Below are 48,170 nucleotides of genomic sequence, written 5' to 3'. Positions count from 1 at the left end.
ACCTAACTCAGTCAAGGTCAGTGTCTTACATTCAATCAGTGCCTTAGAGGCCAGCATCAAGCTGTTTAATCGTTTTAGGTGAAGTTCTGGGCAGTATTGGTGTAAAGAATGTTGTAGGATATTGGCTTCGCGCATCTTGTTGTCCAAGTGTAGTTTTTAGCGAAACCATTTGATCATGCAACAAGATGCGCTTCCACCCTAATTTGATGATTTATTTGTAAATCATCAGGGGATTCTTCAGTATTTAGCATCGACGTTTCGAGCCGATGCGGGGGTGGTGATCAGTGCCTCCCACAATCCTTATTACGACAATGGCATTAAGTTCTTTTCTAATTCCGGTACTAAGTTAAATGATGCGCAGGAACTGGAAATCGAAGCCTTGTTAGAAAAGTCGCTGAACCAGAATGCGATGCAGTGTGTTGCCTCGGAAAAGCTCGGTAAAGCGCGCCGTATTGATGATGCTGCCGGTCGTTATATTGAGTTCTGCAAAGGCACTTTTCCAAATCATTTGTCTCTAGCGGGATTGAAGATTGTTGTCGATAGTGCCCATGGTGCTGCATACCATATCGCGCCTAATGTTTACCGTGAACTTGGTGCTGAAGTGATTAGCATCAATGACAAACCTAACGGCTTGAATATTAATGATCACTGTGGGGCGACGCATTTAGACAGTTTGCAAACAGCGGTTATGGTGCATGAAGCTGATTTAGGGATTGCGCTCGATGGTGATGCGGATCGTGTCATGTTTGTCGATCACAATGGCCATGTGGTTGATGGTGATGAGATTTTATTCATCCTTGCCCTGGCAGCCCAAAGCAAAGGTGAAATGACGGGTGGCGTGGTTGGTACCTTAATGTCAAATCTTGGCTTAGAGCTTGCACTTAAGCAGATGGATATCCCTTTTGTTCGTGCAAAAGTAGGCGACCGCTACGTAGTTGAACAGCTTAAAGCGACTGGCTGGCAATTTGGCGGTGAGGGTTCAGGACATATTTTGAGCTTGCAGCATGCTTCAACGGCTGATGGCATAGTTGCATCCTTACAGGTACTTAAAGCTGTATTGGAGTCCCAGAAGAGTTTATCTGAGATTAAAGCTGGCATGACTAAACTTCCCCAAGTGTTAATTAATGTGCGTTTAGCCACGGCTGACGCCGATAGCATTTTAGCGACAAATAGTGTTCAGCAAGCTGTGATTAAAGCTGAAGAGATCTTAGGCGACCAAGGGCGAGTGCTGTTGCGCAAATCGGGTACAGAGCCGCTTATACGGGTCATGGTCGAATCTACCGATACTATAATGACGCAGACTCAAGCCGAGTTTATCGCAGAGGCAGTAAGAGCGGCGTAAAGCGGGCGCTTCGGGCGAGAATCTAGGGCGTTGCTTCGCAACTGCTAGGACGCAGCAAAAAGCGCTGCTGCTAGGAGGCCTTCGGCCCTAGGACGCTACTATGTGGCTCTAGGCTTTTAGCTTCTACGAACGCCGCTTTGCGGCTACGGAACGTCACTGCGTGGCGCGAGAATCTAGGGCGTTGCTTCGCAACTGCTAGGACGCTCGCAAACTCGCTCTAGCTTCTACGAACGCCGTTTTGCGACAACCGCAGGGTGAAACAAGATGAAACCCATATCCTACGGATATTCCACACGCGATTACGCTTGCCTAGTCAGTGTTAATAGTTTGATTTAATTAAAAAAAGCCCTATGAGCTCCTCAGGGCTTGTTTAAGCGGCTTTAGGCAAGAGTGATTCAATAACTCATTCTTGGACAAAATTTTATCATTTCAATAAATTGCTCAAAATCCTCAAGATGATGCTGTACAACATGCACAACGATATCGAGGTTGAGTTCTTGATAGTCATGTACTGCGATGTTTCTTAGGCCAACCATCTTCTTTAAGTTGTCTGCAAGCTGCTGATTAATTATTTTATTTTGTGAAAGTAGTGTAAAGCTATCACGGCTACTTTGGGGGATACCCAGTTGTTGTTGGCGGTTAATATGGTTTGCTATGTCGATACTGGCTTCGCAGCAGCGTTGTAAATTGAGGATAACGCTATCTTGCAGGGTGAAGTCTTGTTTGAACATGCTGCCATCACCATAAACTTGTTGGATGCGTTTTATACAGCGTTTGATGGTTGCTATTTTGTTGATAATAATGTCATTCAAAGTGACGTCCCCTGTGATCGTTGGCTGTTGTTTTGGCCGTTGCATCATCAATAATTGCTTGTCTTTCAGCTTGTAGATGTTGGTACATTGAGATGGTTTTCACTGCAAAAATCTCATCATCTTGTCGCGTTCCCCAAAGTCGCTTTCCTTGGGTGACTACCTGCTGACATAACACTGTGGATGCCGTGCGTAAATCAACAAGATCAACATCAGTATCTAACGCTGAGGCGAGTTTTTGGGCAAGTTGCCAGCGGGCGATATTGTCTAAAGTGACATCGGCGAGTACCGCAATATCGATATCACTGTTGCGGTGTTGCGTGCCCTGTGCATAGGAGCCAAATAGGTAGATCAATCTCAACTGCGGGATGTTATCTTGTAGTAAGTTGATGATAATGCTTTCATTTAGTTGTTGCATAGGCCCATTGCACGATTTAATGAATACAGGGTGAGTATATAGCATATAAGGCGCAGCAAAAAGGACGGCCTTCGGCTGGGAGAAACTAGGGCGTTGCTGCGCAACTGCTAGGACGCTCGCAAGCTCGCTGCTCGCTGCTAGGGGCTAGGAATGCCGCTTTTTGCGGTTACAGGTTACGGAACGGGCTGCGCCCTGACGGTGAGTGAGCTTGCGAGCGTTCCTTAATCCTTCCTCCGTCAGCACAGCGTTTCGTAATTCCTGCCCTTTTCTGTCATTTCCGCGAACGACTGCATGGTCAATTTTGTTCCATACAAAATATGACATTTCCACCCTCCATGGTAGTCAGATGCAGGAGGTACGAGCCCAGGGACGGGCGAAGGTAGAATAATGCAGGAGCAATTATCGAGAATAACGCAGGAGCAGTTATCGACGCGGGAATCCACACTAACATCTTTCGGTGGTTTAAATAGTAGTGACTCAAAGCTAAAAGCTGGATCCCCGCATCGATAACATTCAGTTTGGCTGATAAGCCAAACATGACAATTTATCCTCAATAAGTGTAATGTAGTTTGATGTATACATTGTATGATGAGGTTTACCATGAGTGTCTTGTCAGTACGCTTATCCGATGAAATCGAGCAAAAGCTGTTACAGCTTGCCCAGTCAACTGGCAGAACCAAATCGTGGTTGGCCAGCCAAGCGATTCAGGATTATTTAGACCGGGAAGCCTTGGTGGTGAGCAAATTCGCGTCCATTATCTGCCGTTATCGTCAGCACGTGCGCCTTATAGGGCATTAGCAACTCAATCGTCGCTTTCGTTACATCTGCCGCTGACTTCGAATTGACTTTCTTTATCAAATAAAACCGAGTCTTACGCTCTAATAGGGTCACAATAGAGCCCGTTCCATGCAGACCCAATACTGTATCGATTTCCCAGTCGCCAAATCGCTCTCGACTATCGACAATCGCAGGTCTGTCGTCAATCGATACGGCGTTTTTTATGGTAGGAGCTTGTTCTACTTTGCCGCGCCGATAACGCTTATGTCCTTGACGTAAATGACGATAAAGTTTACCGCCACGGCGTTTATCGCGAGCAATATAGCGATAAATCCACTCATGACTGACAGGCTCCTTCACCAAACGCAACACTTGCGAGATTTGCTCAGGGCTCCAATCCAATTGCAGCAAAAGGACGATGCTCTCTATTCGCTGTGAGGGTATCGCATATTTACTCGACTGACGCCTCATTGTGACAGCCTGCTTGTGTGCAATATCAGGCTGATAGCGTGATTGCCCTTGGCATCGTTTAACTTCCCTATAGACACTGTAGTGGCATAGTGAATTTGGCCATCTAGTAAGAAGTGTCTGGCTTTAATCTTAGCAATTTGGATTCTACAAACTTAAAGATGTTAAGTGATACTTTTTCTGAGTTCAGCTTTAGTCATACTAAAGCGCATTCTCATCTTATTTTTCGACTGAGCGTCTAAGATTGATTGATATGTGACTATTTATGCATGTTGTCCTGCATAAACTGAGTTTTGCACGAGTTAGTCACGATAATGCACAAAACACGTCGATTAAGCGCTAAAACACTCTAAAACTGCACTTTAACTTCTATTAAAGTGCATATCTCTTTTCAAATCAGCAACGTGCAATCTAATTCGTATAGATTCTATCAAGCTGACCAATTGTAGTAGACCACTACACTATCGAAGAATTGGAAAATCTATCAAGAAAACTGGATAGAGTAAAACAAATATCTAGCAATGTGGGTTATCGAAATCCCTGTTCTAACAGGGCTAAAATCTGATATTGTTTTACTTCGCCACTTGTTTATTTCATCGTGAACTCTGTTTTATTTGGTGAGATAAAGCGTACCGCCTTCAGCAATTGGTTTCTTCTACTGCTCATACTCACGCAGTTATTATCTGTATTCTAGATTAAAGAGAACGCTATTTATGTTTGTGATTGACCAAATTATTCTGCTGGCCTCAATTTTGATTATCCTTGGTATTTTATCCAGTAAATTATCTGCTAGATTAGGGTTACCCGTCCTAGTGCTGTTTCTTATGGTTGGAATGCTCGCTGGTGAAGATGGTCCTGGAGGCATTGTTTTTGACAATGCACAAATAGCCCATGCCCTTGGCTCTTTAGCTTTAGCTATTATTTTGTTTGATGGTGGTTTACAAACACCTATCGCCTCTATTAAACAAGTATGGAAGCCCGCCTCAGTGTTGGCTACTTTTGGCGTATTGATTACTGCTATCATCACTGGTGTCGCAGCGGCCTATATTCTGGATGTATCACTACTTTATGGCTTGCTAATTGGTGCCATTGTTGGTTCCACTGACGCTGCGGCTGTATTTTCATTACTGCGTAATGCAGGTATTCATATCAATCCACGATTAAAATCTACGCTGGAAATTGAAAGTGCGACAAACGATCCTATGGCTATTTTCCTGACAGTGGGTTTGCTGGAAGTTATGGTTAAAGGGCTTGAGCCGGGGACTGGATTATTGATGTTATTTATCCAGCAAATGGGTGTAGGCTCTGCTGTTGGTTTGACTATTGGCTGGTTATCGGTACGTATTATTAACCGTATTCATCTGACGACTTCTGGTTTATATCCTGTGATGGTCGCTGCTTTAGGGTTGCTAGCCTTTGGTATCGCTGCAAATCTGGGAGGCAGTGGCTTTTTAGCCATTTTTATCGCAGGCGTAGTAATAGGTAATAGTCGTTTTGTATTTCAGCGCAGTACCTTTTTATTTCATGATGGTTTGGCTTGGCTGGGTCAAATAATTATGTTTGTATTTTTAGGCTTGTTAATTAATCCTTCTAGTTTGCTTGGTATTTGGAAAGAAGGGTTAATTATTGCAGTAGTGCTAACCTTAGTGGCACGACCTTTGTCAGTGCTTCCTGTACTTAAACTTTTTGGCTTCAACATACAAGAAATGACCCTAGTCTCTTGGGTAGGTTTACGCGGCTCAGTACCTATTATTTTGGCTATATACCCACTTATTTATGGTTTGCCCGGCGCAAATCTTATTTTTAGTGTGGTATTTTTCGTGGTATTGATTTCAGCGACTATACAGGGCTCTACTTTACCCTGGGTTGCACGTACTTTAGGGCTAACTGAATCGCCACCGTCAACACCCGCTGCGACACTAGAAATTACAGCTTTAGGTAATGTGGATGCTGACATTGTTGAGTATCAACTGGGCGAGAACTCACGAGTTTCAGATCGTCGTTTATCACAAATAGCTTTACCTGATGGTACTGTCGTAGCAATGATTACTAGAGGTAATAGTGTTATCCCTCCACGAGGTTCAACTTTCCTATATGCAGGTGACCATTTATTTATTGTGATGAAACCTGAAGTTCGAGATTTTGTTGATATTGTATGTTCTGGCATTACTGAAACAAACTATCAAACATTACCTCAAGCGGAATTACGTTTGAAAGGTTATACAAAAGTAGAAGATTTATATCACTCATATGGTATTGAACTCTCTGCGGATAATCGTTTGTCGTTAGATGCGTTGCTACGTCAGAGCTTCGCTAATGAACCGATCTTAGGCGCTGAAAAAGATTATGGTAAAGTCAGGTTATATGTTCGTGAAATGGTAGGAGCGAGAATTGCGACTGTAGGTATAGTGCCAACCTCAACCTCTCAAGATTAATCTACTAGCTAACACCCTAAGTTATATCGTTTTCGCCATTTTTCTCTAGTAGGTTACCTCACTGGTCAAGCATAATAAAATCATCTTTCAAATAGAATGCCGAGAAATAGTACTCGGCATTCTATATCGTGACATATTGATTTAATTATTGATTAAAAAAGACTAATGTCCAAGGGACTATATATGCTTGGAGTATTGTGAGCACTCCAATAAAAGTACAGAAAAATAGACTATGCTTTAGAGTAAAGCGGAAGAGGTCAGACTCTTTACCTGCCAAGCCTGTTGCGTGTCTCAGAACCATGCTTCAACGGGTGATGGTGTGGTCCTGATGAAGCGGGATCGCACCGAGCGAATGTGACTAAAGACTCGATCCTTAAAAACGAGGTATTTTGTAAGCTATTCTAATACTGTCCATTGGCCACCTGTTTACAGCAAGTGAGCGCGTTATGTTTTATCTATAATAATATATCGCTATACCTTTGTTGATGTGCAATAACTAATCGATCTTGTGTTCTTTTGGTTAGAGTGATATGTTTTTATATATAATTTTTATTTAGTGATACATTAAGACATATTGAAATGAACTATGTAACAGAGCAGATATTAGGGAGCCTTCGAGACGCTCGGATACGTAAGGGGTTTAGCCAAAGAGAGCTGAGCGCTCGTTCGGGTGTACCGCAAAGCCATATATCGAAAATTGAGTCTGGTGACGTTGATTTAAGAATGTCCAGTTTGATCGCACTTGCCCGCGTACTCGACCTAGAGTTATTTGTCGCACCTAGAAAGACTGTTCCTGCAATTAAGTCGATCATTCGAAGTAGTAACGCGACTCATAATAACGGTCTTAGTGATGAAAGTGAGCCAATGTCGCCAGCATACCAGTTAGAGGAAGACGACGATGACTAATAATGTCTCTACGTTAAACGTTTTGCTCTATGGTGAACCCATCGCAACGATCACTAATGTGGGTAATGACAGAACGCTATTTGCCTTTATGGATTCATACATTAATGATGGTTCACGGCCCGTGTTAGGGCTTGGTTTTAAAGATCCGCTAGGTGGCTTACTGACCAATTTCAAACCTACCCAAACCAAGTTAACCCCGTTTTTCTCTAATCTTTTGCCAGAAGAAACCATGCGCCATTACCTGGCAGAGCGTGCCGGTGTGAACCCTGCGCGGGAATTTTTTCTACTGTGGGTGCTAGGGCAGGATTTAGCCGGTGCGATCACGGTTGAACCGGCCGATGGTGAAGCGCTGCCACCTAATGTGCATCAAGACATTGAAGGTGATACGAAAGTTGAAGCGCCAATGCGTTTTTCATTGGCGGGTGTGCAGTTGAAGTTTTCAGCTTTACAACAAGTAAACGGCGGTTTGACCATTCCTGCTACGGGTAAAGGTGGCTCTTGGATTGTGAAATTGCCGTCGTCTCGATTTGAGGCTGTGCCAGAAAATGAATATTCGATGATGGAATTGGCTCGAATGTTGGGAATGGAGGTACCAGAGACTCAGCTACTTTCTATTGACCAGATTGCCAATATTCCAGAAGGCGTCGGCAAATATGGCAATTCTTTTAAAAATGCTCAGGCCTTTGCGATAAAACGCTTTGACCGTGTTGATGGTCAAGCTGTACATATTGAGGACTTTGCGCAAGTTTTTGGTGTCTATCCTCAAGATAAATACAAAAAAGCCAGTATGCGGAATATTGCTCAGGTTATTGGTATCGAAGGTCAAGATGAGGACATCGCAGAATTTACGCGTAGGTTAGTGTTCAATACGTTAATTGGCAATGCCGATATGCATTTGAAAAATTGGTCTGTGATTTATAAAGACAAACGCACCGCATCGATTGCACCTGCTTATGACTTTGTTTCAACCATTCCCTATATCCCTGATGATAGTGCGTCGCTCAAGGTTAGCCGTAGCAAAAAATTCAGCGATTTCACGTTGGATGAGTTGTCACACTTAGCCGCTAGGGCCATGCTGCCAGAAAAGTTGGTGTTAGATACCGCCAAGCAAACCGTAACAGGCTTTCATGAGGTTTGGGCGAGAGAAAAAGCGCATTTACCACTTACCAAGTCGATGATTGAAGCAATCGAGAGACACTTACTAAGCATACCGCTACGCTAAAATGAGAACAGACACGTACGCATGCATAGGTGTCTGTCATATTAGGTTGAAGATTATGTTTAGTGACTTATTTGTCAATCATTGCCCCCGGTTGATAAGTTAGCAAGAAATTACGCCAGCATGGTATCACTGGCGTTTGCCGTTAACGTGATGCAGCAGAAACTTGGCGAAGAGTCCCTGCTTGCTTAGCCGCTTCACGTGCAGCGATAAGGCGACGAATACCATCTGCTTTACGTTGAGCTGTTGTCGAACTATTTTTTAAAGACATAATTGTCTCCTTCTGGGCCAAATGCACGCCATCTACCAAAGATTAACTGCTTTACGTGCTTTATGACAAGTCGGTTGTAGTACGACCTCTTAATTTATTGACCATACTGTCTCAACATTAAGTGTCCAATGGAATTGGACCAGAACAGGTGGCCCTGTTACTGTAACTCATCCTGAAATCACCCGCTTTTTTATGACCATTCCCGAAGCATCCCAGCTGGTTATTCAAGCAGGGGCAATGGGTAAGGGTGGCGATGTGTTTGTGCTTGATATGGGCAAGTCAGTCAAAATTGTTGATCTGGCGGCTAAAATGATCCGTCTCAGTGGTTTTGAGGTTAAAGATGAAGATCATCCACATGGCGATATTGCCATTGAGTTTAGTGGCCTACGCCCTGGTGAAAAACTCTATGAAGAATTGCTGATTGGTGATGATGTAACAGGGACAGACCATGAGCGTATTATGACGGCTCATGAGATATTTCTACCCTGGACCCAATTAGAGCAAATTCTTAATCGTTTAGATAAAGCTTGCCATGAGTTTAACCATGAGGCGATCCGTGAAATTTTGCTCTCGGCCCCGACGGGGTTTGCACCAACAGATGGTATTTGCGATTTAGTCTGGCAACAAAAGAAATCGTCTAAACCTATTGATGTTAAAGCTAAAGTAGTTAATTTGGTTTCTTAGTTTAAGTCATTTTTAAAAAGCCAAATCAGGTTTGATTTGGCTTTTTTCGTTTATGAGGTTTTTAAGGATGCAGTATGTCTAGGAAGTATTTTGGTACCGATGGTGTGCGTGGCAAGGTGGGTACATTCCCTATAACGCCTGATTTTGCGATGAAGTTAGGTTGGGCGGCTGGCACTGTGCTGGCGTCCACTGGCACTAAAGAAGTGTTGATTGGTAAAGATACCCGTATTAGTGGCTATATGCTTGAGTCGGCAATGGAGGCGGGATTTTCAGCGGCGGGTGTGAATGTGGCGTTGATTGGCCCAATGCCAACACCTGCGGTGGCGTATTTGGCGTCGACATTTCGCGCCGATGCCGGGGTGGTGATCAGTGCCTCCCACAACCCTTATTACGACAATGGGATTAAGTTTTTTTCAAACTCTGGCACTAAATTAAATGATGCGCAGGAGCTTGAAATTGAAACCTTATTAGAACAGGCGCTGCAGCATAATGCGATGCAGTGTGTCGCCTCTGAAAAACTCGGTAAGGTTCGCCGTATTGATGATGCCGCAGGCCGTTATATTGAGTTTTGTAAGGGAACATTCCCGAATCACTTAAGTTTGACGGGGTTGAAGATTGTTGTCGATAGCGCCCATGGCGCCGCTTACCATATCGCGCCGAATGTGTACCGTGAGTTAGGGGCTGAGGTGATTAGCATTAATGACAAACCTAATGGGGTGAATATTAATGACCATTGCGGTGCAACACATTTAGATAGTTTGCAAACCGCCGTGATGGTGCATGAGGCCGATTTAGGTATTGCATTAGATGGCGATGCGGATAGGGTGATGTTTGTTGACCATAATGGCCATGTGGTTGATGGTGATGAAATTTTATTTATTCTGGCACAAGCCGCGTGCCATAAAGGTGAAATGGTCGGCGGTGTGGTTGGTACTTTAATGTCGAACCTTGGTTTAGAACTGGCCCTTAAGCAAATGGACATTCCCTTTGTACGTGCAAAGGTAGGCGACCGCTATGTGGTTGAGCAGCTTAAAGAAACGGGTTGGCAACTGGGCGGCGAAGGTTCTGGGCATATTTTGAGTTTAAAGCACGCTTCAACGGGTGATGGTATTGTGGCGTCTCTACAGGTACTTAAAGCCATTTTAGAGTCAGGCAAACGTCTAGCCGACATTAAAGCGGGCATGACCAAGCTGCCGCAAGTACTTATTAATGTGCGTTTATCATCAGGCAGTGCCGACAGCATTTTGGCTTTAGACAGTGTTAAGCAGGCAGTGGTAAAAGCGGAAGGGATATTGGGTGACCAAGGGCGCGTACTATTACGTAAGTCCGGCACAGAGCCTTTAATCCGAGTGATGGTGGAGTCAACGGATAATCTGATGACACAGACTCAAGCCGAGTTTATCGCAGATGCGGTAAGAGCGGCGTAAAGCGGGCGCTTCGCTGACGGCCTTCGGCTGCAAGACTCTAGGGCGTTGCTCGATAACTGCTCCTGCTTTATTCTCGATAATTGCTCCTGCATTATTCTACCTTCGCCCGTCCCTGGGCTCGTACCTCCTGCATCCATGCAGTCGTACGCAACTGCTAGGACGCAGCAAAAAGCGCTGCTGCTAGAAGGCCTTCGGCCCTAGAACGCTCGCAAGCTCGCTCTAGCTTCTACGAACGCCACTTTGCGGCTACGGAACGTCACTGCGTGACTTACGGATAACGGAACGGGCTTCGCCCTGACGGTGAGTGAGCGTGCGAACGTTCCGTAATCCGTCCTCCGTCAGCACGGCGTTAAGCGTTTTGATGTCTTTAGTCTTTTTTAGTCTTTTTTGGTCTTTAATCTATCGCATGATATGATTTTGGCTTAGTGAATGGGTTTTCTTATTTTCAATTAATCAACTAGGCATCAACCTATGAACATAGAAACAATCAGTTTTTTGAAGAAAAATGCCGCGAGCTTAACCCTCGATGAACCGATGATTATTACTCAAAATGGTGTACCTGCTTACGTTATCGAGTCGGTAGCGGATAGAAATCGACGTGATGAGGCGATAGCTTTACTCAAGCTAGTCAGTTTTGCAAAAAGCGATCAACAAAATGGCCGCACTATGTCATCAAGTGCATTCAAGGAACGCTTGGCGGGTCGTAAACTGGCTTTAAAGGATAATAAGTAGTATGTCTGTGGTAAAACTTGAATATACCAAGACATTTGAAGATACCGTAGATAGTGCTATATCTCACTATTCCCAATGGCATGACGAGATCACTATTATTGAGAGAGTTGAGGCAGTTATTGAGGCATTTGAAGCATCTGTGACGCAAAATCCTTTGAGCCATGCATTATGTCAAGAGTTAGTTGAACTTGGCATTACTCAAGTAAGGCACGCGATAAAAGAGGATTTTAGAATACTGTACGAGGTTAGCTACATTAATGATGAGTCTCTTGTTACTGTGCTACTTTTTTTGAACCAACGACCAAGCATACAGAATCAACTGATCAATCATTGCTTGGTTTATAAGTAATTGCTTGCGGCAGTGAGAATCGAGGACGGTCTTTAGTCACGAGAATCTAGGATACTCACAAGCTGGCTTTAGACTCTAGCTGCGAAGCGCTCTAGCGTTCTTCGAACGTCGCTTTGCTAAGGATGTCGTCACGTTTTTCGCTATTTTGGTATGCGAGTTTTGTACTTTGGGTCACTCGGGTTTGTAAACATTTCATCAAAAGAAAATATTTATGTCATTAATGAGCATCATCAATACTTCGGCTTCAAGTCAATCACGTAACCGCTCGCAAACACTCGAAAAATTGTGGCAAGACTACGAAAAAAAACAATTAAGAAATAAACGTTATCAAACAAAATTAGAGGGTTTTTATCGCGAGTTCACCTCACAATTACTTGAAAAAGAGCAGGCCGTATGTGATGCCTCAGCCCAATGGGTGCGTCATTTATTGACTTTTGTGCCGCGTAAATCCATTAAAGGTCGCCAAAGGGAGGCGCTGCTAGAATGGATTGACGAAGAAATAAGTATTATTGAATCGAACCCGTTTAATCCTATCAATACTCACGAAATACGCGATAGCTTCACTAGCTTGCTTATGGCTTATCAAGCAACCTTGCCTAAGCAAGACATTGGTCAGCACGAGCTTGATGCTTTTCGTGAAGAGTTAGAATCTATGTTTGGCTTTGAGTTGGATATAGACGATGCGCAACTGTCTGAACTCATTGATGAACCGGCGAAGTTCCAGGCATTTTTTGAGCAAAAATTGGCTGAGCAGCACAATAAGGCTTTTGATGACGGCGACGCTGAAAATGCGTTTGAGCAAGATGAGGCTGAGTATGATGCCCAAGAGGATGATTTTTTCTTTGAATCGAGTCAACCAGAGCAAACATTAAGCCTTGAGTTATTTAGCGATAAAACCATGACCAAATTGTATCGACAATTGGCGAATCAATTTCATCCCGATAAAGAGCCTGAACCTGCTAAAAAGGCGCTAAAAAAAGAGTTGATGCAGCAACTATCTCAAGCCAAGAAAAGCAAGGATGCTGTCGCCTTGCTGATGTTGGCCCTTGAATATCTGCCAGAGTATAAGCTTGAGGCCGATGCAGATATGATTAAACGTATTGAGGCTGCGTTGCAGGTTAAAATTAGTTTATTAAATCAAGATTATCAATCAATGCAGAATGGCGATGATATTAAAAGTATGATTTGGCAACGTTTTGGGAGTGGTTCAAAAGCATCACGCGCTAGGGAGTTGGCCCAATATGGTGATCATCTCACGATTGAAACTGAAGAGTTACTCGCAAAAGTGACTAAGATCAAAACAGTACAAGCGATACAAAAGGAATTAAACCAACGTAGCCGACGGGGGAGTTTTAACGACATTTTTGATCTTGCTATGTTTAATGACGAAACTTTTGATGAATTTTGGCAATACAAATAGCGCAATGATGATGCTTCGTAACGGCTAGGACGGCCTTCGGCCGCAAGTACGCAGCAAAAAGCACTGCTGCTAGGATGCCTTCGGCCCTAGGACGCTCGCCAGCTCGCTTTAGAACGCCACTACGTCGCTTTAGACTCTGGCAGCGAAGCGATAGCTTCTACGAACGCCGCTTTGCGGCTACGGAACGTCACTGCGTGACTTACGGATAACGGAGCGGGCTGTGCCCTGACAGTGAGTGAGCGCGCGAGCGTTCCGTAATCCTTCTCTTTTCTGTCATTCCCGCGAACGACTGTATGGTCAATTTTGTTCCATACAAAATATGACATTTCCACCCTCCATGGTAGTTAGATGCAGGAGGTACGAGCCCAGGGACGGGCGAAGGTAGAATAATGCAGGAGCAATTATCGAGAATAACGTAAGCGTCCGCCGAAGCACACCTTCATAACTTGACCATATGTCGCCATCCTTGTTCTTCTGAATCATAGGAGAACGATATGTTTGGTAACTGTAGTGGCTTGCACACATAATCCCTTCGGCGCGATTACATCCGCCAAACTGGGCTCACATTAGCTGATAATAAGCGGGACCACCGACTCACATTAACTGCCAATGGACGCAGATTAATTAACAACGGGCTTACATTTATCTTGGCGGACTCACATTAATTGCCAATAAACAGCCATGATCCAACAAGCTCGTAGAGAGTCGAGATATGCTGTATCAGCGGACAAGCAACAAGGCCTTAATGTAGGCTAACTTTACATTTTTGGCGCGTTGGGTAAATTCGGTATGATTAAAACTGCTCCCTGAAGCCTTCGGCTATTTTCTCCAGTTGGTTCATTAAGCCGCTATCACGATCGGTATTATCGACATCATTCGGCTTGTTCTTATCCCAATGTTTAATGATGGCTATCAGTAGGTAACAATGGCTGTTGAAGAAGCCTGGACAATACACCAGAACATAACCGCTGGTCCGTTTGAATTGCACTAGCTTGAGCGGAAAACCTGCAGCTTTGAAATGCAGATGTTGTAATTCAAGATACGAGCGGTTATGGGTAAACAGGTAAGGAACGTCGCGGCCAAAGGTGGTAGGCAGGCCTTTACCTTCCTTATACACCCGAAAATCATCTACTAATGCTTTGGTAGCCAGCTCACCTAGGGCCTCTTTTAAATAGGGATGCGTAAATATGCGTACCGCCTTTACTTCCATTCCTCAAATTCTCCCTTGGCACCTTGCTTCAGTTTGTTGGCCATCTGAGTAGAAACCTTATCCATGTTTAGATTGGCAGCAGTAAACTGGGCAGGGATGCTTTCCAATGTGGTGGTGCCACGTTGGGCAAACTCACAAAACGCCGTCATTTCTTCAAACAGTGACGCCGGTACCGCATAAAACTGGATTTGGTTATTAGATGACACCGCAATTGCATCTCCTTGGGCTTCGGCTAATGCAGCACTGGGGTTTGATTTGAACTTGCTGATCGGTGTGGTATAGCCACATAAAATTTTCTGTAACATCATAGCTCCATTTTCTACTGTTGCGACAGTTATACTAAGACCTAAGTATAGACCTAAATTTAGACCTATACCAGTATCGGATTATTCATCCATCAAGTTCAAATAAACGACGGATTTAGTGGTTACCTGCAAGTCGATGGTTACGCCGGTTATGCTAAAACCGATGCCGAACTCGTGGGCTGCTGGGCCCATGCTCGTCGTAAGTTCACAGAGGCTGAAATCGCTCAGCCTAAAGGCAAAACGGGCAAGGCAAACTGGGCTCTGAACCATATCCAGAAAATCTACCGAATCGAAACCTTGAATAAAGACTCAAGTCCCGAGGTTCGCCGCCAACAAAGGCAGCTGCACAGCCAACCCTTACTGGATGAGTTGCATCGTTGGCTGGAGAAATCACAACGCCATGTGCCACCTAAAAGCAGCTTTGGGAAGGCAATAACCTACTGCCTTAATCAATGGCCCAATTTGAACCGCTATCTTGAGGATGGGCGACTGAATATCGACAATAATCGCGCAGAGCGAGCCATAAAGCCGTTCGTCATTGGCCGTAAAAATTGGCTATTTGCCAATACGGCCAATGGAGCAAAAGCCAGTGCCATACTGTACAGCATGATAGAAACTGCCAAGGCTAATGGGCTTATGCCTTTTGACTATCTCATGTACTGCCTAGATCAGCTGTCACTCAAGCCAGAAAGCCTGGATCATTTGTTACCTTGGAATGCAAAACTAGGCTAGGTGCAGATCACCGGACGGATACTAACATTCAGTTTGGCTGATAAGCCAAACATGGCAATTTATCCTCAATCAGTGTAATGTAGTTTGATGTATACATTGTATGATGAGGTTTACCATGAGTGTCATGTCAGTGCGCTTATCCGATGAAATCGAGCAAAAGCTGGTACAGCTTGCCCAGTCAACTGGCAGAACTAAATCGTGGTTGGCCAGCCAAGCGATTCAGGATTATTTAGACCGGGAAGCTTGGCAAATTGCTGAAATCCAAGCCGCATTACGTGAAGCCGATGCCGGTGATTTTGTGCCAGAGAACGAGATGAATGCCAAGTTCCAGCGTTGGGGGAACAATGCGGGTTAAATGGTTGCGCAAGGCCGCGCAAAATCTTGAAGATGCGTATGATTATTTAGCCAAAGACAACCCCAAGGTCGCTCAAGCATTCGTGCAAGACGTTTACCGCTTAGTGAACTTATTGCCGGTGCAACCCGCCATGGGACGGGCTGGGCGCGTAGTTGGTACACGGGAACAGATTATACAGGATTACCCGTTCATCATCCCGTACAGGGTTAAGCAAGATGAAATCCATATTCTACGGATATTCCACACGCGATTACGCTTACCTAGTCAGTGGTAAAAAATTGATTTAATTGCAAAAAGTGCTACGAGCTCCTCAGAATTTTTTAAGCGGCTTTAGGCAAGAGTGATTCATTGACATCCTCCACCTCCTTTAGGGGGGGGAGGATGTCAATTCCAGCAGAACCTTCTTAGCTACACAATCCCACAATCCCAAAATCCCACAAATACCCGAGCATGAAGGAGAGTACACGCTTGCTCGCAGCAATATGGTAAAAATCAAAAAATTAATATATTTTCCCAAAAAGGGAAATTAATTATTGACTATCGTTTATGCGTTTCCCATAATGGGAAATATAGAAAAGGGGATTGCATGAGAGTTGTTTCAAGAGTCGCATTGCGGGAGTTTTGGGAGCAGCCCATTTATCAAGATAGTGAGCAACCTCTCAAGTCATGGTACGAGGAAGCTAAAAACGCTAACTGGCAAAATCCGCAAGACATAAAAGCGTTGTACCGCAACGCGAGTTTTGTTGGCAATAACAGGGTGGTATTCAACATCCACGGCAATAAGTACCGTCTTATTGTGGCCGTGAATTACAAGTTTGCAATGGTCTATGTTCGCTTTGTTGGTTCTCATGCTGAGTATGACAAAGTTGATGCAACCACAATTTAGGAGGTTTGCAATGCAAATTAAACCGATCAGAACCGTGGCTGATAATGAAGCAGCCTTAAAGCGTATTGAACAGCTTTTTGATGCTGAACCTAACACGCCAGAGGGGGATGAGCTGGAAGTGTTGATCACGCTGGTGAGCGCGTTTGAGGACGCTCATTTTCCAATTGAAACGCCAGATCCAATCGCGGCCATTCAGTTTCGCATGGAACAGCAAGGGCTTGTTGATGCCGATATGGTGCCGTTCCTTGGGCAACGTAGCCGAGTATCAGAAGTGCTAAACCGCCAACGTCGGCTTAGTCTGAACATGATCCGCAAGCTGAATGAGGGGCTTAAAATCCCGCTGCCTTGCTTGGTCAAAGAATACCAATTAGCTAAATAACGGAATGTCTATGACTACTCACAAGCATGGCGAATCGAGAAATCAGAGGGTAGAAAGTACCCAAGGCCAATTTGACATCCTCCACCTCCTTTATCGTCATCGGATGAGACTCAGCCTTTTCTTCTTTAAGTGAGCGATAGCGTCTCAATGGGTATTCAAATTTATATTCTTCTGCCGCGAGGCTTACCATGGAGACGATGAGCCACAGTAAGTTATTAATGCGACGGTTAGATAATTGACGGGTATTATCTGCTCTCACCATTTGCATTAACTGCTGACAATAAAAATCGACCTGCGATAGGGTGATCTCATTCATCAATGTATTGCCAAATTGTGGGATCAGATACTTATCTAAAACGTTTTGTATGGTGTTTCTATAGCTATTTTTCCACGTCGCCTTTTTGCGTTCAAACCACTGATAGGCAAAATCATTGAAAAATGGATATTCACGAGCAGGATGTTTCTCACGCTGCAACAGCTCAAATTGAGCGATTTTTTTTACTTTTGGGGAAATAATCACGGTATTGGAAGCAGCCTAAGTCTATCTCTGCATTCATTTTTTTGAGTGTTGTCTTGGCAGTTGCAAGGTTTTTAGGTGTGGCCAGCATTTTTGTGCCTTTGCCTAGACGCTTACTCATTAACATTACTTTGATTTGGTATCTAACATCATATATTATTGCTGTGTTAACTATTCACACAAATAGGTGGAAACATGTCACGGACAACCAGTGTTACTATCGGATCACAGTTAGATGAATTTGTCAGTCAGCTTATTTCGTCAGGTCGCTATGGCTCGACAAGCGAAGTTGTTCGTTCTGCCTTACGACTATTAGAAAGACAAGAAAACCAGACGATAGCTTTGAAAATGGCGATTGAAGCTGGTGAGCAAAGTGGTGAATGCGCATTATCACTTCATGACATCGCTGCAATGGTGAAACAAAAGCACAATGTATAAACTTTCCAACCTTGCTGCCGAAGACTTTGAGCGAATTTTTGAATACCCTTTTGGCAGGGTGATGGTTTCACGCAGTGAGGCCATCGCCTTGCTAAGCCTTCAGGGATAAAAAACGTACATACCATTATACATAGTATGTACGCTTTAAATATTCACAAAAGGCATTGCTAGTAAAGGGTTTTCACTCACTCACACGCAAATAGACATAGTTTTTACTGTATACTCCTAACAGGGTGATGCTTTTTATTTCGTTAGCCGCTGCTCGATAGTATCGAAACTTACGCAGCTTCCATAAGCAGAAATGACCGTCCAGCCGCCTTTAATTCTAGAACTCTTGAATTGCTGGGTTGGCCGTATCTTGATGTTGATCGGCGAGCTATCAGCCAAGCACTCGATATTGCACCTTAATATGAAGTTATACATTGTATAACCCCATATTTGGTGGTAGCATGTTTAAACAATGTATCATGGTTGGTGAGGTTAATATGCAGACCAGTATCAAAAAATGGGGGAACTCTGCCGGAGCAATTATCCCTGCTGCCGTGCTGAAGAAGGCTGGGTTCGGTATGGGGGATCAAGTTGAAATAGAGGTTGTTCAGGGGTGTATTGTGATGAGCCCAGCAACCCCAATATTCACACTTGATGAGTTGCTAAGTGCCAGTCCAAAAGGGTCTTTTGAACTTGATTCAGAAGATACTCAATGGCTGAGTTCGTCACCTGTAGGCAAGGAAGAAATCTAATGAGTTACACCCCAAAACGAGGTGACATAGTGTGGATTGATTTTGACCCATCTGCGGGACACGAGCAGGCTCATCATCGTCCTGCGCTGGTACTTTCGCCTGAGCCGTTCAACAAGCAAATTCAACTTGCTTTAGTCGCACCAATAACATCTAGGGTTAGAGGTCATGGTTTCGAGGTTGCTGTTGATACCGATAAAACCAAAGGTGTTGTTTTGTGTCAACAAGTCAAGACGATTGACTACGCAGCAAGGGACGTCAAGTATATCGAAAAAGCTCCCGTTGCAGTGCTAAATGAAGTGCTCGCAAAAGTGCGAGTATTGGTCAGTTAAGAAGAGGAAATCAGATATGGCTCAACCCTCCTATACTCGTGATCAATGAAGATGCTTGATTTTCAGTGACATGAGGATTAAGGTCGCTGTCACGAGACTACTCCTGACCAAAAACAAGTCCTAGAGACCCTGCATGCTCAAACGCGTGACGGGCTTGTTTGTGACCGCATTAAAGCAGTACTTCTTGCATCCGAAGGCTGGACCGCGGCAATGATTTCTCAAGCATTACGGATAAATGAATCAACGGTCCGCCGTCACCTTGCCGATTACACCTTGTCAGAGAAGCTCAAGTCTGAAAATGTCGCGGTTCACAAAGCCTGTAATCTGTTGAGCAAACCGCAGAGTTAATTGCCCATTTAACTCAGACTCAGGCAACCAAAATCTCACACGGCTGGATATGTACAGGGCAGGACAAAGCCAAAGAAACCAACGGCAGTCGTAGGCGGCGTAAACTGATTGTAAGCTTACGGCAGCATAGCTGAACTTAATCAACATAGTCTGATTTACTAAATTAGCGCGAGCATTCGCTGCTTTTTCATGGCATTTGGCGACCATCAATCTAGTTTTTGCTTTTCTTGATAGCTGACGCTGCTTACGTCTGAGGTTTTTATCAGCACGCTTTACAAATCTTCGGTTGGCTATCTTTTTGCCATTCGATTCGATGGCGAAATGAAACAGCCCCAGATCAACACCTGTGACCTTGCTTGCAGTGTGAAGTAAAGTTGGTACTTCCACTCCATCATCAGTAAGAAATGATGCGTATGTCAAATTAACGTTTGGAGAAGAGAGAAAGGGATGCGCTCTTGTTCCAGTCGTAAGTTAGGTTGCCAATGGGCCTTGAGTCGTTGGTATAGCAGTTGCTCTGTCTCATTTAAGTTGGGGAGCTGTTCGGCTCTGTGGGCTGTGGCAGAAGGCTCGCTTCCCCACCAAGAGCGGCAGGCAAGTAGGGTTGCTTCATCCATTAGTAGAGAACGGGTACGCGGAAAATAGTTGCGTAGTTGCGATAACATGGCAAAGCCATGGCTGTCGATATCGCCCCAGTAGTGGATCTGGCAAGCGCCCAGCCAGGGCACCTCTTTGAGCAGTTGCACGCCATAACCCAGGCCGAAAATCACCAGTCCATTGCGTACCCCAGGAAATGCCAGGCCGTTGATCTTGTTCTCGGTAATAAAAACCCGATCCACCAGCAGGTCCAGCTTGGCGAAGTCGCGCACCGTCAAGGTGATGTCGCTGGCCCCGGCAAACTCGGCCGCCAGTTGCGGGTCAAGTAGACGAAAGCGGACCTGCGGCTCCTCGTAGCGCAGGCCAAAGCGCCGTTCGAAGCCGTGATCGCGCAAGCTGGTCACGGTCGGGTCAATCGCCTGCTCTGGTAGCAGCTGATCCAGCAGACTCTTCAGTATGCTTTTGTGTTGCTCGATAAATTTGGTATCGACGCCGGGTATGTCCAGTTGGCGCAGGTAGCAATCGGGGCGTGGGTGAGCACAGAAGTGGCGGCAGACGGCTATGAGCTCAGGCCAATGACCCGCCTGCTTTTCTAGTTGTGCCGGATTGTCCAGCAACCAGGCCTGCAGAGCCGGGAAGGCGGCGAGCAGCCGTGCGTGCTCATCGCAAAAGATCCGCCAAGCCTGTGCCTGCCCGACAAAGCGGGCCAAGGCGGCCATATCGGCAAACTCGACGGCAGCAGGCAGCCATTGGCGCCCCATGGTCGGGTAGTTGACCTCCTGCTGCTGCAACGTGATGCCGGGCAGATCGGTCAGTCCCTCCTGCAGGCGGGCGATCTGCTGGCGCAGGGCGGCAAAGTCGTGCAGCAGTGCTTTGTCGATGGGGCGGGATAGTTTGATGGTGAGGGGGAACAGTGATTCCCCCTCAAGCCAGGCCCGATGCAGTCCATAACCTTGCCATTTCTTCAGTAGTTTCTGCTTGAGTGTCTTGAGTTCGATCATGGTCATGTCTCCACGGAACCATTCACGTCTGAAGCCTGCACCTCAGCAATCGGGACCTCAGAAACCAGCGTGCTGTAGCTGCCGAGAGCCTGATGTTGAGCCAGCCGTTGCCGATACTCCTCGATGGTCATGTTCAGCAGCATGGATCGATTCTGCTTCAGATCGACAAAGTGCACATGGCGGACATAGTGCTCGATGACATCGAGTTTTTGCAGGGGGGTGACCAGCAGCAGTTGCAGCCCCAGCTTCTTGAACAGCTCCAGCCCGAAGCGGGTGCTGTCTTTGGAGCCACGAGCGAAAGCTTCATCGATCACCACCAGATTGAAGCGGCGCTCGGCACGGGTCTGGGTAGTCTCGCTGCCGACCAGCCTGTATTGCAGCAAGATAGCGGCGGCCAGAATGGAGTAGGCCAGTTTCTCCTTCTGTCCCCCCGATTTACCACCGGAGTCGGAGTAACACTCCTTCTCGCTGCCATCCTCCCGGTAGCGTTCGATAACGTTGAACAAATGCCAGAAGCGCACATCGACGACCTTCTGGGTCCATTTTGCATCTTGTCGCATCTGCTCGATAAGTGACTTTACTTGTTCGAACTTCTGCTCCGAGTAGAGGTTGTCATCCAGCGTGTGCTCGACACACTGTTTGATACGCTGCTTGAACTCGCGGATCTCCACATCAGGGGAGGAGACGCTGTCAATCTCGATAAAAGTGCCGATCTGGTAGTCCAGTGCATACAGCGACTGGTTAATGAGCCGGATGCGGGCACTGATCTCCTCTTCATGTTTGTCGAGCTGGCTGCGAAACAGCGCCATGGCGCGGATGGTGTCGCGGTTAAGCATCTCCTTGAAACGCGCTTCGTGGCGTGGCAGATCCTCCTGCTGCAGTTGTTGGAGGATCTGTTGATATTCCTTCAATGCCGCCAGATTCTTGTCCAGTTCACTGGCATCGTTGGGAAAGCGGTAGTGGAAGGTGCTCATGGCATCGATCATTTGCCCCTCCTTCTTGCGCCGTTTCTCCTCCAGATGTTGCACCCGCTCGTTGAGTTTACCGCGCAGCAAGCTGGTCTGGTTAGTCAGCATGTCGAAGCGCAACCCGGCGCTGGCACCATACTCCTGATAGAACTGGGTAAGGGTCGCAAAACAGCGCTCGCGCAAGATCGGCGGGACGCTAGCCAGCAAGGCCTCTTTTTCCGTCAGGGCAAGGGTATCGGTCTCGATCTCACTCTGTTGTTGCCCCACGCTGGTTAGCAGGTTATCGCGCTCGCTCCCGAGCGCCTTGAAAGCTTGCTTGGCCAAGGTTAATTGTTGCTGCAGCGTCTGAAGCAGGTCCGAACTCTGCTCCAGTATCTGTACTTCTTGCTGCAGCCGTTCTATCTGCTCGCTAAAACGTGGCCAGTTAATCTGTTCAAACCCCAGATTGAAATCGGCCAGTCTTAACGCCTGATGACGAAGTTTGTCGAGCATGCTGCGGCGCTGCTCCTGTTGTTGCAGCTGCTGCTGGCGTTGTTGGATTTGCTGCTGCAACTGGCTGTACTGTTGGGCCAGCAGTAGGATCTTCTCCTTGTTGCTCCAGCCCAGCACATAGCGGCTCTTATCCTGCAGGGCGTGCCTGTCGTCTTTCTCATGACGTGAGGGGCCGGATTTGATCTGGCCGTTGATGGATAACGCCTTGTCGCTGCGGCGAAAGGTGGCCAGATCCTCGCAGCAGAGATAGTCAAAGCGTTGCAGCTCTTTGTGCAACCAGTCGTATTGCTCACAGGCCGGTTTTATCTCCAGCTTGCCCAGCAGCGAGCCAGGCGTCGCCGGGCTTGGCAGATAATCGGCAGGCTGGCGTACCCGGTAATAGACCAGGCGACTGCCCAGATGGGTTTTTTCCACCCATTCGCTGATCGTGGGGTAGAGTCGCTCCGGCACCAGCAGGCTCAGGGCAAAATTGTGCAGCACCCGCTCCATGGCCCCTTGCCAGGCGAGTTCCTTACCCTTGACCTGCAGTAGCTCACCGACAAAGGGGAGCTGGCTCTCATCTAACCCCAGTTCGGCACAGAGTCGCTCGCGTATGGCCAACTGCTGAGCGGGAATGTTGCTCTGGCGTTTCTTCAGGGCGGCGAGTTCGTCGCCCAGTTGCTGCAGTTGGGCGCTCTGCTGCCACTCCTGCTGCTTGAGCGTATCTCGCTGCTGCTCCAGTTGGGCCAACTCGCCCATCAGTGTCTCGGCCCTTTCCTTGGCGGCGGCCTGGTTGCTGACAAAGCAGTCGAGTTCCAGAGTATCCGGCAGGGCCAGGGCTTGGGTCAGATCGCGATAGTCTTTGTAGTGATGGCGAGCCGTGTCGCGCGCCTGACTCAGGCGGTGCATCTCCCCCTGCAGCTGTTGCAGGCGGCTACCGCCATTTTCCAGGATCTGTTGATGCAAGGTGGCAACCTGTTGCTCCTGCTCACCGAGCCTACGATCCAGGCTCTCGCGCTGCAGTTGTAGCTTGTCCAGGTTCTGGCGGCTGCGCTGCAGTCGCTTCTGATAGAGGGAGATGGCATGTTGTGCCATGAAGCCATCGGTCAGCTCCCGACACTGCTGGATATGCTGTTTCTCCTGTTCGGCCTGCAGCACGTTCTCCCCCAGTCGGCTGACAGGCTCCAGCAACTCGACCTTCTGGCGGGCTGCGACCACCGCATCATGCAGCCGCTTGAGATCGTCATAGTTGCGCTCCAATTCCTGGATCAGCCCCTCGACATCGGGCTGGGTCAGCATGTTCTGGCGTACGAAGTCAGTGACCGAGCCCACGGACTTCATCGAGATGGTCTGATTGAAGAGATCCAGCGCCTTGCCATCGTTACCCAGTCCCAGCGCCTTGCAAAAGGCTTGCTGATAGGGGCCAAAGCTGTCGAACAGCTCGCAGCCACCCTGCTGTTTTAGTTGCTTTTTCAGTCCGGCTATCTTGTCACCAAAGCCGCTGAAGTGGTTGGCGATGGTAAGGGGCTGCTCGGCCACCAGAAACAGTCGCTTGACCCGCTTCTCTGCGGGTGGCAGCCAGCATACCTGGGCCAGGGTCACGCTCTGTTGCAGGGCGGCGGAGTGGAACTGGGCCAGCAGAACGCTGTAGTGATCCTTGCCGCGCAGGCCGACCGGACGCGCCTTGCCATAGTCATCCTGCTGGGAGGTATAGAAGCCATGGAAGTAGGACTCCAGCGAGCGTTCCTTCTCCTCGGCGCCTGCCGCCTTGTTGAAGGCCAGCTTGCGGGTGGGAACCAGCAGGGTGGTGAGACCGTCCACCAGTGTCGATTTGCCACTGCCGATGTTGCCGGTCAGCAGGCTGTTGTCGCCCTCTACGGCCAGATGCCAGATTTGCTGATCGAAGGTGCCCCAGTTGAACACCTCGAAACGCATCAGGCGAAAGCCCTGCAGGGCCTGGTTTGGCAGGCTGTGCTTGGCTGAGATTTGCGCGTTCAGCTCACTATTCACTCGGTGTTCTCCTCGTTGTACTCTTCAGCGTTCTCTGTCGTATTCCCGGCGACAGCCAGTTTTTGCGCTAGTAGCTGGTTGAATTCCACTATCTGTTCGGCGGTGACAAAGGCCTTGAGAATGCGCGGCACCTCGAAGTCATCCGGATGCTTGGGTAGCATTGAGAGGAAGCCCATCTCATCGCATTTTTTGATCAGCGCATCCAGCTCGCGGCGTTGCTTTACCTCATTACCCACCTCGGGGTAGTAGGGTAACAACCACTGGTGGATCTCCTGCCGGGTGACGATGAGGCGGGGCGCACTCTCTGCGCTGTCGTGCTCGGCCAGCCGCTTGCGCAGGCAGACCAATAGCAGTGTCTGGCCAAAGCTCAGGTTACGGCGGCTGATCAGGCGTGGTAACTCCTGACCGGACTCTTCTTCCGCGCTCTCGGGCTGCTTCAAGAAGGCGTACCCTTCGGCCTCGTCGATCAGCAAGGAGAGGCCAATCTGCTGGAAGTAGTCGCGGATGCTGTGTTGTTCGCGCAGTAATACCTGCCAGAGATCCCGTTGCCGATGCAGATAGAGAGGGCCCTTGAGCAGCCGGATGAGCACGGCAGACTTGTCCCGTTGGGCATCCGCCCCCAGTGCGCTTGTTTCATGGATGGTCGACATGGTTACAGCTCCCTGACAAAGGTGATGGCTGGAATGCGCAATATCCGCCAGAGTTCAGGCTCGGCCTGCCAGCGGATCTGTTGTTCCCGGGTGGTGTCGATGTGAGCAGGCAGCGTTTGCTCGCAGGCCAGCTTGATATAGGTGAGCACCTCATCCAAGCCATGGCGTATCGGGTAGTGTTCGATGACCTGGGCCAGGCTCACCTGACCTTGATAGTCACTCAGACAACGTTGGATGTGGCGTTGCAACTGCTGTTCGTCGATATGGCTCACCTCGAACAGGGTACGCAGATCCACTTCTGCCTGTGGCACGGCTTCGGCTACCGAGTTATTGAACTGTTCGCTCTGCGGCGGATGGTAGAGACCGCGACTCAGCAGTACAGAGAGCGTGGCCTGTTGCTCTGACACAGAGGCAAAATCCGGATAGCTGCGGCTATCAAGCCCTTCCAAGCGATGCGCCTGTGCCTCGAAGTCGCGGATCAGTTCCAAAATGCGTTTATTGTCCTGGGATTGCTCTTGGATGTAACGGCGCAACTGGTCGGTGATCTGCTGGCGGGTGATGTTCACCTTGGTTCCCGCATCCAGCAGGTAACTGTAGAGATGGCTGAGCAGGGTGTCCTGTTGCACCAGATTTCTCGCCTCTTCATGTTCTAGCAGTGACTGCAGGTTCTGGCGCATGGCACTGCGCATCTGTGGCGTCATCAGTAGCTCGAAGAAGGCGCTGAAGGACAGTCCTTCGTCCGAGTTGTCGATGACATCCTGATCGCCAAACACCTGATCCAGTACCAGTCCCTTATGCAGGCCACTCTGGGTGATGGTCTTGCGTGTCTCCTTGTCCAGACTGCGGAAGTTGGCTTCCACTTGGCGAAAATCCCCCAGCAGTTGGCGCGAGAGATCGCCCAGAAAAAACAGCCGTTCGCGGATCTGGGTCGCTGACATCCCCGTATCCTGTCCCTGCTCGACGGCACAGATGGCCTGCTCAATCTCGGCCTTGCGAGCGCTCAGGGTGGCGAGCTTGGATGCACTGTCTTCAGTGGTGCCGTGGACCAGCTCTCCGATCAGATCGAGCAACAGTTTGAGCCGTGACTCGGTGCCGACAAACCGGCGCCCCTGCATCTCCTCGATCCAGCGCAGGGCTTTTTCGATCTCGGGCAACAGGTCGCACTCGGGTTCATCGCTCTGCAGTGGCAGGTATTTGCGCAGATAGCCGCCCCGGCTGTTGATCCAGTCGTCGACATAGGCGCGGGCACTCTTGGGAAACAGCTCGGGACCATGGCTGTCGGCAATGTCCTGCAGATGATGTTCCAGTGCGTCGATCAGTTCCTGATAGGGGATGGCACGGCGGTTTTTAGCCAGAAAGGCCCGATGCAGAAAGCTGGCGAGCAGGGCAAAGTGAGGGGAGCGCAACAGACGCAGCGCCAAGCTTTGCTCCTTGAACTGCTCCAGAAACTCAAAGCTCAGATCCTGATTCATGGGGCAACTCCAGGCAGCAGGCGGCAGTTGGTCAGTGTGGCGACTACGTCATGGTTGGCCAGTCTGAGCGGATGGGAACGGGGATCGAGCCGGGCATCTGGTGAGCAGTCGACTCGCCACTGTTGCAACAAGTAACCCACCAGCGCCTCGCGCACTGTCAGCGTTAATTGTCCATCGGTCATGCCATAGTCCAAGGCTATGGCTTCTGGGTGGACAAGCGCGGGGTGGGGGACGAGTGTCAGCGTCATCTGTCGCTGCCAGGCGAGATCTGCCTCGCGCTGTTCTGTGTTTGGGGCTTGCGCCAATTCGTGCACTTGCAGCAGGCGGGTGGTGACGAAGTCGCGAAACTCACCATGCCGCCGGTCGTAGGCGCGGACATGCCAACGGTGGCCGTTGTTAACCAAGACATGGGGGACCAGCTCACGCTCTGTCTCACCGGAACTTAAGGAGTGATAGCGCACGCTGATGGCCCGCCGCTGCGTGATGGCGCGCATCAGGGTGGCTATGGTGTTGCTGTCTGGATGGATGAGGCGGATGGCATCTACACAGTGTTCGCCGGGTGGCGAGATCTGTTTTACGCCTTCACCCATACCCTGGCTCAGGCGGCTGAGCAGGGTTTCCGGCTCATGGTTAAACAGCGGTACAAATTTTTGCGTTATGTGATAGCGCTTGGTTTGGTGTTTGAACTCTAGGTTTTCCGGAGCCAGTTCACGGTATAGCGCCAAATCCCGGGTACAGGAGGCAGATCCGACCGCAAACTGGCGTAGCAGATCGGTTTTGCTCACCTCGCCAAAGTAGTAGAGGCAGAAGTCTATAAACTCCAAGCGGTTACGTTGAGCATGAGGATAGAGATGAAAATCACCAAGTCTTGACATAGGACTTCTCATTTTGCTTTAGTGCGCTTTATAGTATATGGCTAATCAAAATGATGCAATCATTTTGATTAGATGGTGGCGGTTTTGCTCACCAACCCACGAATTGGAGAGCAACTGTTCCAGTTTGAGCCCTGTGAGGTTAGGAGGATTTTGGTTGGGGAGTACGATGTTCGTTATGAGATCCTTGATTCGATTATCTACATGCTGCGACTATGGTATACGCGAGAAAATCGTTGAACAAAACGCCCGCGCAATCCCGCTCCTTTAGGTGCGGGCCAAGCGGGAGGTGTATTGTAGTTGGTAACACTGCTTCAGTTTGAGGGGTAACTACCTTGAAAAACACCGATCTTGCTGTAGTGCAGCAAATTTGGGGCCACTGGCAACTGATGGTTGCTATCTGTGGTCACCTTGAACTTACGAGCTGCTTTGGCTTTTAACCCTTGTCTTTTCATGCTGTTCAATATCGTTTTCAGGTCTGCATGGTCGCCATTTTCAGCCAACGCAACCTGAATATGGCGCGCACCGTCACGTTGCTTACCTTGCGTAAAAGCCTTATTGATTTTCTCGTCCAGCGCGGCCCGCCGTAGGGCTTTCTCGCCAGGTTCTTCACCGGTACGACGCCACTGATAATACCCACTTCGCGATACACCAAACACAGCGGCCATGCGCAGCAGGCGGAACCTGTGTTGGTGCTCCAGCATAAATTCAAATGCAGCTACTTTTGATTTTTCGCGAAGTAGGTTGCGGCCTTTTTTAAGATGGCTAAATCCTCAGCCTGATCAGCCAGTTGGCGACGTAACTTAGCTACTTCGGCCGCTAGTTCAGCTTCACGCTGGCTGGTAGTGGATTTTTTCTCTGATGCATTACGCCAGTTGTAAATCTGGGTTTCGTATAGCTTCAACTGCGGTGCTGCTTCGGCCACGCCAACACGCTCGGTCAGTTTCTGGGCTTCGGTTTTAAATTCTGCGGTATAAGTCTTACGGTTCTTTTTAGTTGTCATAGGCACCTCGTTATGTGATTTTACTCACTTAGCGCGGTGTACAGAACTACTGGATCAGATCACACAAAAGTGTGATTTGGTTGCCTTTGACATTCAGGGATTCACATCATCGCTTTGGCCAACGCGCAATCTAAACCTAAAAGTGGGATATAAATCCTATAATATTCAGTAAAGTGGGAATATAGTCCTGCCTTTCACATGTTAGAGTTGCTTTGATTTCAAAGTTGGACTATATTCCCATTAATGGCTGAATAGTGGGAATATAGTCCCTTTGGTTGGTGGTGTGGCTAAGCGTGATTTACACAATGTACTGTTTCCAAAGCAACGCAAAATCCTGACTCATTTTGGTGAGGACTTGTTGTTGGCGATGAAACGACGTGGTTTTACAAAAAAGCTGCTGTGTGAACGTACTGGTTTTGATCATAAAACCGTGAACAAAGTCTTCGCAGGTGATCCGGGCGTTGCCATAGGCACTTACTTAAAAGTAATGGCCGTACTTGGCATGGAAAGCAACTTTGCGGAAATGGCCGCTCATGATGAAGTGGGTATCAAGCTGCAAAACATAAAATTGCTGGAAGGTTCAAGATGAGCCGTGAAATCGTCGAAGTCTATGCCGACTGGCAGCCAATCGAAGCGCCACTGCTAATAGGGCGGCTTACTTATAGCGATTCAAGCCGAGGTGGCGTGTTTAGTTTTGCCTACGATAAAGCATTTTTAACCTCAACCTGTCGCTTGCAAATTGATCCAATCTTGACGCTTCACTCCGGTGAACTCTACAACGATGAAGCCGATAAAAACTTTCGCGCATTTCTTGATTCATCGCCTGATAGATGGGGACGTATTTTAATGCAACGGCGTGCGGCGATTGATGCGCGCAAAGGCATTCGAGCAACAAGTCGATTAAACGAATTGGATTACCTGTTGGGCGTGCACGACTCTTACCGGATGGGTGGTATTCGATTTAAGCGAGCAGGCTCGAATGCTTTTTTGGACGACAATTCTGAATTTGCTGCGCCGCCAATGGCTTCTTTGCGAGAGCTAGAGCACGCAGCCATGCAGATTGAAAAAGACGATGACATCGACAGTGACGAGTATTATCGCTGGTTGAAAATGCTGATTTCTCCAGGCTCATCATTAGGTGGTGCAAGGCCCAAGGCTTGTGTCACAGATGAACAAGGCCACTTGTGGATTGCAAAGTTTCCCAATCTAAATGATACCCATGACGTGGGCGCATGGGAGATGGTCTGTTATGAATTGGCTTTGGCGGCAGGTGTTGACATGTTTCCAAGTGAGATCAAGCAGTTTTCGTCACAGCACCATACCTTTTTAACAAAACGGTTTGACCGCGATGGCGAAAAGCGACTGCATTTTTCATCGGCCATGACACAGCTTCAATACTATGATGGTGAACAATTTCAAGGTGCCAGCTACTTAGAGATTGCTGAATTTATTTCCAATTGTGGTGCGCAAACCGAAGCTGATTTAGCACAGTTATGGCGACGTATCGTGTTTAATATTGCGGTGTCCAACACGGATGATCATCTGCGTAACCATGGGTTTTTATTAACAAAGAATGGTTGGAAGTTATCACCCGCTTATGATTTAAACCCGATAGTGGGTAAGCATGGCCTGCATCTGAATATTACCGATACAGACAACGCTCTAGACTACCAATTAGCCTTTGACGTAAAAGACTTCTTCCGACTTTCGCAAACCCAAGCCACGCAAATTTACGATGAAGTATTAATGGCGGTTAAGCAATGGCAAACCGTTGCTAAGCGGCTAGGGGTCAGCCGAGCCGAGCAAACCATGAAACAATCAGCGTTTAACGTTTAATGGTGAGCTTACGGCAGCGTAGCTCAACTTATTTCAATTAATAATCAACAGATCCTTATTACGTATCAAAGCGCCTCTGCCAACTGATTTGAACCACTGACTTTTTTGTATCGATCTTGTAATTGTAAACTATACCCTTTTTCTAGTAGCCATGAAGAGTTCAGTACAACACCTTTAGGTGCTATAAAAAAGTAGTTGGTTTATTTTGCTTTGATTTTCTAAACTCGTAGGATAAAAGTAACTTAAAGCTGTGGAACAAGGAGGCGCAAAGGATATGCGCCCTGTCATTGAGAAAGAACTTCTTCATTACGACATCTTGTATGCACTGGATGAAGCTTGGGTACTCGATAACTTGGTTTTTCAGGGCGGAACTTCACTGCGTTTGTGCCGAGAATCAAATCGATATAGTGAATATCTTGATTTGCAGGAGGTAGGGACTTCAATAGTAAGATGTTAATTGCAATGAAGCAGGTCATTGAAAAGTATATCGGTAATCGGTATGGGCTTGAGTTGTAGCTCGTAGCATGTTCAGTGACATATGATGCAAATTAGCGACATTTTATGCCGCATTCTCCCGGTAAATTTGGCAGGCATCCTCGCCAAATATTACATCTAACTGTTGACGGCGAAACTATTCATGGTGACCCAGAACGTATTCACGAATGTCCGTCCAACCACGAGCCCCTGCAATGACGGCACTGAGTGCACCAAACTGAGCATCAAATAATGCTTTCATTTAGTTGTTGCATAGGCCCATTGCACGATTTAATGAATACAGGGAGAGTATATAGCATATAAGGCGCAGCAAAAAGGACGGCCTTCGGCTGGGAGACGCTTTGGCGTTGCGACGCAACTGCTAGAACGCCACTACGTGGCTCTAGGGTTTAGACTCTAGTAGCGATGCGCTTAAGCATTCTACGAATGCTGTTTTACTGCTGCAGTTTATAGATACACTCAGCGCCATCTTTGATGGCTTGTTATATATCCTATCCATACTTATAATTTATGCGCACAAACAACGCGCATGGGTTATTGTTATGAGAAACAAATATAGCAATCAAGTACACAAAAAAGCTACAAATTTAAGCTTAAACAGTGAGTTATTAGCGGAAGCTAAACGCCTGAACATAAATCTTTCAGCGACAATGGAAAAGGCTCTTGAGAAAGAAGTAAAGCATCGCCTAAAAGCCGAATGGTTAGAACAAAATGCCCAAGCGATTAACGCTTGCAATGAATTGGTTGAAAAACAAGGCTTATTTTCTGATTCTTACCGAGTATTCTAATGTCACAGTTTGCCTTATACCAAAACCACGATAAGAGCACTGCAATTGCATATCCTTACTTTGTTGATGTTCAAAGTGAATTGCTTAATATCTTGAATACTCGGTTAGTTATTCCGCTAACACCTGTCGAACTATTGGAGAAAAAAGCCCCTAGGCATTTATGCCCTGTGATCCATATCGATGAGGGTGACTTCGTGATGTTAACTCACCAAATGGCAAGTGTACCAACGAAGATTTTACGTGAGCCTGTCAATGAGTTGAGTAGTTTCAGGGATGAGATCGTAGCGGCTATCGATTTTTTGATTACTGGCATATAACAGAAGCTGGAGCGTTGCTCGAGATGTATGGACTCCTTTGGCTAATCTTTGAATCGATTAAGACCGTACCCTCTTAGTGGGAGGGAGTCCATACATCTAGGAACGCCGTTTTACCGCTGCAGGTTACTGAACGGGCTCCGCCCGGACGGTGAGCTTGCGAGCGTTCCGTCAACCGTCAACGTCTTTGCTTTTCCTCCCATCTTATTTTCTCTGACTGTTTTTGCGTTTTTTAGGTGTCATTAATTAGTATTTTTCTTAATTACTGAGTGCTGCAGGTTGCATTAATTAGCTGTTTTATCTATTTTTGAGTGCTATAGTGTTCATTAATTGTCGTCTGCTTTTAGGGGTTAGGTAATGCAAATTTTAACGGTGCAGATGAACATTGCCGGAGAATGGCGTGATGTTGCTTTGGTGGAGTTTTATGCGCCAGATAAGGGCACTGGCGGGCCATGTGTATTAAATTATGAGATCGAACATGTCACGTCTTACTTCCATCAATTTGCGCAAACTGCAGTGAGTGTATCGTTACCCGTTGATAATATCCCGTTGCGAAGCCCTCACTGGCATCGTTTTTTAGAAGATATTATGCCAGCAGGTTCCAGCCGGGATTATTGGGTTAAGCGGCTTGGATTGCAGGATTTGCCTAATTTGGAACGTGATTTCCAATTGTTGAAATATGGAACTATCGCGCCAATTGGCAACTTACGTATAAAAGAATCGGTGCCTGAAAAGGCTAAAAGATCATTACCTGTTACCTTTAGTATCGCTGATGTCAGTGAGTTGCAGATTGATTTTATTGAGTATGCCCAGTCTCGCGGTGCAGCAGCAGGTGGCGCTTCCGGCGCAGGCGGGGCCGCACCTAAGTTATTAGTGCGATTAAATGCGCAGCAAGATGTTTGGATTGATACCTTTCAAGATGATCCGCGTAATCTCGATCAGCCTTATTTAGTTAAGTTTCCAAGGGGTAAAACCACTCTGGATGGCGATATTTTGCGAGCAGAGTATCATTTTTATCATGAGCTTACACAATTGGGCTTTGAGACTATTTCCGTTGAGTCGATGAAGCTTATTGAAGCTGAACGTGGCCCTTCTTTATGGTTGCCACGCTTTGATTACGGTGTTGAGGCGGGAGCAATGGTGAGTTATGGCATGGAGTCGGTTTATGCCATTTTAGGTGAGCCGACAGCAAAGCCTTTGCTACATGCCGATGTGATTAGACGGCTTTTGGCCGCGTTTAATAAAAAAGAAAATTATGGTAATACCAGGACGCTACTCGACGTTGAGGCTGAGCTTGAAGGCAAGAGTGGCATTGAGGCGTTTGTGATTGAATGGGTACGTAGAGATTTATTAAATATTGCCTTTGGAAATTCAGATAATCATGGCCGAAATACCTCTTTTATCAAGTATGGAAACCGCGTCCAGCTGGCACCCATTTATGATTTTGCGCCAATGAAAGCAGATTATGAGATGATCACTCGTACCTTTACCTGGGGTGAGGGAATGGAGTTAGGTGGCGTGTATAACTTTCCTGCAATTGCAGAACATTTATCTGATTTACTGTCGCCTAATGAGTTAATGAGCGCTTTGAATGAAACCGCTGCTCGTTTGCTTGGTCTTGAGCAACGTTTACGTCAGCGGGGTGTGCCAGAATCGATTCTTGCGCATTCGGGAATTGGTTTTGCCACGTTAGAAGCGAGAATGCAGCAATGGGGGCTATTATGACGGTTTCATCTAATGTTGCAACGGATTCGATTGAAACAAAAGGCAGAGGTGGTCGAAAAAAAATTTCGGTTAATCGAAAGCCTTTGACCCTTAAAGATAGGGAAGATTTATTATTAGCCGCTACATTGGATCTCTTTTCGGGGAAAAAGACTCAAGGTCAAGTACTTAAATGGCTGAGAGTTGAGTTGTTATCACTGAGCCAGGACCAATATGCCAAAATGGTTGGCGTTAGCCGTAAAGCATTGTCTGATATCGAAAGTGATAAAGGTAAAAACGGTGTTGAGTTGATTAATCGAGTTTTTAGCGGAGTCGGGTTTCGTATAGCATTAATGCCAAAGGATAGTGTCGTGCTGAAAATGGCGGTAGAGGCGATTTAGAAGCTAAGATCTAGAACGCCGCAAAGCGACGACTGCCTGGGTGCAGATGCAAGTCAGGAATTAGATTGCCAAGCCCATGCTTTAATTGACATGGTGAACCCCGTTTAACATTAGCTATATGCCAACACTTGCATCCCCGCAAAACGAGGAACAATTTTCCGTCCTACGCTGAATGTGCAATGTAGTCATTGACTGCATTTTCTACCGCTGCATTCAAACTAATGCTTTGCGATAGCGCAATTTCATTAAGTCGAGCGTGAACCTCTGGCGAGATCCGAACGTTGAATTTGCCAGAGAAGTTTTTGTAAGGCTCAATGCCACGCTCCTGACACATCTCTAAAAAAACGCTTAATGACTTCGCGCCCTCGGCTTCCAATTGAGCGACGCTTTCACCATAGAAATCCGCGCCGCCGTTTAAGCCTACGAACTCACCACGGAATGTTTCAGCGTCTGGATCATAATCAATAAAGGCTTTTACCCCGTTGATCATCATAAGATTTTTCATGCTTTCACCCCGTTCCTTTCTAACCATTTTTTGATGCTTATCACTGCGTCTTTGTCAGTTTCTTTCTGAGGATGTGGGCGGTGATATACCTGAACTTCACCAAACAGCACCACACCAATTCGAGACCCCTCACGCTCTTCAATGTCAGCCCCTAGAGCAATAAACAGCGCTTCAATATCAGACCACTTGATAGTTCCGCTGACAGGCCTAGCAAAGATAGCCGTCAACGTTCTTAAATGTTTTTTGTTCATAAAGTCTCATAATCCGTTAAATCGATAGTACTACTTTTTAGTATCATTTCAAGCGAATTTGGTACTATTTTTTAGTACCACCAATCAAAATGCATTAGCGGCAATTGCCCACATTGATACGGGGTCTGTAGTTAGTAATTTTTGTGTTGTCTCCAAAGTGCGATTGCCAAGCATATGAAGTATGTGAGCAACATCGTAGCCGAGGCGGTGAAGCTCTACTGCGAATGCTCTACGTCCAGATAGCACACTTGGCTGCTCAATCCCCGCATTTTTTAGTAACGTCTCTATCTCATTAAGCGTAAAACCCCGTACTTTTATTGCGGGGATGTAAGCGTCCATATGTGTGAGTAGAATAAAGTCTCCACACTGTAATTGTATATTTAGCTCTTAACGCTTGGTTTAAGTCACATTCCCTTTCGCCTGAAGATATTGAATTAAAGGCGCATAATCGCCGGCATCAGCTTGGCGTAAGCTCGCAATGTACTCACCCCGCTCTTGGCTTTGTTTATCCAAATCTGTATTGGACCAAACTAAAGGCTTTTGTTTGAGTAGTACCATTCGTATGCAGTCCGTCATCACGCGCGAGTGACGTTCGTTGCCGTTAGGAAAAGGGTGAATTTTAACTAACCTGTGCTGTATCCGAGCCGAGAGTTCTAGGCTGTCATAGTGTTCAAACTCAATCCAGCATTTGATGTCTTCCAGTAAGTTGTGTAAATCTGGCCGGATATTCAGCGGATCGACACCAATGTTCAACTCTCGGTGACGGTAGCTGCCGGCCCATTCCCACACATCACCAAGCAAACGTTGATGCAACTCTTCCACAAACGCCATAGAAAGAATGTCATCCATGCTGGTTTTAGGCGTCGTGGCTAACCAACTCAACCCTTGTAGTATGTTGGCATTTTCAAGCTCATTAAGCTCTTCGCGAGTCGTGATGTGATCAAATTTCAGCCCGGCAACATCATCAGCATTTAGTTGGGTTGCGCCCTCTGGTTCAACAAAGAGACTCATTGGTATTTCTCCTGCAAACTGACTTTCCACAAATCTCGGGTGCTGCCAGTTTTAATCTCATTGGCTAATTGAACCAGCGCTTGCTGTTGTTGCTCTGAGGTTAACTGCTGTGCTTCTAAAAACATCGATTGGTGGCTCATGGCCAAACGCTGCTTGGCCAACTCCATAGCGCGCGCTTCTATCATGTCATCAATCGACTGACGCGGAATAATCGCATAAACCAGTTCGGCATCGAGCCCGCTCGCCAGTTGTTTAAGTTGTTTGAGTGTGATGGTTTCATCGGCTTCTTTACGCTCCAATATGGAGACTTGATTACGAGAGAGATTAAGACGTTCACCTAATTGCGCGCCCGACATCCCCAAGGCCTCACGGATACTGCGCACCCAACCATTTTTCGGCGGTTTAGGCACAGATAAACCGAGTAAAGCGCTGATTTTTGCTTTGACTTGCTTGAGTGCAACGGCATAGACACCGGATTTTTTCATAATTTTGTATCTCTAATTAAATACAATGAAACGACAATAGTATCTAATTTTACATACATTATAAGGATTCTTGTATCTAATTTTTTATACACATAAAAGGCAAATGTATCGATTATAAAATACGCTACTTATTTGGCTATCTGTTTACTGGATAATGGTCGTGTCAAATTCATCTTGGAAGAGCAAACGTCTTCGGCAGCGCTAGTTTATAAGGCTGCCACCTTGAATGCGGCTGAAATGGCACTGGATGAGCTGGAGACAAAATGGGGCGATAAATACCCTGTGGTGATTAAATCATGGCGTAACAAGTGGGCGCTGCTATCGGTGTATTTCAAATACCCAGACTATGTCCGTACTACTATCTACACCACCAATGCAGTTGAAGCGGTACATCGACAATCCAGGAAGCTAACCAAAACGAAGGGCGGTTTTGCTAACGAGAACAGTTTACTCAAGCTGCTTTACGCGGGTATATTGAAGGCCTCTGAGCGCTGGACTCACCCCATCTCATCCAAAATTGGAATTTTACGCTATCACAGCTCTCAATCCATTTTGAGGGGCGCTTAGAAAACCATATCGATCTGTGAAATTAACCTGACACAGAATTATGAACAGCCTCAATTTAGCTCAAATCTAATCTGACGGAGTCGTCAGAAAAAACGAGTAATTGTCAGAGCAGATCTGAGCGTGTACACCGTTATCAACCAGTATTTGATAAGACAACAGTCGCTCAACAACCCTGCGACAGCACAATAATGAGGGCAGGGAAGTGTCTCAAATGGCCATTTTTAGCAAAGTAAATGTCTCAGCGCTAAAGTGATTTATGCTTAAGATGCTGAATTTTATTTGAAAAAACCTATAGCAATGTGTGAGTCTATTAGGGGGCACATCATCATTAGATGAAGCGCTATTGATGCTTAACCCGTTACCGAACAATGCCTGAATCGTTCACTCCTTACGGTAAGCTAAGCGTGATGTTTATCGTCAATCAATGGCACGCATGCGCCTCTGTGTTCGCTCCGCCTTGCACAGGTAGCATTCTTCTTGCACCCCGTACTTAAAAAGGTCACGTTGCTCTACAGGTAAAGTTGTATACTTTCGGGCTTTTTATTTTTCTAACCTTTTACTTTGGGATAGGCGATATGCGAATACTCATTACCGGTGGTGCAGGGTTTATTGGATCGGCATTAGTGCGAATGCTGATTGAGCAAACGATGTGCATCGTGATCAATGTCGATAAGTTAACCTATGCCAGTCATCCAGAGGCTTTAGCGGCTATTGCCGATAGTGAGCGCTATCATTTTGTGCAGGCAGATATTTGCGATAGGGCAAGGTTAGACCAGGTGTTGCAGCAATTCCAACCCGATCTTGTGATGCATTTAGCGGCCGAAAGCCATGTGGACCGTTCAATAGATGGGCCCGCGGAGTTTATTCAAACCAATATCGTGGGAACTTACACACTGCTCGAGGCATGCCGTAGTTATTATCAAACTTTAGGGCAAGCACAACAGCGCCGTTTTCGATTGCACCATATTTCCACCGACGAGGTTTATGGCTCCCTTGGAAAGGCGGGGCTATTTAGTGAAACCAGCGCCTATGATCCTAGTTCTCCTTATTCTGCCAGCAAGGCATCGGCGGACCATCTTGTTCGCGCCTGGCATCGTACCTATGGTTTACCGATAGTTATTACTAACTGCTCTAATAACTATGGCCCTTTTCAATACCCTGAAAAGCTGATCCCTTTAATGGTGAATAATGCGTTATTGGGAAAACCACTGCCCGTTTACGGCAATGGCCAGCAGGTGCGGGATTGGTTGTATGTGGATGATCATGTTAAGGCGTTATTTTTAGTCGCCACTGAAGGGCAACTAGGGGAAACCTATAATATTGGAGGCTCAAATGAATACACTAATCTTGCTGTGGTGCAGCGAATTTGCGATCTCTTAGAAGAGTTAGTGCCCACTCATCCGCAGTCTCTGACAATGAGTGGCATGGGGTTTCGTGATTTAATACAAAATGTTGCTGATCGTCCAGGCCATGATGTGCGCTACGCCATTGACGCGAGTAAAATTCAACGTGAATTAGGTTGGCAACCACTCGAATCCTTTGATTCAGGCCTTAGGAAAACGGTCGAGTGGATAGTGCAAGCGGTCTAAAAACCACCGCGTAATTGATGTCAGAGTACTTTTAGGATCTAATTTAATTTGATAAACCTGGTGCATGTAATTTGTATCGACATACCACCGCTACCGTAATGTCAGAAAATGGTGCCGACATTCGCTATATCCAAGAGCAGCTAGGCCATGCAGATATTTCGACAACACAAGTCTATACCCAGGTGACGATTGGTAAGCTAAAGGAGGTTTATCATCATACGCACCCTGCAGCACGAGAGGGGGAATGAATCTTGAAGAGTGTTGGTGATGATGCAGAGGAAATAGGAAAAGCCCCTAACGGGGCTTTATTCACAAAACCAATGAATTACACTGCCATGGATTTGGCTTCAATAATCATTTTATTCTGTGACTCAGTCGCTTTCTTGATAACTTGAGTATACACACGTTTTTTCTCTGCTGAACTTGCGTTCATAACAAAGGCTGAAAGCTTGGATGTAGTAACGTTAATTTTAGCTGTATTGGTCGACATAGATTTCTCACATAAAACAGCCTAAAAAATAGGCTCAGGTGGCAAGTTTAGCAGTCTTATTAATTCTGTGCGAGAGTATTTTTTCTTTATATGATGCTGAACATCCGTAATGTTATCATGGTAAATACGAGTGCTACCATCATTGTTCTTTATCAGTAAATCTATCTTGATTGCCGCGCCATATTTGGCTTTGACTTGCCGGACTACCTCTTGCGAATTTAAGAATTGATCGATAAATGTAGTAGGTAAAATGCGTCTGCCTTCAAGCTTTTCTCTTGCTTGGACAAACTCCCAGGCTAGTGTAGGTTCTTGATAAACAAAGATGATGAGCACGGCTCGATTTCGCTTTAGTGAGCGCTCGATATTTTTACAAGCGATATCAAAGTTTGAAAAAGTACCATCTAAGATGAAACTTTGGTTGTTGTTAAAAATTCTCTCTAGGGTTGGTTCAACAATAAGGCTGACAGCTTTCTGAAAGAGGAATGAATTTTCACCAGTGTACTCTTGGAAGAAGACTCTTAGCTCATCAGGGTCAAGCCTAATAATTCCCGTTTCATCAAACATTTCAAGAAACGCTTTTGAAGCTTCGGTTTTTCCAGCGCCAGGAGAGCCGCACATAAAAATAGACACAGGTTGTTGATCAGCTGGAAACTTGTCCAAATCGGTCAGTTCTCGAGCTATCCGAGTACGATTTGCTTTCGCATAGGTGACCGCTTGAGTTTCAATTTCTGTTTCTTGCTCTGTCATAGTCAGTGATAACGTTACCAGATTTAAACAACATGATATCAGCCAACTCAAGTTGAGTATAACTTACGGGGTTTTACAGCATGTTTTCGTTGCGCATGAGTTTATCAAATGCGTTGCCATCGCTTCGAGATGCGTTTGCAACATAAGGTGCATAGACATCAAATAATAACCGAGTATCACTGTGGCCAAGCATTTGAGATATATACAGTGGATTTTCTAGGGCTGCGATATGCAGCACTGCCGCGGTGTGACGAGTTTCATAAGCTCGTCGATGTTTCAGTCCCGCTTTAATGAGTGTCGGGTACCATAATTTTTTGCTAACAAAATGGGTATCCAGTGGCGCATCTGATTTGCCAGTAAACACAAAGCCTGACTCTGACAATGCCAAATTTTTAATGCGTTTAAAGGCATCGTATACCGTGTCACACATCTTAAGATCACGCCTAGATTTTGGTGTTTTCACATCACATACTTCACCATTCACCCAGTTTTGCCGTATGCGAATTAAGCGGTGATTAAAATCAACATGTTGCCACTCTAATCCATGTATTTCACAGCTGCGCATGCCGGTCCAAAACCGAATGATGAAGTAATCTTTCCATTCGGGAGGGACGTGGGATAGGAAAAGTTTAACCTCCTTTATCGTCATCGGATGAGACTCAGCCTTTTCTTCTTTAAGTGAGCGATAGCGTCTCAATGGGTATTCAAATTTATATTCTTCTGCCGCGAGGCTTACCATGGAGACGATGGGCCACAGTAAGTTATTAATGCGCCGATTAGATAATTGCCGGGTATTATCTGCCTTTACCATTTGCATTAACTGCTGACGATAAAAATCGATCTGCGATAGGGTGATCTCATTCATCAATGTATTCCCAAATTGTGGGATCAGATACTTATCTAAAACGTTTTGCATGGTGTTTCTATAGCTATTTTTCCACGTCGCCTTTTTGCGTTCAAACCACTGATAAGCAAAATCATTGAAAAATGGATATTCACGATCAGGATGTTTTTCACGCTGCAACTGCTCAAATTGAGTGACTTTTTTACTTTTGGGAAAATAGTCACGGTATTGAAAGCAGCCTAAGTCTATCTCCGCGTTCATTTTTTTGAGCGTAGTTTTGGCAGTAGCAAGGTTTTTAGGTGTGGCCAGCATTTTTGTGCCTTCACGAAAACGGCAGCCATAAAGATGCATGTCGAACTGAATACGCCCATTGGGGCGCACACGAATATGAGCCATAGGTGGCCTCCATCAAATAGCACTGTCCCTATCCGATGGAATTCGTTAGAATTTCGCCATCGGCTGGGTCTGGGTTAATAGCTAGTGCAGCCGATACGGGGGAGGGTGGTTGCAGCCGCTCTCTCCCAACTGCTTATTTATTAGGTTAACCGCACTTTTACATCGCGCAACTCAACCTGGAATGTCCCTTCCAATAGTTGCAGTTTGCCAACTATTGGTTAAAAACACACCTATCAATATAACTAATACTGTTTATTTGTCCAGTATTTTGTTTTAAATTGCTGCGCTTTTTAAATTGACCATTTACCAATGAAAATTGTTGTGCAATTTAGCGGAAGTTTGTTGCCGTCATTTACCTCACAACCACACATAACCGTATTCAGTTTAAGTTTGGGGGCTGACTCAATCATCGGCAAACCCATATTCATCGATATTGGCTAAATCGCCACTGTTTTCTGTGATGTTTTCGGAATGCTTATTGTTCGGTTTAGGTGCTAAATCAGGATGAGTCGTTGGCGAATAAACACGAGCGTTCTTGAGTTTATCTTCTGTTTGGTTTTCTGTCGTGTCGGTGTATTGCGCATGCGACTCTATGTCATTAACTGGAGTATCAATTTCGTCTGGCACATCGCTTGGTTGTTCGGCAAACAAATCGAGTTCTCCTTGGCGCGATGGCGGCAAAATGTAGCGGTCATCGTAAGTGTTCAGGTACTCGTTTTTCAATTTTTGATATGCAGCTAACTGTGATTGTTCTGATACTAAGTTAAGGCTATCAAACGGTGACATATCTTCTGGTTTATCAAAGAAATTGAGTTTCAGTTCACCATTTTGATTTTGAGTTAACGTAATGCGGATCTCGCCTCCTTTAGCAAAAATTTTTAATTTCATGTCTTTGAGAGTGCGAGGCGAATAGGAAAATAATAATGCGTTGTGATTATGAAGGTGTTTAACGCTGACTTCGCGAATGAACTCCCGACGTCCGGGCAACATGCATGAGAATAACCTGTTGCTGTCAAACAGTAGCATCGCAGTATTGAGCGATCTAACGCTGGTTTCTTTTAAGATCATGTTATTTAACTGTTTGAAATCGTATAAATTAGATGCAAATTCAAGGAGTAACGTGCTTTCCTGAGTTATTTTTCGATGAAATTGCTCTATGCCTTCCAGAGAGATACTTTGCGTGTGCTGGTCAGTTTTAAACGTGAGTAGTTCTCCCTCTAAGCTAAACGCTATGCTGCCTGTTTCAGAGTTCATGTACAGCGTTTTAAGCGTTTGGCTTGCGGCTTCAGTCAAGGGGAGGGTATGAGGTAAGTCGATATTGTCTTGTAATCGTTTGGTCGTGACTTCACCATTTTTCTGGAAGCGGATCTCTTTTTCATTTTTTCTAAATTCAACAAAATCAAAAGGTATGAGTGAATTGGTTGAATTGATAATGTCAACAATCGAGCGTCCGTTCAGCTCATGATAAGCACGTTGAGTATTGGCCACCTGATATTGAATATGATTTTCATGAGCAGCGTCTAATTCAAAACGGGACATTGGGAAATGTATTGAATCATCAATCTTTTTGTCGTCTCTGAGTAATAAACAATACTCGATATTGATGTATTTGCCATTTTTGTACCTGAGCTCAAAAATATACTGATTGGCTAGGGTATTAAACTCTTGCTGTTGCTCTTTCATGCACATGAAAAAATCGAAAGGGATTGAGAATTCAGCATTCTTCAAACCATGGCCTTTTTCGAGAGGTATTTCAATTTGTCCGTATTGACCAGGGGCACCACCAATAAGGAGCATACGGCTGTTATCGCTGTCGATAAACACACTGATACATGCATCCGAATGATGTTTGTCTAGTGCATTTATCATATTGATAAACAAAGGAGATTTTATTTTCGGGATTAATATCTTTGACATAATACACCTAGTTGTTCTGTTGAAAGTGTGAGAGATATAGCTGTGTTTGTTGAACGACAAATTGCAGATCCACTAACTTAGCGTGCTGCTTATGAGGGTTTAGTTTGGTTTCACTCAATTTGGGCGTCAGAGTGATGGTCAGTTCGCTTTGACCAACAGGTTGTTTTTGAAGCGTTATTGTTTCACCCGATTGAGCAAAATGGTCTTTTAACCTGTTTAATAGAATGTCGATTTTTGTTTTTCTATTCACGGTTAACACAAAGCTGGGCGCTAACCAGCGCCACAGTGGCTGACGAAATACTGCTGCAAAATGTCGTGCATTTTTGACATTACACGCCAAGGTTAATGTTAATGCTGGATGTATGCCGTTGCTTAGCACGATTGCTGGCAAATTACTGAGTGCTGTGATTTGCGCTTTGGTCATTGGCAAGAATTGATATTTGCCTGGAGATTGCGAGATTTGGCTTAATAACGGCCAGTTAACCTCTTTTACTTTTCGCATTTCAAGAAATAGATATTGAAGAAAGTCATGAGAAATTTTGTTGGCGTTACCAAGCCATTTTTGATGATACTTGACGGTGTCTTGTGCAATCGAGACTGTATGAAAATCGCTGAGCGGCTTTTGGGCGACACTATTTTTATTCGTCTTAAATAGATGTTGTCTCAGTGCTGTCTCTGTGAGTAAGACGTGGTTTTGACGCTTCTGGTTAATGTCTTTTGCTTGGTAATCAGGGCTGATTAAAGCGAGTTGACGTGATAGATCATTTGAGTCGTTTTTTAACCCCAGCAAATATCGCAATTCACTATGCGAGAATTCTCGAGGCTGTGATTCACCAAAGCCTGGCCGATAGAATGGGTAAAGCCAGTCTATATCGTGCAGATAGGACCATCGAGTTGTTGCATAGTACTCGTGTCCGATTTGACGAGTCATTTCATCTAACAAAATCCCATCATTACACAGTGAAAATGGTTGCCCTTCAAGCCAATAGTCAAATCGCGCAGCAAGCACGTCATCATGGAGTAAGCGTTTCATTTGCTCTGTATTCGTGGTTTGCTGTGGCGGCAGATTGTATGCAAGGTGCAGTGCTTGCAGCATAAATAAATGTACACCGCTATGACGCAGGTGATGAAACCGCGCTTGCTGGCCGCATATTGCTTTGATGCATTTAGTGGCAGGTAATAAGTATTGCAACTGCCGTGAATGGTATGGCTCATCCGTGAAGCCGATCAAATGCTGGTGAGGTTCACAAAGCTCACTGTTTTTTATCACAATTCTGACTAAAATCGCGAATTCTTCCGGTATGACTGTATAGACGACGCGTGAATGTTTGCTTTTGGTCGTCCCCTCCTTAGTATTTGTGATATTGAAACGAAACAATTGTTTATTCGCTGGATCAACAAATACATCCTTTAAACGAAGACGCAGTAACTCTCCTCGGCGCAACATTGCGAAATAGCTGATAATGACAGTGACTGCGCAAAATAACCTCTGCAATAACCCCCCGTAGGGCGGCGCGATGAGCTTTGCGACGATTTCATGCAACTGTTCTATTGAGATCCGAAATGGATCAACACCTGGAGGGCTGAGTGGTGGTTCGAACTGGCTAATGTCTAAATGGTCTGTGAGTGATTGGTGACGCATAAAGCGAAAAAAATACAGCATGATCAGTTGCTCTGTTTCAGTCGCTAAATTGTCATAAATGTTGTGGCTCCATTGTTGTAGTAGTTCTTGGTCTATTGCTTGGTCATAACTGAGCGGGCTCGTGAGTTTTAATTGAATATTGCAGTATTTTTTGATGGTGCTGTCTGCGAGTTTTTGCTTTTTTACCCCACCGAAATTGATGAGTTCTAACGTGTATCGATAGAGCATTGTTGGCAGGATATTGTCTACAGGCCAATGACTAAGGTCATGGACACATTCTGTAATCTTATTGCGATTATTTTGCAGTTCGAGGTGCGGCCATTTCTTCGAGGCTTGATTGGCTTTAGGTATTGCGGTAACTGCCATTTCGTCATAATCGATGCCATAAATTCTCACTAATTGTCGTTGTTGGTCCTTCTTGTCAACCGAGACTAAAGGGGTTGCGACATGACGTTCTGGGTAACTAATATCTTTTAAGAATGTAGGAACGACATGATCGCGATAGTGCCAAACGGCTTGAAAAAGGTGCTGGTAATGACGAGAGACCTGAGTTGATATGGAGAATGACGTTAATAAGGTTTCTAATCTTTTTAGCAACTGCTTTTCAGTTAGCTTGCTATGCGAATATGCCTGATATTCCGTCAATGATTGATAGACAAATAAGGGCAGGTGATACCGGCTTGATTTCGGTAGATCGTCTTGATTAGATGACTTATCTAAGTGTTTGATATTAAGATATGTTTGTCTTTCAATACGCTGAATGCTTTCTTTGTCGTTAATGATGTTGACGAGATGTGCAATGGTTAGTGGCGCAATTTCAAGTGCGATAATCAATGCCATAAACTCAGCTGACAGTGCGGAGCGCTGTTGCAAGAACTGAGCTTTGACGTTTTCATACTCTGTTTGCAGTTTAAATGCATCGTTCGCTTGAGCTGTGATGCATTCATACCATCTTAAATCAGGATCTGGCCAAGGCAGCTTTTCAATCTCAGGAGTTTGCCACTTCAGTGCTTCTTTGAGGTAGACAATAATGGCTTCTAGCGCACGTTTATAGTGACGTTGCTTGCCTGTAGGTACAGATCTGATGATTTTATTGATGACTTGTAAATCTTGAAGAGTGATTTCACGACTATTGGGTTGGCTGATTAATATGTGAGTCGGCTTTTGAGCTGAAAGGTTTGAGGCTTTGAGTGTTGGGTTCGGCCACTGGCTGATCACCCAGCTAATGGCATCTATGCCAGCGTTTGACAAGCCCTGACGTTGGTGATAATTGTAAATCTCAACAGGGTTTAATTTGTTGAATAAACTAGACATATTTCAACTCCTTTAAGCCGTATCGAGCCGGCAGACTATCAAGAAATAAGTCTTGTTGTTTTATGCTTGCTGGAAATGTATGGTCACTGCCCAGATGTTCACCGTACTCCGCGTGTCCCATTAAGCGATCAATTTGGTGTGTTGTCAGTTTATGTATAATGCTGGTAGCGGCACTTTGCGCAAATTGATGACGCAACACATAGGGGACAATGCCATTGGCTCTTTGATGTAAAAATTGTCGCAGCGATTTTGCTGATATTGCAGTCGCTTGATTATTTGCATCATATAAACTCCATGCCCAGGGAAGAGCATTGCTCAAATTCAGCTTCAAACTGAGTTTTTGTTGCAGCGTGGTGTAATGCAGAATTTGTTGTCTCAGATAGTCACAAATTCTGATTTCGCGTTGAAAGCCTTTATCAGATACTGTCGTGCGGCGGTAATCATAGTGTGATTGTTTATTGATAGAGATAGCATGGGTAGGGCGCATGCCCGTAAGCAGTATAAATAACAGCGCAGTATGGTTAGCGCAGAGATTGTGATAATGAATTAAAGCGGCTTGACCAGCTTTGTTTTCAGGCTTAGATGAAGTTATCTCGTCATGAAGATGACGAAAAATCGCAACAATCTCACTCTCGGGTATAAGTCGACTACTACCGAAAACCACGGACTCGTCTGCGTATTTTTCTAGGTCTTCACCAACCCATTTACTATGAAAACTCACACCCACTTTTGAACTTGTAATATTAGCGGGAATGTTTCTTTTGGCGTTGTCATTTAATAGTGAAATGCTGGGAAGTGTGGCATTACTTACTGCTGAACTCGACGAGAATGTGAGTGTCAGCAACTTGCTCACACCTAGAGAGTTTGCATGAGTGAATAATCGACTGAGATACCGATCTTGCGCGTGAAATAGCTCTGTTCGAACGTGTTCACTGTTTTTTTGCTGATAAACCGCTGCATGTCGATGGTGCCGTATATCAGCAGGTAATAATAATGATTTAGTTAAACTGGATAGTTGATTATCTGTGCGAATACAGCGTGTTATGTACTTAAAAAACAATTGCTTTCTTATCGCTGGAAAGTGTTCGATCTCGGCAGGTTTTCGCCATTTTGCCATGAGCAGATTAAGCAATTGTTGTTTTTCCGCTGCCGTTAGCCATGAAACGTTATAGCTGTGATTGCTAACGAAGGGTTTGAAAATGTGGATTAAGCAATTAGGGATGGGTTGCCATTCAAATTTTTTATCGCCGCTTTGAGTAATGGTTGCACGTGCGTAATAGGTCCAAGACTTGCCATCCTCAAACTTCTGATTTTTGAATCGATGTGCTTCGCATGCATCACTATTTCTTACTTTATGACAGTCGGGAATATCATCTACTGTGATGGGTTTTTCACTGGCTCGCAGGAGAAAGTCATCTAACTGCTGAGTAAGCCATAAATACATAAAAACAATCAATAATTTGCCTGTGTTGGTGTCATGACTCTGTTTTTGGGCTTGATAAAACATCTTCATTAACGCTGTGTTAGTACTGAGTCTATCTGGCATAACACCGCCGGAATTTTTTATCCTATTACTTTTAGCATTAGCTTGTAGCTTTCCCATTACTCATATCCTTTTTCGATATCTGAGGTATGAATTGCACTGGGAGAGAGTTGCGCTAAGTGATCTACTTGCAGTTTGAATTTGATGAGCCTGCGCGCAGCAAAGGAGATTGAGGTTCGGTTCTGTGGGACACTCTCACTCTGTTTAACCTCTTCATTTGCCAGCAGTCTGATAAGTTGTGGGTGTTGCTGTGAAAGTAAATTTAGCAGTACTTTTTCAGACTTATCGATACTCATAACCAAGCTCCAACATCAAGGTCTTTAGATTAAATCACAAAAAAATGGTAAATATCTTCAATTCAGGAACTAATTTCGTAGCTAAAATTAAAATTTGTTATTTAGGTCTTTATTTTCGAGTTTATTTTTTTATCCGTCATTCCGCACCTAATTTTCGATTTAAAAAACTTGACGGCGATCGGTCATTCTGATCTATTACTACTTTTTGCAGGTAGATCATTATGACTACTCCAGCTATCGCTATTCGTAACCTCGACCACCTTGGTTTGGTCGCTGCACTTTGCCAAGAACTCGGCATTGCTCGCATGATTGATGCGGTGCTACCCAAAACGCCGCCCTACAAAGTCTCACATGGTGAAGCGTTGGTGGCGATGATACTGAACGGTCTTGGCTTTCATAGTTCGACCTTGCACATGTTCCCGCAATTCTTTGCCAACAAGCCTGTAGAACGCCTGATTGGCCCGGGGATCTGTGCCGATGACCTCAATGATGATTGATGAT

The 48,170-nt window shown here is 45.8% G+C and carries 49 protein-coding genes and 11 pseudogenes; 31 read left to right on the top strand and 29 right to left on the bottom strand.

Annotated features, from left to right (window positions below; genetic code table 11):
• Window positions 1–135, bottom strand: a pseudogene (locus tag L5M37_RS22090) (IS4 family transposase); the annotation flags it as partial.
• A 106-nt stretch (window positions 136–241) separates the two neighbouring features.
• Here L5M37_RS22090 and glmM (L5M37_RS22085) point away from each other — a divergent pair.
• Window positions 242–1,342, top strand: a pseudogene (gene glmM, locus L5M37_RS22085) (phosphoglucosamine mutase); the annotation flags it as partial.
• A 395-nt stretch (window positions 1,343–1,737) separates the two neighbouring features.
• On the opposite strand, the gene hepT reads toward glmM (L5M37_RS22085), so the two are convergent.
• Window positions 1,738–2,154 carry a type VII toxin-antitoxin system HepT family RNase toxin gene (gene hepT / locus L5M37_RS22080; protein WP_263201839.1) on the bottom strand — a complete coding sequence of 139 codons (417 nt, stop codon included), beginning with the start codon at window positions 2,152–2,154 and terminating at the stop codon, window positions 1,738–1,740.
• Complete coding sequence (gene mntA, locus L5M37_RS22075; protein WP_088585314.1) at window positions 2,147–2,569, bottom strand: type VII toxin-antitoxin system MntA family adenylyltransferase antitoxin; 423 nt, start codon at window positions 2,567–2,569, stop codon at window positions 2,147–2,149. The genes hepT and mntA overlap by 8 nt, the downstream gene beginning before the upstream one ends.
• A 585-nt stretch (window positions 2,570–3,154) precedes the next feature.
• Between mntA and L5M37_RS22070 the strand changes: the two genes are divergently transcribed.
• On the top strand, window positions 3,155–3,367 hold the full coding sequence (locus tag L5M37_RS22070) for a ribbon-helix-helix domain-containing protein (protein ID WP_317630103.1): 213 nt from the start codon (window positions 3,155–3,157) through the stop codon (window positions 3,365–3,367).
• Here the strand turns inward: L5M37_RS22070 and L5M37_RS22065 are convergent.
• Window positions 3,299–3,904, bottom strand: a pseudogene (locus L5M37_RS22065) (IS30-like element ISSba16 family transposase); the annotation flags it as partial. The gene L5M37_RS22070 and the pseudogene L5M37_RS22065 overlap by 69 nt on opposite strands.
• A gap of 623 nt (window positions 3,905–4,527) precedes the next feature.
• Here L5M37_RS22065 and L5M37_RS22060 point away from each other — a divergent pair.
• The gene (locus L5M37_RS22060; protein WP_263180525.1) at window positions 4,528–6,249 is read left to right on the top strand and encodes a potassium/proton antiporter; all 1,722 of its coding nucleotides are present in this window, start codon (window positions 4,528–4,530) and stop codon (window positions 6,247–6,249) included.
• Between the two features lie 145 nt (window positions 6,250–6,394).
• Here L5M37_RS22060 and L5M37_RS22055 read toward each other — a convergent pair whose 3' ends face one another.
• Window positions 6,395–6,550, bottom strand: a complete 156-nt coding sequence (locus L5M37_RS22055) for an L-lactate permease (protein ID WP_411569076.1) — start codon at window positions 6,548–6,550, stop codon at window positions 6,395–6,397.
• A gap of 278 nt (window positions 6,551–6,828) precedes the next feature.
• Here L5M37_RS22055 and L5M37_RS22050 point away from each other — a divergent pair, with 278 nt between their 5' ends.
• Window positions 6,829–7,155 (top strand): helix-turn-helix domain-containing protein, encoded by a 327-nt coding sequence (locus L5M37_RS22050; RefSeq protein WP_014610910.1) that lies wholly within the window; start codon window positions 6,829–6,831, stop codon window positions 7,153–7,155.
• A complete protein-coding gene (locus L5M37_RS22045) occupies window positions 7,148–8,377 on the top strand; it encodes a type II toxin-antitoxin system HipA family toxin (RefSeq protein WP_126491572.1) in 1,230 nt (409 codons plus the stop codon). The genes L5M37_RS22050 and L5M37_RS22045 overlap by 8 nt, the downstream gene beginning before the upstream one ends.
• Before the next feature lie 142 nt (window positions 8,378–8,519).
• Here the strand turns inward: L5M37_RS22045 and L5M37_RS22040 are convergent, their stop codons facing one another.
• Window positions 8,520–8,645 carry a hypothetical protein gene (locus tag L5M37_RS22040; protein WP_263180516.1) on the bottom strand — a complete coding sequence of 42 codons (126 nt, stop codon included), beginning with the start codon at window positions 8,643–8,645 and terminating at the stop codon, window positions 8,520–8,522.
• Between the two features lie 141 nt (window positions 8,646–8,786).
• Here L5M37_RS22040 and L5M37_RS22035 point away from each other — a divergent pair.
• From L5M37_RS22035 to L5M37_RS22015, 5 genes and pseudogenes are all read left to right on the top strand, one after another.
• A pseudogene (locus tag L5M37_RS22035) lies at window positions 8,787–9,329 on the top strand (polysaccharide biosynthesis protein); the annotation flags it as partial.
• Between the two features lie 74 nt (window positions 9,330–9,403).
• Complete coding sequence (gene glmM / locus L5M37_RS22030; protein ID WP_263201837.1) at window positions 9,404–10,756, top strand: phosphoglucosamine mutase; 1,353 nt, start codon at window positions 9,404–9,406, stop codon at window positions 10,754–10,756.
• Between the two features lie 471 nt (window positions 10,757–11,227).
• Entirely contained in the window at window positions 11,228–11,488 is a 261-nt protein-coding gene (locus L5M37_RS22025) for a type II toxin-antitoxin system Phd/YefM family antitoxin (RefSeq protein ID WP_115017884.1), read from the top strand.
• A 1-nt stretch (window position 11,489) separates the two neighbouring features.
• Window positions 11,490–11,837: a type II toxin-antitoxin system RelE/ParE family toxin gene (locus L5M37_RS22020; RefSeq protein ID WP_220733063.1), complete on the top strand. Its 348-nt coding sequence runs from the start codon at window positions 11,490–11,492 to the stop codon at window positions 11,835–11,837.
• A 211-nt stretch (window positions 11,838–12,048) separates the two neighbouring features.
• Window positions 12,049–13,257 (top strand): J domain-containing protein, encoded by a 1,209-nt coding sequence (locus tag L5M37_RS22015; RefSeq protein WP_263201836.1) that lies wholly within the window; start codon window positions 12,049–12,051, stop codon window positions 13,255–13,257.
• Between the two features lie 119 nt (window positions 13,258–13,376).
• Here L5M37_RS22015 and L5M37_RS22010 read toward each other — a convergent pair whose 3' ends face one another.
• From L5M37_RS22010 to L5M37_RS22000, 3 genes are all read right to left on the bottom strand, one after another.
• Window positions 13,377–13,583: a hypothetical protein gene (locus L5M37_RS22010; RefSeq protein ID WP_263179928.1), complete on the bottom strand. Its 207-nt coding sequence runs from the start codon at window positions 13,581–13,583 to the stop codon at window positions 13,377–13,379.
• 467 nt (window positions 13,584–14,050) lie between these two features.
• Window positions 14,051–14,467, bottom strand: coding sequence for a type II toxin-antitoxin system YafO family toxin (locus tag L5M37_RS22005; RefSeq protein WP_014610941.1), 417 nt, complete (start codon window positions 14,465–14,467; stop codon window positions 14,051–14,053).
• Window positions 14,458–14,775, bottom strand: a complete 318-nt coding sequence (locus L5M37_RS22000) for an antitoxin of toxin-antitoxin stability system (RefSeq protein WP_206194672.1) — start codon at window positions 14,773–14,775, stop codon at window positions 14,458–14,460. The genes L5M37_RS22005 and L5M37_RS22000 overlap by 10 nt, the downstream gene beginning before the upstream one ends.
• An 87-nt stretch (window positions 14,776–14,862) precedes the next feature.
• Between L5M37_RS22000 and tnpC the strand changes: the two are divergent.
• From tnpC to L5M37_RS21975, 5 genes and pseudogenes are all read left to right on the top strand, one after another.
• Window positions 14,863–15,504, top strand: a pseudogene (gene tnpC / locus L5M37_RS21995) (IS66 family transposase); the annotation flags it as partial.
• Between the two features lie 115 nt (window positions 15,505–15,619).
• Window positions 15,620–15,859, top strand: a complete 240-nt coding sequence (locus L5M37_RS21990) for a CopG family ribbon-helix-helix protein (protein ID WP_069453195.1) — start codon at window positions 15,620–15,622, stop codon at window positions 15,857–15,859.
• A complete protein-coding gene (locus L5M37_RS21985) occupies window positions 15,822–16,133 on the top strand; it encodes a type II toxin-antitoxin system RelE/ParE family toxin (RefSeq protein ID WP_263201835.1) in 312 nt (103 codons plus the stop codon). Before L5M37_RS21990 ends, L5M37_RS21985 begins: the two co-directional genes overlap by 38 nt.
• Window positions 16,134–16,445: 312 nt before the next feature.
• Window positions 16,446–16,745: a type II toxin-antitoxin system HigB family toxin gene (locus tag L5M37_RS21980; protein ID WP_014610937.1), complete on the top strand. Its 300-nt coding sequence runs from the start codon at window positions 16,446–16,448 to the stop codon at window positions 16,743–16,745.
• A 10-nt stretch (window positions 16,746–16,755) separates the two neighbouring features.
• Window positions 16,756–17,124 carry a type II toxin-antitoxin system HigA family antitoxin gene (locus tag L5M37_RS21975; protein WP_014610936.1) on the top strand — a complete coding sequence of 123 codons (369 nt, stop codon included), beginning with the start codon at window positions 16,756–16,758 and terminating at the stop codon, window positions 17,122–17,124.
• On the opposite strand, the gene L5M37_RS21970 is transcribed toward L5M37_RS21975, so the two are convergent.
• Window positions 17,117–17,644: an N-terminal phage integrase SAM-like domain-containing protein gene (locus tag L5M37_RS21970; protein WP_263201834.1), complete on the bottom strand. Its 528-nt coding sequence runs from the start codon at window positions 17,642–17,644 to the stop codon at window positions 17,117–17,119. The genes L5M37_RS21975 and L5M37_RS21970 overlap by 8 nt on opposite strands.
• Complete coding sequence (locus tag L5M37_RS24190; RefSeq protein ID WP_411569077.1) at window positions 17,604–17,732, bottom strand: Arm DNA-binding domain-containing protein; 129 nt, start codon at window positions 17,730–17,732, stop codon at window positions 17,604–17,606. The genes L5M37_RS21970 and L5M37_RS24190 overlap by 41 nt, the downstream gene beginning before the upstream one ends.
• 104 nt (window positions 17,733–17,836) lie before the next feature.
• Here L5M37_RS24190 and L5M37_RS21965 point away from each other — a divergent pair, with 104 nt between their 5' ends.
• The 4 genes and pseudogenes from L5M37_RS21965 to L5M37_RS21950 form a co-directional block, all read left to right on the top strand.
• Window positions 17,837–18,079: a type II toxin-antitoxin system ParD family antitoxin gene (locus L5M37_RS21965; RefSeq protein WP_014610908.1), complete on the top strand. Its 243-nt coding sequence runs from the start codon at window positions 17,837–17,839 to the stop codon at window positions 18,077–18,079.
• 449 nt (window positions 18,080–18,528) lie between these two features.
• A complete protein-coding gene (locus tag L5M37_RS21960) occupies window positions 18,529–18,819 on the top strand; it encodes an AbrB/MazE/SpoVT family DNA-binding domain-containing protein (protein WP_220777345.1) in 291 nt (96 codons plus the stop codon).
• On the top strand, window positions 18,819–19,148 hold the full coding sequence (locus tag L5M37_RS21955; protein ID WP_014610905.1) for a type II toxin-antitoxin system PemK/MazF family toxin: 330 nt from the start codon (window positions 18,819–18,821) through the stop codon (window positions 19,146–19,148). Before L5M37_RS21960 ends, L5M37_RS21955 begins: the two co-directional genes overlap by 1 nt.
• 129 nt (window positions 19,149–19,277) lie before the next feature.
• Window positions 19,278–19,615: pseudogene (locus L5M37_RS21950) on the top strand (helix-turn-helix domain-containing protein); the annotation flags it as partial.
• Between the two features lie 40 nt (window positions 19,616–19,655).
• Here L5M37_RS21950 and L5M37_RS21945 read toward each other — a convergent pair.
• The 6 genes and pseudogenes from L5M37_RS21945 to L5M37_RS21920 form a co-directional block, all read right to left on the bottom strand.
• Window positions 19,656–19,883, bottom strand: a pseudogene (locus L5M37_RS21945) (transposase); the annotation flags it as partial.
• Window positions 19,884–19,912: 29 nt separating this feature from the next.
• The gene (locus L5M37_RS21940) at window positions 19,913–21,091 is read right to left on the bottom strand and encodes a Wadjet anti-phage system protein JetD domain-containing protein (RefSeq protein ID WP_263201833.1); all 1,179 of its coding nucleotides are present in this window, start codon (window positions 21,089–21,091) and stop codon (window positions 19,913–19,915) included.
• A 2-nt stretch (window positions 21,092–21,093) separates the two neighbouring features.
• Complete coding sequence (locus L5M37_RS21935) at window positions 21,094–24,540, bottom strand: ATP-binding protein (RefSeq protein WP_263179933.1); 3,447 nt, start codon at window positions 24,538–24,540, stop codon at window positions 21,094–21,096.
• Entirely contained in the window at window positions 24,537–25,190 is a 654-nt protein-coding gene (locus L5M37_RS21930; protein ID WP_088585322.1) for a DUF4194 domain-containing protein, read from the bottom strand. The genes L5M37_RS21935 and L5M37_RS21930 overlap by 4 nt, the downstream gene beginning before the upstream one ends.
• Window positions 25,191–25,192: 2 nt before the next feature.
• The gene (locus tag L5M37_RS21925; protein WP_263179935.1) at window positions 25,193–26,662 is read right to left on the bottom strand and encodes a DUF3375 domain-containing protein; all 1,470 of its coding nucleotides are present in this window, start codon (window positions 26,660–26,662) and stop codon (window positions 25,193–25,195) included.
• Window positions 26,659–27,537, bottom strand: coding sequence for a helix-turn-helix transcriptional regulator (locus L5M37_RS21920; protein ID WP_261762700.1), 879 nt, complete (start codon window positions 27,535–27,537; stop codon window positions 26,659–26,661). Before L5M37_RS21920 ends, L5M37_RS21925 begins: the two co-directional genes overlap by 4 nt.
• An 81-nt stretch (window positions 27,538–27,618) precedes the next feature.
• Here L5M37_RS21920 and L5M37_RS24115 point away from each other — a divergent pair.
• A pseudogene (locus L5M37_RS24115) lies at window positions 27,619–27,774 on the top strand (type II toxin-antitoxin system RelE/ParE family toxin); the annotation flags it as partial.
• Window positions 27,775–27,896: 122 nt separating this feature from the next.
• On the opposite strand, the pseudogene L5M37_RS21915 reads toward L5M37_RS24115, so the two are convergent.
• Window positions 27,897–28,537, bottom strand: a pseudogene (locus L5M37_RS21915) (transposase); the annotation flags it as partial.
• 283 nt (window positions 28,538–28,820) lie between these two features.
• Here L5M37_RS21915 and L5M37_RS21910 point away from each other — a divergent pair.
• The 7 genes from L5M37_RS21910 to L5M37_RS21885 all read left to right on the top strand — a co-directional run bounded on the left by L5M37_RS21910 (window position 28,821) and on the right by L5M37_RS21885 (window position 34,072).
• On the top strand, window positions 28,821–29,126 hold the full coding sequence (locus L5M37_RS21910) for a helix-turn-helix domain-containing protein (RefSeq protein ID WP_004249763.1): 306 nt from the start codon (window positions 28,821–28,823) through the stop codon (window positions 29,124–29,126).
• On the top strand, window positions 29,123–30,373 hold the full coding sequence (locus L5M37_RS21905) for a type II toxin-antitoxin system HipA family toxin (RefSeq protein ID WP_014610931.1): 1,251 nt from the start codon (window positions 29,123–29,125) through the stop codon (window positions 30,371–30,373). Before L5M37_RS21910 ends, L5M37_RS21905 begins: the two co-directional genes overlap by 4 nt.
• A gap of 274 nt (window positions 30,374–30,647) precedes the next feature.
• Window positions 30,648–30,830, top strand: coding sequence for a nucleotidyl transferase AbiEii/AbiGii toxin family protein (locus tag L5M37_RS24185; RefSeq protein WP_041412043.1), 183 nt, complete (start codon window positions 30,648–30,650; stop codon window positions 30,828–30,830).
• A 580-nt stretch (window positions 30,831–31,410) separates the two neighbouring features.
• Window positions 31,411–31,656 (top strand): type II toxin-antitoxin system CcdA family antitoxin, encoded by a 246-nt coding sequence (locus tag L5M37_RS21900; RefSeq protein ID WP_014610893.1) that lies wholly within the window; start codon window positions 31,411–31,413, stop codon window positions 31,654–31,656.
• Window positions 31,656–31,973 (top strand): CcdB family protein, encoded by a 318-nt coding sequence (locus L5M37_RS21895; RefSeq protein WP_014610892.1) that lies wholly within the window; start codon window positions 31,656–31,658, stop codon window positions 31,971–31,973. Before L5M37_RS21900 ends, L5M37_RS21895 begins: the two co-directional genes overlap by 1 nt.
• Window positions 31,974–32,327: 354 nt before the next feature.
• Window positions 32,328–33,695: a type II toxin-antitoxin system HipA family toxin gene (locus L5M37_RS21890; protein WP_014610930.1), complete on the top strand. Its 1,368-nt coding sequence runs from the start codon at window positions 32,328–32,330 to the stop codon at window positions 33,693–33,695.
• Window positions 33,680–34,072, top strand: a complete 393-nt coding sequence (locus tag L5M37_RS21885) for a helix-turn-helix transcriptional regulator (RefSeq protein ID WP_014610890.1) — start codon at window positions 33,680–33,682, stop codon at window positions 34,070–34,072. The genes L5M37_RS21890 and L5M37_RS21885 overlap by 16 nt, the downstream gene beginning before the upstream one ends.
• A gap of 163 nt (window positions 34,073–34,235) precedes the next feature.
• Here L5M37_RS21885 and L5M37_RS21880 read toward each other — a convergent pair whose 3' ends face one another.
• From L5M37_RS21880 to L5M37_RS21865, 4 genes are all read right to left on the bottom strand, one after another.
• Complete coding sequence (locus tag L5M37_RS21880) at window positions 34,236–34,577, bottom strand: type II toxin-antitoxin system HicB family antitoxin (RefSeq protein WP_014610929.1); 342 nt, start codon at window positions 34,575–34,577, stop codon at window positions 34,236–34,238.
• Complete coding sequence (locus L5M37_RS21875) at window positions 34,574–34,828, bottom strand: type II toxin-antitoxin system HicA family toxin (RefSeq protein WP_115014214.1); 255 nt, start codon at window positions 34,826–34,828, stop codon at window positions 34,574–34,576. Before L5M37_RS21875 ends, L5M37_RS21880 begins: the two co-directional genes overlap by 4 nt.
• A 399-nt stretch (window positions 34,829–35,227) precedes the next feature.
• A complete protein-coding gene (locus L5M37_RS21870) occupies window positions 35,228–35,839 on the bottom strand; it encodes a mobile mystery protein B (protein WP_115014218.1) in 612 nt (203 codons plus the stop codon).
• The gene (locus L5M37_RS21865) at window positions 35,836–36,324 is read right to left on the bottom strand and encodes a mobile mystery protein A (protein ID WP_069453178.1); all 489 of its coding nucleotides are present in this window, start codon (window positions 36,322–36,324) and stop codon (window positions 35,836–35,838) included. The genes L5M37_RS21870 and L5M37_RS21865 overlap by 4 nt, the downstream gene beginning before the upstream one ends.
• Before the next feature lie 204 nt (window positions 36,325–36,528).
• Here L5M37_RS21865 and L5M37_RS21860 point away from each other — a divergent pair.
• The 3 genes and pseudogenes from L5M37_RS21860 to L5M37_RS21850 form a co-directional block, all read left to right on the top strand.
• A pseudogene (locus L5M37_RS21860) lies at window positions 36,529–36,911 on the top strand (transposase); the annotation flags it as partial.
• 555 nt (window positions 36,912–37,466) lie between these two features.
• Window positions 37,467–38,480 carry a dTDP-glucose 4,6-dehydratase gene (gene rfbB, locus L5M37_RS21855; RefSeq protein WP_263201832.1) on the top strand — a complete coding sequence of 338 codons (1,014 nt, stop codon included), beginning with the start codon at window positions 37,467–37,469 and terminating at the stop codon, window positions 38,478–38,480.
• A 71-nt stretch (window positions 38,481–38,551) separates the two neighbouring features.
• The gene (locus L5M37_RS21850) at window positions 38,552–38,728 is read left to right on the top strand and encodes a tyrosine-type recombinase/integrase (protein ID WP_205403037.1); all 177 of its coding nucleotides are present in this window, start codon (window positions 38,552–38,554) and stop codon (window positions 38,726–38,728) included.
• A gap of 77 nt (window positions 38,729–38,805) precedes the next feature.
• On the opposite strand, the gene L5M37_RS21845 is transcribed toward L5M37_RS21850, so the two are convergent.
• From L5M37_RS21845 to L5M37_RS21815, 7 genes are all read right to left on the bottom strand, one after another.
• Window positions 38,806–38,970: a hypothetical protein gene (locus L5M37_RS21845; protein ID WP_014610884.1), complete on the bottom strand. Its 165-nt coding sequence runs from the start codon at window positions 38,968–38,970 to the stop codon at window positions 38,806–38,808.
• A gap of 21 nt (window positions 38,971–38,991) precedes the next feature.
• On the bottom strand, window positions 38,992–39,717 hold the full coding sequence (locus tag L5M37_RS21840; RefSeq protein ID WP_263201831.1) for a zeta toxin family protein: 726 nt from the start codon (window positions 39,715–39,717) through the stop codon (window positions 38,992–38,994).
• A gap of 73 nt (window positions 39,718–39,790) precedes the next feature.
• Window positions 39,791–40,957: an Arm DNA-binding domain-containing protein gene (locus L5M37_RS21835; RefSeq protein WP_263201830.1), complete on the bottom strand. Its 1,167-nt coding sequence runs from the start codon at window positions 40,955–40,957 to the stop codon at window positions 39,791–39,793.
• Between the two features lie 402 nt (window positions 40,958–41,359).
• Window positions 41,360–42,874: a hypothetical protein gene (locus L5M37_RS21830; RefSeq protein ID WP_014610924.1), complete on the bottom strand. Its 1,515-nt coding sequence runs from the start codon at window positions 42,872–42,874 to the stop codon at window positions 41,360–41,362.
• Window positions 42,875–42,881: 7 nt separating this feature from the next.
• Window positions 42,882–45,830, bottom strand: coding sequence for a hypothetical protein (locus tag L5M37_RS21825; protein WP_263201829.1), 2,949 nt, complete (start codon window positions 45,828–45,830; stop codon window positions 42,882–42,884).
• Window positions 45,823–47,433 (bottom strand): hypothetical protein, encoded by a 1,611-nt coding sequence (locus L5M37_RS21820; protein WP_263179946.1) that lies wholly within the window; start codon window positions 47,431–47,433, stop codon window positions 45,823–45,825. Before L5M37_RS21820 ends, L5M37_RS21825 begins: the two co-directional genes overlap by 8 nt.
• Complete coding sequence (locus tag L5M37_RS21815) at window positions 47,433–47,669, bottom strand: hypothetical protein (protein WP_263179947.1); 237 nt, start codon at window positions 47,667–47,669, stop codon at window positions 47,433–47,435. The genes L5M37_RS21820 and L5M37_RS21815 overlap by 1 nt, the downstream gene beginning before the upstream one ends.
• Window positions 47,670–47,890: 221 nt before the next feature.
• On the opposite strand from L5M37_RS21815, the pseudogene L5M37_RS21810 reads away from it, so the two are divergent.
• Window positions 47,891–48,163 (top strand): annotated as a pseudogene (locus L5M37_RS21810) (DUF4277 domain-containing protein); the annotation flags it as partial.
• Window positions 48,164–48,170: the final 7 nt, after the last annotated feature.

The organism is Shewanella sp. SM69 (assembly GCF_025653985.1).
Taxonomy (GTDB): Bacteria; Pseudomonadota; Gammaproteobacteria; order Enterobacterales; family Shewanellaceae; genus Shewanella; species Shewanella oncorhynchi.
The sequence above is the reverse complement of the archived record's forward strand: the minus strand, read 5'-3'. Positions and strand labels throughout refer to the sequence as shown.

Excerpts from the sequence above, each read along its gene's own strand:
- mntA (WP_088585314.1), bottom strand. The coding sequence starts at position 2,569 with ATGCAACAACTAAATGAAAGCATTATCATCAACTTACTACAAGATAAC.
- L5M37_RS22070 (WP_317630103.1), top strand. The coding sequence starts at position 3,155 with ATGATGAGGTTTACCATGAGTGTCTTGTCAGTACGCTTATCCGATGAA.
- L5M37_RS22060 (WP_263180525.1), top strand. The coding sequence starts at position 4,528 with ATGTTTGTGATTGACCAAATTATTCTGCTGGCCTCAATTTTGATTATC.
- L5M37_RS22055 (WP_411569076.1), bottom strand. The coding sequence starts at position 6,550 with ATGGTTCTGAGACACGCAACAGGCTTGGCAGGTAAAGAGTCTGACCTC.
- L5M37_RS22050 (WP_014610910.1), top strand. The coding sequence starts at position 6,829 with ATGAACTATGTAACAGAGCAGATATTAGGGAGCCTTCGAGACGCTCGG.
- L5M37_RS22045 (WP_126491572.1), top strand. The coding sequence starts at position 7,148 with ATGACTAATAATGTCTCTACGTTAAACGTTTTGCTCTATGGTGAACCC.
- L5M37_RS22040 (WP_263180516.1), bottom strand. The coding sequence starts at position 8,645 with ATGTCTTTAAAAAATAGTTCGACAACAGCTCAACGTAAAGCAGATGGT.
- glmM (WP_263201837.1), top strand. The coding sequence starts at position 9,404 with ATGTCTAGGAAGTATTTTGGTACCGATGGTGTGCGTGGCAAGGTGGGT.
- L5M37_RS22025 (WP_115017884.1), top strand. The coding sequence starts at position 11,228 with ATGAACATAGAAACAATCAGTTTTTTGAAGAAAAATGCCGCGAGCTTA.
- L5M37_RS22020 (WP_220733063.1), top strand. The coding sequence starts at position 11,490 with ATGTCTGTGGTAAAACTTGAATATACCAAGACATTTGAAGATACCGTA.
- L5M37_RS22015 (WP_263201836.1), top strand. The coding sequence starts at position 12,049 with ATGTCATTAATGAGCATCATCAATACTTCGGCTTCAAGTCAATCACGT.
- L5M37_RS22010 (WP_263179928.1), bottom strand. The coding sequence starts at position 13,583 with ATGTCATATTTTGTATGGAACAAAATTGACCATACAGTCGTTCGCGGG.
- L5M37_RS22005 (WP_014610941.1), bottom strand. The coding sequence starts at position 14,467 with ATGGAAGTAAAGGCGGTACGCATATTTACGCATCCCTATTTAAAAGAG.
- L5M37_RS22000 (WP_206194672.1), bottom strand. The coding sequence starts at position 14,775 with ATGATGTTACAGAAAATTTTATGTGGCTATACCACACCGATCAGCAAG.
- L5M37_RS21990 (WP_069453195.1), top strand. The coding sequence starts at position 15,620 with ATGAGTGTCATGTCAGTGCGCTTATCCGATGAAATCGAGCAAAAGCTG.
- L5M37_RS21985 (WP_263201835.1), top strand. The coding sequence starts at position 15,822 with ATGCCAAGTTCCAGCGTTGGGGGAACAATGCGGGTTAAATGGTTGCGC.
- L5M37_RS21980 (WP_014610937.1), top strand. The coding sequence starts at position 16,446 with ATGAGAGTTGTTTCAAGAGTCGCATTGCGGGAGTTTTGGGAGCAGCCC.
- L5M37_RS21975 (WP_014610936.1), top strand. The coding sequence starts at position 16,756 with ATGCAAATTAAACCGATCAGAACCGTGGCTGATAATGAAGCAGCCTTA.
- L5M37_RS24190 (WP_411569077.1), bottom strand. The coding sequence starts at position 17,732 with ATGCTGGCCACACCTAAAAACCTTGCAACTGCCAAGACAACACTCAAA.
- L5M37_RS21965 (WP_014610908.1), top strand. The coding sequence starts at position 17,837 with ATGTCACGGACAACCAGTGTTACTATCGGATCACAGTTAGATGAATTT.
- L5M37_RS21960 (WP_220777345.1), top strand. The coding sequence starts at position 18,529 with ATGTTTAAACAATGTATCATGGTTGGTGAGGTTAATATGCAGACCAGT.
- L5M37_RS21955 (WP_014610905.1), top strand. The coding sequence starts at position 18,819 with ATGAGTTACACCCCAAAACGAGGTGACATAGTGTGGATTGATTTTGAC.
- L5M37_RS21940 (WP_263201833.1), bottom strand. The coding sequence starts at position 21,091 with ATGATCGAACTCAAGACACTCAAGCAGAAACTACTGAAGAAATGGCAA.
- L5M37_RS21930 (WP_088585322.1), bottom strand. The coding sequence starts at position 25,190 with ATGTCGACCATCCATGAAACAAGCGCACTGGGGGCGGATGCCCAACGG.
- L5M37_RS21925 (WP_263179935.1), bottom strand. The coding sequence starts at position 26,662 with ATGAATCAGGATCTGAGCTTTGAGTTTCTGGAGCAGTTCAAGGAGCAA.
- L5M37_RS21920 (WP_261762700.1), bottom strand. The coding sequence starts at position 27,537 with ATGTCAAGACTTGGTGATTTTCATCTCTATCCTCATGCTCAACGTAAC.
- L5M37_RS21905 (WP_014610931.1), top strand. The coding sequence starts at position 29,123 with ATGAGCCGTGAAATCGTCGAAGTCTATGCCGACTGGCAGCCAATCGAA.
- L5M37_RS24185 (WP_041412043.1), top strand. The coding sequence starts at position 30,648 with ATGCGCCCTGTCATTGAGAAAGAACTTCTTCATTACGACATCTTGTAT.
- L5M37_RS21900 (WP_014610893.1), top strand. The coding sequence starts at position 31,411 with ATGAGAAACAAATATAGCAATCAAGTACACAAAAAAGCTACAAATTTA.
- L5M37_RS21895 (WP_014610892.1), top strand. The coding sequence starts at position 31,656 with ATGTCACAGTTTGCCTTATACCAAAACCACGATAAGAGCACTGCAATT.
- L5M37_RS21890 (WP_014610930.1), top strand. The coding sequence starts at position 32,328 with ATGCAAATTTTAACGGTGCAGATGAACATTGCCGGAGAATGGCGTGAT.
- L5M37_RS21885 (WP_014610890.1), top strand. The coding sequence starts at position 33,680 with ATGGGGGCTATTATGACGGTTTCATCTAATGTTGCAACGGATTCGATT.
- L5M37_RS21880 (WP_014610929.1), bottom strand. The coding sequence starts at position 34,577 with ATGAAAAATCTTATGATGATCAACGGGGTAAAAGCCTTTATTGATTAT.
- L5M37_RS21875 (WP_115014214.1), bottom strand. The coding sequence starts at position 34,828 with ATGAACAAAAAACATTTAAGAACGTTGACGGCTATCTTTGCTAGGCCT.
- L5M37_RS21870 (WP_115014218.1), bottom strand. The coding sequence starts at position 35,839 with ATGAGTCTCTTTGTTGAACCAGAGGGCGCAACCCAACTAAATGCTGAT.
- L5M37_RS21865 (WP_069453178.1), bottom strand. The coding sequence starts at position 36,324 with ATGAAAAAATCCGGTGTCTATGCCGTTGCACTCAAGCAAGTCAAAGCA.
- rfbB (WP_263201832.1), top strand. The coding sequence starts at position 37,467 with ATGCGAATACTCATTACCGGTGGTGCAGGGTTTATTGGATCGGCATTA.
- L5M37_RS21845 (WP_014610884.1), bottom strand. The coding sequence starts at position 38,970 with ATGTCGACCAATACAGCTAAAATTAACGTTACTACATCCAAGCTTTCA.
- L5M37_RS21840 (WP_263201831.1), bottom strand. The coding sequence starts at position 39,717 with ATGACAGAGCAAGAAACAGAAATTGAAACTCAAGCGGTCACCTATGCG.
- L5M37_RS21835 (WP_263201830.1), bottom strand. The coding sequence starts at position 40,957 with ATGGCTCATATTCGTGTGCGCCCCAATGGGCGTATTCAGTTCGACATG.
- L5M37_RS21830 (WP_014610924.1), bottom strand. The coding sequence starts at position 42,874 with ATGTCAAAGATATTAATCCCGAAAATAAAATCTCCTTTGTTTATCAAT.
- L5M37_RS21825 (WP_263201829.1), bottom strand. The coding sequence starts at position 45,830 with ATGTCTAGTTTATTCAACAAATTAAACCCTGTTGAGATTTACAATTAT.
- L5M37_RS21820 (WP_263179946.1), bottom strand. The coding sequence starts at position 47,433 with ATGGGAAAGCTACAAGCTAATGCTAAAAGTAATAGGATAAAAAATTCC.
- L5M37_RS21815 (WP_263179947.1), bottom strand. The coding sequence starts at position 47,669 with ATGAGTATCGATAAGTCTGAAAAAGTACTGCTAAATTTACTTTCACAG.